Raw genomic sequence first — 55150 nt, 5'->3', positions numbered from 1 at the left:
CGGATGGGACAGCGTGCCGACCCCTTACGTGGAACTCTCCCGCGAGGCCTGGCGGGCCCTGCGCGAGAACACCCCGCTGCCCCTCACCCCCGGTGAGCTGGACGCCCTGCGCGGCCTGCGGGACCCGATCGACATCACCGAGGTCGAGGAGGTCTACCTGCCGCTGTCCCGGCTGCTGAACCTGTTCTTCCAGTCCGACGGGCGGCTGCGCGACACCGTCAGCGGCTTCCTCGGCGGCGAGGTCGCGCCCACCCCGTTCATCATCGGCGTCGCGGGCAGCGTCGCGGTCGGCAAGTCCACCACGTCGCGGCTGCTGCGCACCCTGCTGGCCCGCTGGCCCGAGCACCCGAGCGTGGAACTCGTCACGACCGACAGTTTCCTGTATCCGAACGCGATCCTTACCGAGCGCGGGATCATGGAAAGGAAGGGTTTCCCCGAGTCCTACGACCGGCGCGCGCTGGTCCGGTTCGTCTCGTCGATCAAGGCGGGGGCGGACAAGGCGGAGATCCCGGTCTACTCCCACCTGGAGTACGACATCGTCCCGGACGCGGTGCAGACCGTCCGGCGGCCCGACATCCTGATCGTCGAGGGGCTGAACGTGCTGCAGGCGCCGCCGCCCGGCACCCTCGGCGTCTCCGACTTCTTCGACTTCTCGATCTACGTGGACGCCCGGGTCGAGGACATCATGCAGTGGTACGTCGAGCGCCTGTTCGCGCTGCGCCGCACGGCGTTCACCGACCCGCGCTCGTACTTCCACAAGTACGCCCACGAGCTGGACGAGGACGAGACCGCCGCGTTCGCCAAGCGGGTCTGGCGGGACGTCAACGAGATCAACCTCGTGTCCAACATCCTGCCGACCCGGGCCCGCGCCACCCTCGTCCTGCACAAGGGCCGCGACCACGCCGTCCAGCGCGTCCGGCTGCGCCGGATCTGACGCCGCTCCCCGCCGGGTCGGGGACCCCGTGCCCCTTGCCGGGGCGTCCCCTCGGCGCGTAGTGTACGAAACCGTTTCGTTTCGAAGTGAGGAGGGGCGGGCGCATGTCGGACGCACGGGGCGCGGCCCGCGAGGAGGCCATCCTGCGGGCCGTCCTCGACCTGGTCGCCGAGGTCGGCTACGACCAGGTGACCATGGACGCGATCGCCGCGCGGGCGCGGGCCAGCAAGGCGACGATCTACCGGCGCTGGCCCGGCAAGGCCGAGATGGTGGTGGCGGCGGTCCGCGGCCGCGCCGGCGCCGCCGCGGTGACCCCGCCCGACACCGGGGAGCTGCGCACCGACCTGCTCGCGGTGCTCCGGCAGATGCGCGACGGCCTGCTGGCCCAGGACGCCGCGCTCGTCCTCGGGCTGATGGTCGCCATGCACCGCGACCCGGCGCTGGCCGACGCCGTCCGGGCCCGGTTCGTGCACGACAAGCACGCGATGTTCGGCGCCGCCATCGCGCAGGCCGTCGCGCGCGGCGACCTCCCGGCCGGCCTCGACGCCGCCCTGTTCATGGAGATCAGCTCGTCGATGCTGTTCTCCCGGCTGTTCGTCGCGGGCGAACCGCTCGACGACGCCTTCGTCCTCCGCCTGGTGGACGACGTGCTGCTGCCCCTCCTCGACCACCAGACCAGCGCGACCCACCAGACCAGCGCGACCGACCGGACCAGCGCGACCCATCGGACCAGCGCGACCCACCGGACCAGTGCGACCTAGGAGCATCCGATGTGGCAGACGATCGTTCTCAGCGGCCTCGGCGGAGTGGTGGGCGGCAACGCCCTCCCCCACTTCGTGCGCGGCATCACCCGCGAGCGCTACCCGAACGTCACCGGCAACGGGCCGCTGCCGAACCTCGTCGGCGGCTGGGCCGGGCTCGTGGTGGCGCTCCTGCTCGTCCACTGGGCGGACCCGGGCCGGCACCCCGGCTGGGCCTTCGGGTCCGCGGCGGCCGGCGTGCTGCTCATCGGCCTTTTCCACGCGGGCCCCGGCGCCTTCGGCCGCAAGGAGACCCCGCCCCCGGCCGCTCCCCGCCCCGGCCCAGCGGCCTGAGTCCCGCGCGGGCACGCGTCAGGACGTCCAGGCCAGCTCGTAGTACTTCAGCGCGTCGTCCTCGGCGACCAGGCGCATCCCCGCCGCGGCCATGACGCGCTGCGACGCGACGTTGCCGCGGTCGGTGTCGCCCCTCACACGGGCGGCGCCGCCCGCGCGGGCGAAGCGGAGCAGTTCCCGGAGCGCCTCGGCGGCGTAGCCGTGGCCGCGCGCCGCCTCGACGAGCCCGTACCCGATCGTGACGGCGCCGCCGTCGTCCGGGGCCGCGTGGAAGCCCGCGCCGCCGATGGCGCGCCCGTCGGCCCGTACCCGGATCTCGTAGGCGCCGAAGGGCCGCGGATCACCGTCGGAGGCGCAGACCTCCAGGTAGCGGCGGGCTCCCGCCACGTCCATGCCGGTGGGATAGCCGCCCGCCGGAGCCGGCCCGGCCGCCACCAGCCGCTCCGCCTCGGCGACGGTGAACGGGTGCAGCACGAGACGTTCCGTCACAAGATCCTCCATACCGGAACCACTACCAGCCGGCCGGCCGGCAGGGCACCTGGTTTTCCGCCGCCGCCGGATGGCGCGGGCCGGTAGGTTCGTCCGTTATGGGGGCGACCGTCGGTGCGGCGATCGGCATGTTCGCGGGGACGAACGTCGACGACATCATCGTGCTGACCGTCCTCTTCCTCAGCGGGCGGACCGGCGGGGCACCGCGGGCCCGGCAGATCTGGGCCGGGCAGTACGCGGGCGTCGGCGTCCTGGTCCTGGTCTCGGTGGTCGCGGCGCTGGGGCTGACCGTCGTGCCGGACGCGTGGATCGGGCTGCTCGGCCTCGTCCCGTTCGCGCTCGGCGTCCGCGGGCTGGTCGGAGCGGTGCGGGCCGGGGACGGCGACCCGCCGCCCGTGGCGTCGGGCACCGTCGCCGTGGCCGCCGTCACGATCGCCAACGGCGCCGACAACATCGCGGTCTACACCCCCGTGTTCCGCACCATCGGCCCCGGCGCGACGGCCGTGACGATCGCTGTGTTCGCCGCCGGGGTGGCACTGTGGTGCCTGGCGGGGTCATGGCTCGGCTCGCACAAGAAGGTCATCGAGGTCGTCGAGCGCTACGGCCGCTGGCTCGTCCCGCTCGTCTTCATGGCGATCGGCGCGGTCATCGTCGTCGGTTCCGGCGTGCTGACCCGGCTCTGAGCAGGGTGATGCGGGTAATCCGCCAGGGGGCGGTGGGCGTCCTCTGGTGAACCGGCCTCCCCGCGCCGGGCGGCGGCTCGGCCGCGGACAGGCTCAGGAGAGAAATGATCTATCTCGTCGGCACGACCGGGTTCCCGAACTACGGCGATGAGCTGATCGCCGCGGCCTGGCTGCGGTACCTGGCCGAGGCGGCCCCGGACACGGACGTGTGGCTGGACTGCCCGAGCCCCGGCCCGGCCGGGGTGCTGCTCGACGGGATCCACCCGCGGGCGCGGTTCACCGACACGTTCTGGCGGCTGTGCTGGGAGGCCCCCGGCGACGGTCCGTGGGAGACGGCGGCCTGGGTGCGGCGGGCGATGCACCATCCCGGGATGGCCTGCCGGTGGGTGGCCGGCATCGAGCTGGCCGCGCGGGCGCGGATCGTCCACGTCATCGGCGGCGGATACGTGAACCGCATCTGGCCGAAGCACTACGGGCTGCTCGCCGCCGCCGTGGGGGCGGTCGAGCGGTCCGGCGGACGGGCCGTGATGACCGGGCAGGGGCTCTTCCCCGCGGCGGAGGACGCCGCGCCGCTGGTCCGCGAGCTGGCGGCGCGCTTCGAGCTCGCCGACGTGCGGGACGAGCCGTCCGAGCGGCTCCTCGGCGACGTGACGGCGACCGGCCGCACCGGCGACGACCTTCTCCTCGGGATCGGCCCGCACCTGTACCGGCGACCCGAGGAAGAGATGCCGGAGGTCATGCTCTGCCTCCAGTCGGACCTGCTGGAGATCCCGCGCCCCGCCCTCGCGTCCTTCGTGACCGGCACCATGCGGGCCTGGGGCGTCACCGGCGACCGGATCGGGGTCGTCGAGGGCATCCCGGGCGTCGACCGGGCGATCTACGACCTGGTCGAGCCGTACCTGCCCGGCATGCGCTTCTACCCGTTCTCCGACATCTGGGCGCACGGGCTGCCCGCCGGGCCGGAGCAGGTCTGGCTCTCCACCCGCTTCCACCCGCACCTGCTCGCCGCCGCCGCCGGAGCGAGCGGCGTGGCGGTGCCGATCAACCCCGACTACTACGCGACCAAGCACCGCTCCCTGACCGGCGCGGGCAGCGGCTGGACGCTCGCCGAGCCCCCGGCGGTGCCGGAGCGTCCGGCCGGCGGCGGGTTCGACCCGGCGGCGCTGGCGTCCCTCCGGGAGGGGAAGGCCGCGCTGGCCGCGAAGATCTACTCCTGACACCCGGAGGCCGGGCGCCCGATCGACGAGCGCCCGGCCGCCGGGTATCAGGCCGCTGGAAGGCGCATCACTCGGCGCTGGCGATGGTCAGCGAGCGCAGCCGGAACGCCGCCAGGAACGCGGCGCCCACCGTGACGGCGACGAGCAGCGGGATCGCCACGCCGAGGTCGACGGACGAACTGACGGGCGACGCCGGGGTCAGGGCGTCGGTGACCGACAGCGCCCACTGCTGGATGGACGCCGACTTCGCGCCCGGCGCGAAGCTCCCGAGCAGCGTCTCCCAGACCAGCGCGTACAGCAGCCCGATCGTGACCGCGTTCCGGCTCATCACCGCGAGCGCCACGAACACCGCGCTGTAGGCGACGCCGCCGACCAGCACGCCGACGGTGAAGGCGGGCACGAGCTGCGCGGTCGTCCCGGTCAGCACCAGCCCGGCCAGCAGGGTCGGGACGACCGAGAACGCCGCGACCAGCACGATCGCGACCGCCAGCTTCGTCAGCACGATCACCTGCCGCGGGATCGGCTTGGTCAGCACGTACATGATCTGGCCGTCGTCGATCTCCGGGCCGATCACGCCGGTGCCGGCGATCAGCGCGAGCAGCGGCAGCAGCGTGGCCAGCCCGAACTTCTGCAGCACGTTCGCCGAGACGTCCAGGTCGTTGTTGCCCGTCCAGCGCAGCACGACCGCCAGGACGACCAGCAGCGCCGGCAGCGCGAGCAGGAGCAGCGCGCGCCTCCGGCCGAGCATCGCCCGGAAGGTGATCATCGCAATGGTCGCGTTCATCGGAGCATCACCGGGCCACCAGGTAGGAGAAGACGCTTTCGAGGGACTCGTCGGCCGGGGAGACCTCCCACAGCCGGACGCCGGCGTCCCGCGACACCTGCGGGAGCAGCCAGGTGAAGCGCTGGAAGTCGACCGCCTCGACGCGCAGGCCCTTGTCGGTGAGCTGGACGCTGCGGGCCGAGCCGTCGGCGATGACGGCGGCGGCGAGGCCCCGGTCGTCGGACGAGCGGACGAGGAAGATGTGCGGCCGGTCGGTCATCAGCCGGCGGATCTTGCGGAAGTCGCCGGACGCGGCGTGCCGGCCCGCGACGATCACCTCGATGTGCCCGGCGAGCCGCTCGACCTCCTCCAGGATGTGCGAGGAGAACAGGATCGTGCGGCCCTCGTTCGCCATCCGGGTGATCAGGTCCATCAGCTGGAGGCGCTGGCGCGGGTCCATGCCGTTGAACGGCTCGTCCAGCAGGAGGACGGGCGGGTCGTGCACGAGCGCGGACGCCATCTTGATCCGCTGCTTCATGCCCTTGGAGTAGGTGCCGATCGTCCGGCCCGCCGCGTACGCCATCTCGACCCGGTCGATGGCCTGCCGTGCGGCGGCCTGCGGGTCGGGCAGCTTGTGCAGCTTCGCCATCGACAGCACGAACTGCTCGCCGGTGAGGAAGTCGTAGGCGCTCTCGCGCTCGGGGACGAGCCCGAGCCGCCGGTAGATGCCGGGGTTCTGCCAGATCGGCTCGCCGTCCAGCGTGATCGTCCCGGACGAGGGGGCGAGGAACCCGCCCATCATGTGGATGAGCGTGGACTTCCCCGCGCCGTTCGGGCCGAGTAGGCCGGTGACGCCCGGGCCGATCGTCATCGAGACGCCGTTGACCGCGACGACGTTGCCGTACCAGCGGGACACCTTCTCCAGCCTGATCTCGCTCATGCCCCGCTCCTTCGAGGGGAGACGGCCCCTCGCGCCCCCCGGTTCGCTTCGCTCATGACAGCCCCGCCTTCCGGAACCGGCGGTACAGAACCGCGACCGAGCCGGCGACGATCACCGCGCACAGCGCGAGCGCGACGACGCCGCTGAACGTGCCGGACGGCACGTCCACCGCGGACTTCTGCTGGCCGAGCAGCCGCACCTGGACGATGTCGATCAGGTTGAACGGGGCGAGGACGCCGATCCAGCCGGCCAGGGTGAAGTTGGTCTGGTGCTCGGCGATGCCCTGGATGATCAGCGTGAACGTGCTGGTGATCATGTAGACGGCGATGACGGCGGCGACGCCGAGGCCGCGGCGCGGGGTGAACGCGGCGACGACCGTCCCGATCGCGGCGAGCACCAGCGCGAACAGCACGCAGCCGGCGAGGCCCGCGAGGTAGTGCAGGAACTGGTGCCAGGAGTCCGGCACCTTCGTCACGAGGCCGCCGACGTACAGCACGGTGACGGGCACCGCCATCAGCGCGAACAGCGCGGTGGCGAGCGCGCCGAGCTTCGCCAGGACGAAGTCGAGGTGGCCGACCGGGCGGGAGAAGTACAGCGGGACGACGTGGAAGCGGATCTCCCGGGACGCCAGCACGGGCGCCTGCGTGGCCAGGAAGATCGCGATGATGACCTGGAGGGTGACCGCGTAGGAGGAGTAGCGCATCAGCGCCTCGGGCCGCTTGGCGACCGCGACGACCGCGACGGACCCGGCGGCCGGCAGCAGCATGATCGCGGCGAGCAGGAACGGCATGACCTTCGCGCGGGCGGGCCGTCCGAGGCCGAAGGCGGCGCGCAGGTTGTGCACGTACAGCGACCGCATCACGTAGGCGCGGCCGCTGCGGCGGCCCTCGTAGTGGCGGTAGCCGATGTCGTGGATGGTGCTGGTGCTCATCGCGGGCCTCCCTGCGGCGCGCCGGGCGGCATCGGGACGGGCGGGGCGCCCGGCGGGGCGGGCGGCGGCACGCCCGGCGTCCCGGGCGGACCGAACGGACCCGGCGGACCGGACGGACCGGACGGACCGGACGGACCGGGCGGGCCCGGCGGGACGGTCTCCGCGGGCGCGGTCTGGAAGACCTCCTCGATGTGGTGGCGGCGCTGCTCCATCCGGATCAGCCGCAGCCCGAGGTCGGCGACGCCGTCCCGGACGAGGTCGTAGGTCGCCTCCCCCGCGATGTCGATGACCAGGAACCGCCCCTCCGGATGCACGGACACGCCCTGGTCGTACAGGTGCTGCCCGAGCGTGTCGCGTCCCTCGTCCACCTCGACGGTGAGCACGCCGCTCTCGGCGGTGTACGCCTCGACGGCCTGGGAGCGCAGCAGCTTCCCGCCGTCGATGATGACCACGTGGTCGCAGACCCGCTCCAGCTCGCCCAGCAGGTGCGAGGTGACCAGCACGCTGATGCCGAACTCGGCGCCGATGCGCCGGATCAGGTCGAGCATCTCGTCGCGCCCGGCCGGGTCGAGGCCGTTGGTCGGCTCGTCGAGGAAGACCAGCTTCGGGTCGTGCACGAGGGCCTGGGCCAGCTTCACCCGCTGCCGCATGCCCGTCGAGTAGCCGCCGATCGGACGGTAGCGCTCCTCGTACAGCCCGACGTGGCGCAGGGTGTCGGCGGCGCGCTCGCGCGCGGCGGTCGGCGGCAGCCCGCACATCCGCGCCATGTGCACGACGAACTCCGTCGCGGACACGTCCGGCGGGAGGCACTCGTACTCGGGCATGAACCCGACGTTCTCCCGGATCCGGACGCCCTCGCGGGCGATGTCCATGCCCAGCACGGTCGCGGTGCCGGCGGACGGGGGCTGCAGGCCGAGCAGGATCTTGATCAGCGTGGACTTGCCGGCGCCGTTGGCGCCGACCAGCCCCACGACGCCGGGCTCGACGGCCACCGTCAGGTCGTCCAGGGCGGTCACCCGGGGGAACCTCATCGTCAGGCCCTGGGTGGCGATAATCGGCATGTCCCCGAACCTAGCGGCTGGGTGCGGCCGCGGCGTCACCCTTAGGTGGTACGCGGATGCGCCTTAAGTCGACCGTTTGGCCGCCGATCGGCCCCTCTGGCGGAGGACCGCGCTCCACACGGCGCGCTGGAGGAACAGCGTCACCGTGCCGGCGATGATCATCCCGAGGAGGTTGACGCCGAGCTGCTCCAGCGACCCGGTGATCTCGGCGCCGTGCCGGAGCGCCATCGCGACCGCGAGGTTCCCGGCGGCCGGGACGGTGGTGACCGAGATGAAGACGCCGACCAGCGCCGACGACTTCCCCGCCGTCAGCGACAGCACCCCGGCGGCGCCCGCGAGCAGCGCGACGATGAACGACCAGCGGTCCGGGCTGTAGATGAACGCGGTCAGCGGCCGGCTCGCGGGCAGCCGGTCGCTCTCGATCACGCCGGTCCACTTGCTGACCAGCGCGCACACGTAGGTGATGGCGATGGCGGAGGTGAACCCGACGATCAGCGCCCGGACCGCCTGCCAGATCCGCCCCGGCTGCCGCCGGAAGATCCCGTAGCAGATCGCCGCGACCGCGGCGAACTCCGGGCCGAGCACCATCGCGCCGACCACCAGGACCGGCGAGTCGATCAGCGCGGCGATCCCGGCCAGCTGCGTCGCCAGCGCGAGGAACGCGATGAACGACCAGGTCAGCATGGTGCCCTCGGTGACCTGCCGGTCGAACTCGTCCCACACGACCGCGTCGTCGCCATGGCCGGGCGCGCGCCGTTCGGCCCGCTCGGCGACCTCCGACACCGACAGGTCGATCTTCTCCATCGCGATGGAGCCGTCCCTGTCGATGCCGAGCCGGCGCAGCGCGGCGAGGACCTCGTTGGCGGACTCGCGCGCCACGTCGATCTGGACGAGGTCGCCGCGCGGGGAGCGCGCGGCGCCGGGGAGGACGACGACGTTCGTGGCGCCCGCGCAGTCCGACAGGGCCGCGCAGACGGCCTCCGTCCGGTCCGGCGGGACGATCGCTCTGAGGTGCAGCACCCGCCACATGCTGCCGTAAAAGCCCGGGGACCGTGGCGCCGGCGCGAGTCCGTACGATTTGATCGTTTATTTACCCGCATCTGGGTGAAAGACGACAGAAAACTCCGGGTGGTGAGGGCATGACGCGGCGCGACGGGCTGCGACGGGAACGCGTGCTACGACGGGCACGGGCGCGACGACGGGAACAGGGCCGGCGCGGGACGGCCCTCGCGGCGGCGGCGCTCGCGCTCACCGTCCCCCTCGCGGCGTCCGGCTGCAAGACGGACCCGGGCGCGGACGGATCGGGCGGGACGGGCGGGTCGTCCGGCGGGTCCGGGCCGTCCCGCAACGACGGGCACGCGGTGAGCCCCCTCGACAACCCCGACGGCACCAAGCCGGGCCTCGCGCCCATCACCTCCTCCGGCGACCTCGGCAAGGCGCGCGCGCTCATCAAGAAGGTCGCCACCAAGGGACGCGGCCCGAAGACCGGCTACGAGCGCGACAAGTTCGGCTACGCCTGGATGGACAACGCGCCCGACGTCCCGTTCGCGCACAACGGCTGCGACACCCGCAACGACCTGCTGAAGCGCGACGGGGAGGACGTGAAGTACCGGTCCGGGTCCAACTGCGTCATCGTCTCGCTCACGCTGGACGACCCCTACTCCGGCAAGACCATCCACTGGACGAAGTCGCACGCGACCGCCATCCAGATCGACCACGTCATGCCGCTGTCGTACGACTGGCAGATGGGCGCGTCGCGGTGGACCAAGGACAAGCGCGAGTCCATCGCCAACGACCCGCTGAACCTCATCCCGGTGGACGGGCCGCTGAACGGCGCCAAGAGCGACTCCGGACCGGCGTCATGGCTGCCGCCGAACAAGCGCGTCCGCTGCTCGTACGGCGTCCGCGTCGCGCAGGTGTCGCTGAAGTACGACCTGCCCGTGACGTCCGCCGACAAGCAGAAGATGCTCGAACTGTGCGGAGGATGACGGCGGCCCGCCCCAATATGCTCGTCGGATGAGCAACGAACCCGACGACCGGCCGGAAGCCGAGACCTCCGAGACCTCCGAGGCCGCCGACCGGCCCCGCGTCCGCACCGAGCGCGGGGTCGGCGCACGCGCCGTCGGCGCCGAGGTGACCGGCGCGTCCGCGACCGGCCTCACCCTGCGCCTCGGCAACGGCCTCGGCTCGCTCGCCCTCGGCTCCATGGCGCTCGGCGCGATCGCCATCGGCGCCGTCGCGATCGGCAAGCTCGCCGTGAAGCGCGCGATCATCGGCCACCTGGAGGCGGGCACCGTCGAGATCAAGCACCTCAAGGTCGGGCGCCTGGAGATCGACGAGCGCTGACCGCGCCCGCGCGGCCCCGGCCCGGCCCGGCTCGCGGCCGGGGTGCTCGCCAGGTGGCTCGCACCCCGGCCGGCGGATCAGCCGAGGAGGTCGCGGACGACGGCGGCGAGGCGCTCGGCGACGGCCTGCGCCTGGTCGTGCGACGCCGCCTCCACCATCACCCGCACCATCGGCTCGGTGCCGCTCGGCCGGATCAGCACCCGGCCCGTCTCGCCCAGCTCGGCCTCCGCGTCCGCCACCGCCGACGCCAGCCCCGGGTCGGTCTTCGCGCGCGTCTTGTCCACGTCCTTGACGTTGATCAGCACCTGCGGCAGCCGCGTCATCACCTTCGCCAGCTCGTCCAGCGGGCGGCCCCGCCGCACCATCGCCGCCAGCAGGTGCAGGCCGGTCAGCACGCCGTCCCCGGTGGTCGCGTGGTCCAGCATGATCACGTGGCCGGACTGCTCGCCGCCGAAGACGAACCCGCGCTCCTTCATCGCCTCCAGCACGTACCGGTCGCCGACCGCGGTCTCCACCACCGCGATCCCGGCGTCCCGCATCGCCAGCTTGAAGCCGAGGTTCGACATCACCGTCGCCACCACGGTGTCGGACGCGAGCGCGCCCGCCTCCCGCAGGTCCAGCGCCAGGATCGCCATGATCTGGTCGCCGTCCACCACCTCGCCCGACGCGGTCACCGCCAGGCACCGGTCGGCGTCGCCGTCGTTGGCGATGCCCGCGTCCGCGCCGTGCTCGCGCACCGCCGCGCACAGCGCGTCCAGATGCGTGGACCCGCAGCCGGAGTTGATGTTCAGCCCGTCCGGCGCCGTCCCGATGGTGATCACCTCGGCGCCCGCGCGGCGCAGCGCCTCCGGCGCCACCTCGCTGGACGCGCCGTTCGCGCAGTCCACCACCACGCGCAGCCCGTCCAGCGACACCGGCAGCGTCGCCAGCAGGTGCGCGACGTACTGCTCGACCGCGCCGTGCGCCTCCCGGACCCGGCCGACGCCCGCGCCGGTCGGCGGCTCCCACGCCGCCCCGAGCCGCGCCTCGATCCGGTCCTCGATCTCGTCGGGCAGCTTGTAGCCGCTGCGGTCGAAGAACTTGATCCCGTTGTCCGGCGCCGGGTTGTGCGACGCCGACAGCATCACGCCGAGGTCGGCGGCCAACTCGTGCGTCAGGTGCGCGACCGCCGGCGTCGGCAGCACCCCGAGCCGCAGCACGTCGACGCCCGAGCTCGCGAGCCCGGCGACCACCGCCGCCTCGAGGAACTCGCCCGAGGCCCGCGGGTCGCGCCCGACCACCGCCATCGGCCGGTGCCCCCGGAACGCGCCCTGCTCGCCGAGGACCCGCGCCGCCGCGACGGACAGGTCCATGGCCAGCGGGGCGGTCAGGTCGCGGTTGGCGAGCCCACGCACGCCGTCGGTCCCGAACAGACGAGCCACAGTTCAACTCCCGGAAAGACGAAAAGACCGCGCGGGCGGTCCGGAACGGGTGCGCGCCCCGTCCGCCCATGCGGTCAAATCTAGTGGGCCAGGCCCTGCGAACACGGGCGAGCCGCCGCACCCGGTGCGCCGCCCGTGCGGGGCGGCCGCGGAAACGTCCACGGGGTGCGGCGGCTCGTGCCGTCGATCAGCGCTTGCTGTACTGCGGAGCCTTGCGGGCCTTCTTGAGACCGGCCTTCTTACGCTCCGGCACCCGCGCGTCGCGGGTGAGGAACCCGGCCTTCTTCAGCGCCGGGCGGTGCTCGATGTTCGCGAACTGCAGCGCGCGGGAGATCCCGAGGCGCAGCGCGCCGGCCTGGCCGGTGGTGCCGCCGCCGTTGACCCGGGCGAGGACGTCGAACTGGCCCTCCAGGCCGAGCAGGACGAACGGCTCGTTCACGATCTGCTGGTGGACCTTGTTCGGGAAGTACTGGTCCAGGGTGCGGCCGTTGATCTTCCACTGGCCGGAGCCCGGGACGATCCGGACCCGCGCGATGGCCTGCTTGCGGCGGCCGGTGCCCGCGGCCGGGCCGGTGGCGACCGGCTGGCCCAGGTAGCTCTCGCCGGCGGCCTCGGGGGTCTCGGTGCTGTACTCGGACGGAGCGTCCTCGTAGGAGTCGAAGTCGACGCCCTCGGCGGGCGTCTCGGTGGACTCGGTCACGCTTCTCCTCAGGTGTTCTAGCCAGGGCGGCTGGCCCGGTGATCGGGTGCCCCGGCGGCCTCCACGGGCGCGCGCCGTCGCGCGTCCGCGTTACTTCGCGAGCTGGCTGATCTGGGTGATCTCGAACGGGACGGGCTTCTGCGCCTGGTGCGGGTGGTCCGGACCGGCGTAGACCTTCACCTTCCCGAACATCTTCCGGCCGAGGGTGTTCTTGGGCAGCATGCCCTTGATCGCCTTCTCGACCGCCCGCTCGGGGTGCTTGGCCAGCAGGTCGCCGTAGGCCACCGAGCGGAGACCGCCCGGGTAGCCCGAGTGCCGGTAGGCCTTCTTCTGCTCCAGCTTGTTGCCCGACAGCGCCACCTTGTCGGCGTTCACGATGACCACGAAGTCACCGGTGTCGAGGTGCGGGGCGTAGATGGGCTTGTGCTTACCCCGAAGCAGCTGCGCGACCTGACTGGCGAGACGGCCCAGCACGACATCGGTCGCGTCGATGACGTACCACTGACGCTGTACGTCAGCGGGCTTAGGGGTGTACGTGCGCACGGTCGTCAGCCTTCGTTTCTCGTCGACTTCACAGCGGATATCCTGCTCGCGCCGATCAGGACACTTGGATCTCCGACCTGGCGCTCCGGGAGGCCGGGGCCCGTAACGCGCGGACCCGTCCCCGGGACGGACACGCTGTGGGGCACACCGACACGTCGTTGCGATTCGTCTCCCGCCCGGACAGGCGTCGACGCATACAACAAACCCGCAGGATACCCGCGCGGACGCACGCGGGTCAAAACGCGGATCGCTGTGGCAGTCTCCCAGCCGCTCTCCAGTATGCAGCATCGTCCGCGGGGCCCGGCCCGGCGGCCCCGCGCCGGCCGCAAGGCCGTTTCAGACGATCTTGGTGTTCCCTCCCCCTTATAGGGATAAGGTGCCGCCGACCGGTCCACGCCGGCGCCGCCGGCCCGCACCCGGGAGCCCCCGCTGTCCCCTGCCCGCAGAACCGGTGCCCGCAGATCCGGTGCCCGCAGTTCCGGCCGACGGCCCGGACGCCATCAGGCCCGGCACTCCGGCGAGCCCGCGGCGCGCGGCTCCTCTCCTTCTCCTCCCTCCTCTTCCCCCCACGGCTCCTCGTCGGTGCGACCCGACCGGCCCGCGGGATCCCGGCGGCGGCGTCGCCGGGCGCGGACGGGACGGCCCGGCTCCCGGCCCCTCATCGCGATCGCGGTGACCATCGGCGCGTCGGCCCTCGCCATCGGCACGGGCGTCGCGCTCGACCGGCTCGTCCTGCCCCAGTTGCGGTCGGAGCCGATCGCCGCGTCCGACCACGGCGGCGGCCCGTCCGGCACGGGAGACTCGGGCCGAAGGGACGAGCCCGGCGCCGGGACGGGCGGCGGTGCCGGCCCCGGGCGCGGCACGCGCACCGCGCCCGCCGACGCCCCGGCCGGCGTCGGCGCGACGGCGCCGCCGAGGACGGCGCATTCCCCGTCGCCCTCCCCGAAGCCGTCGACGGCGAAGACGACGCCGCCCGCCGAGGACGCCGACCGGCCGGCGGACGGCCCGGCCGAGGCCCCCGGCGCGTCCGATCCGGCGGGCGCCGTCGTCGCGCTCACCAACACGGAGCGGGCCAAGGCCGGCTGCCGGCCCCTCCGCGTCGACAAGCGGCTCGCCGCCGCGGCCCGCGCGCACTCCGCCGACATGGCCGCGCACGGTTACTTCGATCACGACTCCCTCGACGGCGACAGCCCCTGGACGCGGATGCTCGACGCCGGCTACCCCGCCCCCGGCGCGGAGAACATCGCCAAGGGGTACGCCACGGCCGCCGCGGTCGTCGGCGGCTGGATGGACAGCCCCGGCCACCGCGCGAACATCCTCGACTGCGGTCTGCGCGCCATCGGCGTCGGCATGGCCGCGGGCCCGGACGGCCCGCTGTGGACCCAGGACTTCGGCTGGACGTGACGGCCCGGACCCGGACGGCGACCTTCCGCAAAGCACCGGCGTCCGGTTCGCCCCCATGTCATGGTGGGTGTTCCGAAGGTCCAGAGCCCTGAACGAGGAACGGTAAGGTCCAGAGCCATGGGTTATCCGGGCGATCAAGGCAGGCCCGGCGGCCGGCCACCGGGGCCGTCGCCGCAGGCGCCGTACGGCTCCGGAGCCGAGGCGCCACCGTACGGCAACGACAACGACGAGACCTCCGCCCCGCACGGCGAAGCCTCCGGCGCGCGCCCGTTCGGCGGCGAGTCCTTCGGCACCGGACCGCTGGAGGCGGACCCCTTCGGGACCGGGCCGCTGGAGGCGGAGCCCTTCGCGGCGCCGTCCGCGGCGGCCGAGGCCCCGGGCGCGCCCGGCGGTCCGACGGCCGTCTGGGGCGAGCCGCCCGCGCAGGGAGGCCAGGACGCGTTCCCGCCGGGCGACTTCGGGTCCGGCGGGCACGACCGCTTCGGGCAGGGCGGATCCGACCAGTTCGGGCAGCAGCAGTTCGGACAGGACCAGTTCGGGCAGCAGCAGTTCGGCCAGGAGCGGTTCGGGCAAGAGCAGTTCGGGCAGCAGCAGTTCGGGCAGGGGCCCGGCGAGTTCGGGCACGGCGACCCAGGGGACGACCCCTACGGCGCCCCGATGCCCGGCGGCTACCAGCCGGGCGACGCCGACGGCGCGCCGCCCGGACCGTCCGGCGAGAGCGGCCCGTCCGGGCGGCGCCGCAGCCTCCCGCTGATCATCGGCGGCGCGGTCGTCGCCGGGCTGGTCCTCATCGGCGGCGGCGTCGGCGTCGCGTCGATGATGAAGGACGATCCCAAGCCGGAGAAGAAGGCGCCGCCCGCCGCGGCGTCCACCAAGCCGACGGCACCAGCGACGCCGACCGTCCCGCCGCTGCAGGCGGTGAAGCTGCAGAGCCGCGCCACCGACCCGGTGAAGCTGACCCTGTCGGAGGTGTTCGGCAAGGCGTCGTTCAAGGCGTCGGGCCTCAAGTACGTGCGGACCGCCGCGAGCTCCACGACGAAGTGCAGCGCCGTCGTCGGCGGTACCGCGCTGGAGAAGGCGCTGAAGAAGGGCGACTGCACGCAGGCGCTCCGCGCCACCTACGCGCTCAGCAGCGGGTCGCTGATCGGCACCATCGGCGTCCTCAACCTCAAGTCCGCCGACGCCGCCAAGCTGGCGGTGAAGGCCACGTCCGCCAAGGACGCGTTCCTGGTGGCCCTGCCCGGCAAGGGCGTCACCAAGAAGGCGGGCAAGGGCCTCGCGTTCGGCACCTCGCAGGCGCGCGGCCACTACCTCGTCATGACCTGGGTGCAGCGGCCGGACGGCAAGGCGATCGCCGCCAAGTACCATAAGGCGGTCAGCGTCTTCGGCGCCGAGCTGTACAAGGGCAGCGACCTCGCCTTCGCCCTGCACTACAGGGAAACAGAAGGCAAACCCCTCAAGAAATGACCGGTTTGAATACCCTGTCTGCTTATGTCTGGACCTAGAGACACCCGGGAGACCGCCGAGGAGGCGGGGACGGCCGCCGCCCCCGCCTCCTCGGCGCCCCCCAGCTTCGGTGCGGTCCCTCCCGCGGGAGGCTCCGCCACCGAGGCCGCTCCCGCCAGCCAGGCCCCGATCGACGAGGCCGCAGCGCCCGCCAGTGCGGGCGGCGCCGCCGCAGCCGACGAGGCACCGTCCGCGTCCTCCCCCCTCCGGCTGCCCGCGTTCGGCCTGCAGACCCCCTGGTGGGCCTCCGAACCCGCCGCCGACACGGGCGCCATCGGCGAACCGGCCGGAGCCGCCGCGGCTCCGGGCACCGCGCCGTCCGCGGAGACCGGGGCGCCCGCCGCGCCCGGGGCCGCCGCCGGAACGGTCCCGCCCGGCACGCTCGTCGCCGGGGCCGGCGTCCCGAACATCGACTCCCGCGGCGCCGTCCCGTCCGAACCGCTGATCAAGGGGCCGCTCGCCTTCGGCGACACCGACCCGGACGGCTTCGCCGCCGTCCCCGACGAGGACGCCGCCCCCGGGCCGGTCCCCTCCGGCACTGACGGCGGCGCGAACGGCGGCATGGCCGAGGACGCCCCGAGCCCCTCCACGACGACCGGGCCCATGGGCATCGCGCCTCCGGTCCCGCCGAAGCGCGGCAAGCCCGGGGCAAAGGCCAAGGCCGCCGCGAAGGCCAAGCCCACCGCACAGGCGAAGCCGACAGCACCTGCCCAGCCCGCCGCCGCGAAGACGGCCGAGCAGCCCCGGCCCGCGCCGGAGCCTCCGGCCCCGCCGCGGGGCGGCGCGGCTGGCACGGCGGCGTTCGAGAAGGCCGTGGAGGCCGAGAAGGCGTCCACGGCGGTCGCCCCGGTCCTGGTCCCCGACGCGATCCTGCCGCCGGGCGTCCTGCCGCCCACCGGCAGCGGCCCGTACCCGCACGGCGAGGCGGGCGACGCGACCGCGACGGCCGAGCAGCCCGCCATGGCCACCGTGATCACCCCCGTCTACCACGCCGAAGGCGGCGTCCCGCTCGACGAACCCGCCCCGGCGGGCCCAGGCGGCCCCGGCGGGCCGTCCGCGCCCGGCCCCCGGCCGCGCGGGGGCGGCGGCGGCAGGCAGCGCCTCGTCCTCGTCGGCGGCGGCGCGGGCCTCGTGCTCGCCGCCCTCGTCGCGCTGTTCGTCCTCGGCGGGACGGGATCGAAGGGCGACGGCGCCACCCGCAAGGCCGCCGAGCCCAGCCACGCCGCCTCGGCGCCGCCGAAGGCGGGCACGACGCCCAAGCCGAAGCCGACCGACATCAACGACGAGAAGACCGACCCGAAGGACCTGTCGTTCACCGAGGCCTTCCCCGAGGCGACCGTGCAGCTCGGCAGCCGCACCTTCGCCCGCGACCGCTGGTCCATCAACAAGGACCTCGGCTACGCGGCGCGCGGCTCGATGCTGAAGGCGCTGCAGCGGGAGAGCTGCCGCAAGGTCGTCCGCGCCACCTTCGTCAACAAGATCAAGACGTGGGCCGTCACGACCGGGATCGCGGTCATGCCGAACCGGGCGGCGGCGCTGCGGGTGAGCCGCGCCGGCGACCCCGCCAAGTACGAGTGGTTCCGCGGCATGTCCGGCCAGCAGGCCAAGGACATCGACCGCGCCGGCGGCTACGCGGCCGTCACGGTCCGCGGCCGGTACGTCCTCTACGCCTACGTCCAGGACCCGAGCGGCAAGCAGATCAAGCCCGGCGACCAGCTCGCCAAGCAGATCGCGCAGGAGTTCCTCGGCTACGACGCCCGGCCGATCGAGGCCCGCGCCCACGGCTGACGCGCCGAGCGCGGCCCGGCGCACCGAAACGGCGGCGGCCGAGGGGATGATGATCCCCTCGGCCGCCGCCGTTTTCCGTTCCGTGCCAGGACGCGGTGCCGGGCTAGGACGCGGTGCCGGGCTAGGACGCGGTACCAGGCTGCTCCGCGCCCGCCGCGCCCGCCGCGCCCGCCGTGCCCACCGTGCCCGCCACGTTCGCGGCATGCTCCGCGGCCGCCGCAGCGGCGTTCAGCGTCCGGACCCGCCGCGTCTCCTGCGCTCGCTTGGCGAGGCTGTCGTCGTCCGGGTACCGGATCTCCTCCAGCGACAGGCCGTGCGCCGGCGCCACGTTCACGCCCGAGTCCCGGACGCGCGCCGCGAGCACCTGGGCTGGCCACTCCACGTCGCGCCGCCCGTCCCCCACCATCAGCAGGGCGCCCACCAGCGCGCGGACCATCGAATGGCAGAACGCGTCCGCCTCGACCGTCGCGAGCGCCAGATGCGGGTCCCGGTCGTCGCGCGCCCACTCGTAGCGCAGCAGCTCCCGGATCGTCGTCGCGCCCTCCCGCTTGCGGCAGTACGCGGCGAAGTCGTTCTCCCCTACCAGCAGCCGCGCGGCCTCGTTCATACGGTCCAAATTCAGCGGACGCGGATGCCACAGCACGTCGTGGCGGCGCAGCGGCTCGACGCCCACCGGGTTGTCGCACACCCGGTACACGTACCGGCGCGCCAGCGCCGAGAACCGGGCGTCGAACCCCTCCGGGGCCACCGAGACCCGCCATACCCGCACGTCCGGCGGCAGCAGCCCGGCCAGCCGGCGCGGCATCGTCCCGTTGATCGCCGAATACGCGGCGACCGGCACCACCAGATGCGCCACCTGCGCGCGCGCGTGCACGCCCGCGTCCGTGCGTCCCGCGACGGTCAGCATCGGCGGCGGATCCAGCCGCAGCATCCGCGCCAGGGCGTCCTCGATCACCCCTTGCACGGTGCGCTGGTTCGGCTGCCGGGCCCAGCCCGCGAAGTCCGTCCCGTCGTATCCGATGTCGAGGCGGAGTCGTACCAGTGCGGTCATGTCAGGTGGACTGTCCTTCGCCACTGCCCGTCCGTTCCCCCCGATGAGCCCGTGGTTTCATCGGGTCTTCCATTGACACGCTCCCCCGCCGTCCGCAGCCGCCTGACCTGACCATGCCCTCAAGTCTGACAAAGATCAGGCCCACCGTCTTACACCGACGGTGGGCCTGTTCATCTCGTGCCTACTCTTGACGTCCCGCGAACCCCGCGCACGCGGGGACCGGGAGGACGGCGGTCCGTAGCCCGGGGGCTACTTCTCGTCCTTGCCCTCTTCCGCCTCGTCGGCGCCGGTGGCCTCGGCGGTCGCCGGGGCCTCGGTCTCCTCGGCGGCGGTCTCCTCGGCGGGGGCCTCGGCCGGGGCGGCCTCGGTCGCCGGGGCGGCCTGCGCGGTCGCCGGGCCGGCCGACAGCTGCTCCTGCACCAGCTCGATCACGGCCATGGGGGCGTTGTCGCCCTTGCGCGGCCCGATCTTGGTGATGCGGGTGTAGCCGCCGGGGCGGTTCTCGAAGCGCGGCGCGATCTCGGTGAAGAGCTCGTGCACGACGCCCTTGTCGCGGATCGTGCGGGCCACCAGGCGACGGTTGTGCAGGTCGCCCTTCTTGGCCTTGGTGATCAGCTTCTCCGCCAGCGGGCGCACCCGCCGGGCCTTGGCCTCGGTGGTGGTGATGCGGCCGTGCTCGAACAGCGCCGTCGCCAGGTTCGCCAGGATCAGCTTCTGGTGGGCGGCGCTACCGCCGAGGCGGGGGCCCTTGGTGGGCTGCGGCATGTCTCGTCCTTCCTGCACCGGCCGTATCAGGTACCGGTGTCAGCTGGTTCCGGAACGGCCGGGGAACGTCGCCCCCGGCCGTCCGGAATCGGGTTTCTAGTACTGCTCGGTCTCGGCGTAGCTCTGGTCGTCGTCGCCGTAGTTGTCGGCCGCCGCGCTCGGGTCGAACCCGGGCGGGGAGTCCTTCAGCGACAGGCCCATGTCGTTGAGCTTCTGCTTGACCTCTTCGATCGACTTGGCGCCGAAATTCCTTATATCGAGGAGGTCCTGCTCGCTGCGGGCCACGAGCTCGCCCACCGAGTGGATGCCCTCGCGCTTGAGGCAGTTGTAGGAGCGGACCGTCAGGTTCAGCTCCTCGATCGGCAGGGCCAGGTCCGCGGCGAGCGCGGCGTCCGTCGGGGACGGGCCCATGTCGATGCCCTCGGCCTCGACGTTGAGCTCCCGGGCCAGCCCGAACAGCTCGACGAGGGTCTTGCCGGCGGAGGCCACCGCGTCGCGCGGCAGCATCGCCTGCTTGGTCTCCACGTCCAGGATCAGGCGGTCGAAGTCGGTGCGCTGCTCGACTCGGGTCGCCTCGACCTTGTAGGTGACCTTCAGCACGGGCGAGTAGATGGAGTCGATCGGGATCCGGCCGATCTCCTGGCCCGGCTGCTTGTTCTGCGCGGCGGAGACGTAGCCGCGGCCGCGCTCGACCGTCAGCTCCATCTCCAGCTTGGCCTTGTTGTTCAGGGTGGCGATGTGCAGGTCCGGGTTGTGGACCTCGACGCCCGCCGGCGGCGCGATGTCGGCCGCGGTGACCTCGCCCGGGCCCTGCTTGCGCAGGTACATCACCACGGGCTCGTCGTGCTCGGAGGAGACCACCAGCTCCTTGAGGTTCAGGATGATGTCGGTGACATCCTCCTTGACCCCGGGGACGGTGGAGAACTCGTGGAGCACGCCCTCGATCCGGATGCTGGTGACGGCCGCACCGGGGATCGAGGAGAGCAGCGTACGGCGGAGCGAGTTGCCGATCGTGTAGCCGAAGCCCGGCTCCAGCGGCTCGATGGTGAACCGCGACCGGTACTCGTCGACCTGCTCTTCGGTGAGAGTTGGACGCTGAGCGATGAGCATGTTGGTGCCTTCTTCCCGCGGTGCCCGCTATTTGACGACCGCGTTCTGGAGTGTTCCCCGTCCCACCAGGATGCCACGCGGAGCGCGGCATCCCGGTGGAACGCGGGGTCCTGCTTGTTGCGGAGCTCCTACTTGGAGTAGAGCTCGACGATCAGCTGCTCCTGGACGGGAGCGTCGATCTGCTGGCGCACGGGCAGCGCGTGCACGAGGATCCGCATCTTCTCGCCGTCGATCCCGAGCCACGCCGGGACCTGGCGCTCGCCGACCTCGGCCTTGGCGACCTGGAACGGCGTCATCTCGAGCGACTTGCTCTTGACGTCGACGATGTCGGCCTCGCTCACCAGGAAGGACGGGATGTTGACCTTCCTGCCGTTGACCCGGATGTGGCCGTGGCGGATGAGCTGGCGGGCCATGTCGCGGGACTTGGCGAAGCCCGCGCGGTAGACCACGTTGTCGAGCCGGCGCTCGAGCAGGCGCAGCAGGTTCTCACCCGTCTTGCCGCCCTGGCGGTTCGCCTCGACGTAGTAGTTGCTGAACTGCCGCTCCAGCACGCCGTAGATGCGCTTGGCCTTCTGCTTCTCGCGCAGCTGCAGCAGGTACTCGGTCTCCTTGGGCCGACCGCGGCCGTGCTCACCCGGCGGGTAAGGACGGATCTCGATCGGGCACTTCGGGCCCTCGCACTTGCTGCCCTTGAGGAACAGCTTCATCTTCTCGCGGCGGCAGAGCTTGCAGTCCGCACCGGTGTAACGAGCCATTGTTCTGTGATCTCCCCTACGGCCTCAGACGCGGCGGCGCTTGGGCGGCCGGCAGCCGTTGTGCGGAACGGGCGTGACGTCCTGGATGGAGCCCACCTCCAGGCCGGTGGCCTGGAGCGAGCGGATCGCGGTCTCGCGACCGGAGCCGGGGCCCTTGACGAAGACGTCGACCTTGCGCATGCCGTGCTCCATCGCGCGCCGGGCGGCGGCCTCGGCGGCCTGCTGCGCGGCGAACGGGGTCGACTTGCGCGAGCCCTTGAAGCCCACGTGGCCCGAGGAGGCCCAGGAGATCACGTTGCCGTTGGGGTCGGTGATCGAGACGATCGTGTTGTTGAACGTGCTCTTGATGTGGGCGTGCCCGTGAGCGACGTTCTTCTTCTCCTTGCGGCGCACCTTCTTGGCGCCGACACGGCTCTTAGGAGGCATCTGCTCTCTCTACTCTCGAGGTCATCGATCCGGAGGACCGACTCCGGACTACTTCTTGCCGGCCTTCTTCTTGCCGGCCACGGTCTTCTTCTTGCCCTTGCGGGTGCGCGCGTTGGTCTGGGTGCGCTGGCCGTGGACGGGCAGACCGCGGCGGTGCCGGATGCCCTGGTAGCACCCGATCTCGATCTTCCGGCGGATGTTCCCCTGGATCTCGCGGCGCAGGTCGCCCTCGATCTGGTAGTTCTTCTCGATCCAGTCGCGGAGCTTGACCAGCTCGTCGTCGCCGAGCTGGTGCACCCGCAGGTCACCGCTGATGCCGGTGCCCTCCAGGGTCGCCAGGGCCCGGGTCCGGCCGATGCCGAAGATGTAGGTGAGAGCGACCTCGAGGCGCTTTTCGCGCGGGAGGTCGACGCCGAGGAGGCGTGCCATCTTGGGCAGTTCCCTTCATTTCGCGGAGGTATGGACGCATCGCCCCCGCACACACCCTGCCCGGGTGGCGGCCTCGGCCTCCGTCGTCCGAGGGTCTCCCTTCACACAGTGGTGCCGTACAACCCGATCACCGGGGATCCCGGGACGAGCTGTACGGCGACCTGTGCGAAGGCTGCGATGCGCTTGCTGTTGTGAACCGTCCGGCTGGTGCCGGTCAGCCCTGGCGCTGCTTGTGGCGCGGGTCGGAGCAGATGACCATGACCCGGCCGTGCCGGCGGATGACGCGGCACTTCTGGCAGATCTTCTTGACGCTCGGCTTGACCTTCACTGGGTCTCCTAGAGATAAGGGTCACCCCCGCGCCGCCACGCACGGGGAAGGCAACCCCAGTGGGATTACTTGTAGCGGTAGACGATCCGACCGCGCGTGAGGTCGTAGGGGCTCAGCTCCACAACGACGCGGTCGTCCGGCAGGATCCGGATGTAGTGCATCCGCATCTTGCCGCTGATGTGGGCGAGCACCTTGTGCCCGTTGTCGAGCTCCACCCGGAACATGGCGTTCGGGAGGGACTCGATGACGGTGCCCTCGATCTCGATGGCCCCTTCTTTCTTGGGCATGTCCTCCGCGCTTCACTGATCGGCTCATTGGACCCGGCCCGAGACCCCGCGAGGGGCACGGCCGCGCCCGTGCCACGACGCGGACGCATCGAGAACAAGGGGAACAGGCGGCCGACAACGGACCGGCACAGCAGTCTACGGCACCGAACCGCCCAATGCGAAATCAACGCATGATATGGGTCCGGAGACTGCTTCCGAGTCAAGCATACCTCGCTCGCGCGTTGTACCTTTCAGGAGAGATACGTCGGAGGAGGGTCAGCATGCCGAGCTATGACTTCGCGCTGATCCTGAGCCGTCCCCTCTACGAGGACGAGCTGGACCCGCTGTTCGACCGGACGCACGGCGCCGTCACCGTGTCCATCATCAGCGAGCCGCAGCACGCCGACCGTCCGGGCAACGCCTCGTGCGCCTGGCAGGGCGCGACCCTCGCCGCCGCCATCATGGAGGTGGTCGAGCACGTCGAGGCCAGCGCGGAGGGCCTGCACGTGCTGCAGGTGGAGGCCGACCCGCTGCTGACGATCCGCGACATCGCCGACCGCGTCGGCAGGTCCGCGGACTCGGTCCGGCACGCGATCACCGGCGCCCGCGGCGCCACCGGCTTCCCCGCGTCCGAGATCTCCACGGCGGGCCACCGGCTGTGGCGCTGGTCGAAGGTCGCCGCCTGGTACGGCGTCGACGACCCGCAGCTCGTGGAGGCCAAGCCGACGGTGCAGGCGATCAACGGCTGGCTGGCCCTGCGCGACGTCGTCCCCGACGTCGCGCCCGCCCCCGAGGACGTCACCTCGGCCCTGTCCCTGGTCATCCCCCACGTCGCCTGATCCGGCGGCTCCGAGCCCGCACCACGGCCATCGGGGGCGTGCGCGGCTCTAAGACGCCTGCACAGGGCTCAAGGCGCCCGTCCAGGGCGAAGTGCTCTTCCAGCCCGGCCCCCGGCCGGCCGCGCACCGCACGGGCGACGTGACGGACGACACATACCACACCCCAGAGACCGTCCGCCCGTCCTCCAAGGTGAGGTCCTCGCTCTCCCCCGCAGCGAAGCCAGCACGCCGTACGGCTTCGGTGCCCTCTGCGTTGTCGAGGGCCACGGCCGAACGGACCTCACGGAGACCGAGGTGACGATGGGCGAGCTCGCGCCACGCGTCGACCAGTTCCCCGAAGAGGTCGCCCTCCCTGTAGGCGGGCGCCATCCAGCCGCCGGCAAGGCCGGCGTCCTCGCCTATCGGCGCGATCCCCAGTGCCCCCGCGAGCCTCGGCCGGTCTCGGTCGAGGGCCACGTACAGGTTCGGCAACGGGGTGGCGGGCGCTCCGTCCGAGGACGGCCGCATCGCCATGCGCCAGCGCAGGGCGCTGCGGCGGCGCCAGGCGGGCACGATCTGCCTGGCAGGCCAGCCCAGGCCGCGCTGTGCCTCGGGGTCGCTTCCGGCCGCCAGCAGCGGGAGGGCGTCGGCGAGGGTGGCGGTGCGCAGGAAGAGGCGGGGCGTCGCGAGGGCGTGCCGGCCGGGGGCGCAGGTGCCGAGGGTCTCCAGGGTCCAGGGCGGCACGAACATCACTCCCGGGGCGTTTGTGCAGGGGGCGGCCCGCAGCCTAGCGGCGCCGGTTCGACAGGGAGGCGCTCGGACGCGAAGATCGTCTGCGGCGCGGGGGCCGGGGGGTGCCCCGAAGGCGGGGCCGTGATGTGCTGGGACGTGCCCTGGCGAGGGGAGGATCAATGGCGATCATCGCGCAGTTGAGCGACATCCACCTGGCCGCCGGACGTGACGGCGAGGTGGACGACGGGTCGGGGCCCGTGCGGGCCCTGCGCGCGGCGGTGTCCAGCCTGCTGGCGCTGCCCGCGCGGCCGGACGCGGTGGTGCTGACCGGCGACCTCGCCGACGGCGGGCGGCCCGAGGAGTACGCGCGGCTGCACGCGCTGCTGTCGCCGCTGCCGATGGCGGTCTACCCGATGCCCGGCAACCACGACGACCGGGACGCCATGCGCGCCGCGTTCGACGATCACCCCGCCGTGGTCGACACCGGGATCTGGCCGCAGGCGCCCGTCCAGTACGCGGTGGACGTGGCGGGCGTGCGGCTGGTGTGCTGCGACACCACCGTGGACGGGCATCCGCACGGGCACATGAGCGAGGAGCGGCTCGCGTGGCTGGACGGGGCGCTCGGCGCCGCGCCGGCCACGCCGACGGTGGTCGCGACGCACCATCCGCCGTTCCCGATCGGGATCAGGTTCATCGACGACATGCGGTTCGTCGACCCGGCGGGGTTCGCGAAGGTGATCTCCCGGCATCCGCAGGTGGTGCGGATCATCTCGGGGCACGTGCACCGGGGTTCGGTGGGGTCGCTGGCCGGGACGGTCAGCACGACGTGCCCGAGCACCTACCGGCAGCTGTTCCTGGACCTGACGCACCCGGGACGGGCGGCGGTGACCGGGGAGCCCGCCGGGTTCGCGGTGCACCTGGTGTCCGACGAGGGCGCGGCCACGACCCATTTCGTCCCGACGGGCAACTACCGCCCGCTGATGGACGTGGAGTAACCCCTCCGGAAGGTCAGGGGCGGCGCCTCGGGCCGAAAACCGCCCCGATGAGGAGCAGGGCGCCCCACGGCCCGGCCACCCAGATCCACCACGGGTAGACCACGTTGCCGGTGACCGCAAGGGCCAGCCACACCACGAAGTTGATCGCGCTCACGGTCGCCCAGGTCGCCCAGACGGCCCGCCCGCCCTGCCGGTACAGGTCGCCGCCCGAGCGCCGGACGGCCGGGCTCGCGGTGCTGTTGGGGCGCGACGCCGGGATCGGGTGCTGGTAGAGGTCGTGCTCCGGCAGATCGGCGGTGATCTCCTGGAGGTCGCCGAGGGTCTTGGCCGCGTACGTGGACTCCAGGCGCTCGTGCATCTCGTCCATCGTGATCCGGCCCTCGGCGCAGTGCTCGCGCAGGCTCTCCGCCACCCGGTCGCGATCGGCGTCCGATGCCCGGATGTCAGGGTTCGGCGCCATCGATGCCCTCCCGATCGTCACGACACGGTACGTCCTACGATCAGCCTACTTCCAGCCTGGCGAACCACTCCCGGCCCTCGTCGAGGGCCGTCAGGACGCGGGGGCCGTCCGGGGTGACGGCGAACGTGTGCTCGAAGTGCGCGGAGGCGCGGCCGTCGGTGGTGATCACCGTCCAGCCGTCGTCGAGCTCCTCGGTCTCCTTGGTGCCGAGGTTGACCATCGGCTCCACCGCGAAGCACATCCCGACCTCCAGCTCCGGGCCGTGCCCGGGGGCGCCGTGGTTCGGGATCAGCGGGTCCATGTGCATCTCGGTCCCGATGCCGTGCCCGCCGTAGCCCTCGACGATGCCGTAGGAGCCCTGAGAGCGGATGTGAGACTCGATCGCGTGCGACATGTCCGTGAGGCGGGCCCCGGCCTTTCCGGCCGCCAGACCGTGCCACAGGGACGTCTCGGTGACCTCCAGCAGCCGCCGCAGCTCGTCGTCGACCTCCCCGACCGGGACGGTGATCGCCGCGTCGCCGTGCCAGCCGTCCACGATCGCGCCGCAGTCGAGGGAGATGACGTCGCCGTCCCGCAGGATCTTGTCCGGCCGCGGGATGCCGTGCACGATCTCCTCGTTGATCGACGCGCAGATCGTCCCGGTGAAGCCGTGGTAGCCGAGGAACGACGGCACGCCGCCGTGGTCGCGGATGTGCCGCTCGGCGATCGCGTCGAGGTCGAGCGTGCTGATCCCCGGCTTCACCGCCTCCCGGAGGACCTCCAGGGTGCGGCCGACCAGCAGCCCCGCCGCGCGCATCCGCTCGATCTGCTCGGGCGTCTTCACCTGGATCGCGGGCCTGCGCCGCTTGAACATGTCTCCCCCTAACAAAGATCGCCGGGACCGCCACGAAGCGGCCCCGGCGTCCACGTCCACCGTTCATGCCCGGCCGGGACCCGCCTGGCGCGGGCCGGAGCCGGGAACAGCCTGCCGCTGCCTCCATGCTCCGTCATCCGCCGGCGCGCCGGTCCCGGGGACCGCGAGCGCGCGGTCCCGAAGCTCAGTCCCTCAGTCCCTCTCCAGCGGCCGCAGCGCCGTCAGCGCGCGCTTGGTGACCTCCTCGACCGGGCCGGTCGCGTCGATCCCCACGAGGATGTTCTCGTCCGCGTAGAACTGCACCAGCGGCGCCGTGTCGTGCCGGTAGACCTCCAGCCGGTGCATGACGACCTCTTCCTTGTCGTCGTCGCGCTGGAAGAGCCGCCCGCCGCAGTCGTCGCAGATGTCGTCCTGCTTGTCGTCGAAGTCGACGTGCCAGATCCGGCCGCACTTGTCGCAGGTGCGGCGGCCCGACAGGCGCCGGACGACCTCGTCCTCGTCGACGACCAGTTCCAGGACGATGTCCAGGCGGGTGTCCCACTCGGCCAGGATCTTCTTCAGCGTCTCGGCCTGCGGGACGTTGCGCGGGAACCCGTCGAGCAGGAACCCGTCGCGCGCGTCGTCCTCGCCGAGCCGGTCGCGCACCATCGCGATCGTCACCTCGTCGGGGACGAGGTCGCCGCGGTCCATGTACTCCTTGGCCTGCCGGCCGAGTTCGGTGCCGCCGCTCACGTTGGCGCGGAAGATGTCACCTGTCGAGATCTTCGGGATGGACAGATGAGATGCGATGAACTGGGCCTGCGTCCCCTTGCCCGCTCCCGGGGGGCCCACCAGCACGATACGCACTACCGGAGGAAGCCCTCGTAGTTGCGCTGCTGTAGCTGACTCTCGATCTGCTTCACGGTATCCAGTCCGACGCCGACGACGATGAGGATGCTCGTGCCGCCGAAGGGGAAGTTCTGGGTCGCGTTCAGGAGTGCGAACGCCACCATGGGGATCAGGGCGACGAGCCCCAGGTAGAGCGCACCGGGTGTGGTGATCCGGGTCAGCACGTAGTCGAGGTACTCGGCGGTCGGCCGGCCAGGACGGATACCTGGGATGAATCCACCATACTTCTTCATGTTGTCGGCGACTTCAGTGGGGTTGAAGGTGATCGCCACGTAGAAGTAGGTAAAGAAGATGATGAAGACGAAGAAGATCCCCATGTGCCAGGGATTGTCCTGCTGGAGGTAGGGCTGCACCTTCTGCAGCCACTTGGTGTTCGGCCACAGCTGCGTCGCGAGCACCGGCAGGTACAGCAGCGATGAGGCGAAGATCACGGGGATGATGCCCGCCTGGTTCACCTTCAGCGGGATGTAGGTCGAGGTGCCGCCGTACATCCGCCGGCCCACCATCCGCTTGGCGTACTGCACCGGGATGCGGCGCTGCGCCTGCTCGACGAAGACCACGCCCGCCATGATGGCCAGCCCGACGATGATCACCAGCGCGAAGACGAACCCGTTCTTGGCCTTGTAGATGCTCCAGAACTGGGACGGGAAGACCGCCACCACCTGCGTGAAGATCAGGATCGACATGCCGTTGCCGACGCCGCGGTCGGTCATCAGCTCGCCCAGCCACATGATCACCGAGGTGCCCGCCACCATGCAGATCACCATGGTGATGATCGGGAACACGCCGGTGTCGTACAGGATGTTGTCGCTGCCCGACTGCCCCTGGAACAGCTGCCCGGTGCTGGCCATCGCCACGATGCCGGTCGCCTGCAGGATGCCCAGCCCGATCGTCAGGTACCGGGTGTACTGGGTGATCTTCGTGGTGCCCGCCTGGCCCTCCTTCTTGAGGGCCTCCAGCCGCGGGATCACCACCGTCAGCAGCTGCAGGATGATGCTCGCCGTGATGTACGGCATGATCCCCAGCGCGAACACCGACAGCTTCAGCAGCGCGCCGCCGCTGAACAGGTCGACGAGACCGTACAGCTGGTTGCTCTTCTTCGCCGCGTCCGCGGTCGACTTCAGCACGCTCACGTTCACGTTCGGCGTCGGAAGGGTCGCCCCGATCCGGAACACCAGGATCATGAACAACGTGAACAACAGCTTCTTACGCAGGTCGGGCGTACGGAAAGCCCGAGTGAACGCGGTCAGCACCATTCCTCCTGCGCGACTGGCGAGAACATGGCCGCCGAGGGGCCGGTTACAAGTCCATGGGATGCGGCGGAAACGAAGATCGTGGGGAATCTCACGCGCGTCGCCTCCGCCGGTGTGACTCTAACAGCAGATGAGACCGGGGCCGCCCCGCCCGCCCCGCGGGCCCTACGGCCCGCGGGGCAAGGCGAAGACGGCCCCGGCATCGAAGGTGTCGCCTTACAGCTCGTCGGCGGTCCCGCCGGCGGCGGCGATCTTCTCCTTGGCGGCGCCGGAGAAGGCGTGCGCCTTCACCTGCACGGCCACGGAGATCTCGCCGGTGCCGAGGACCTTCACCGGCCGGCCGCGGCGCACCGCGCCCTTGGCCGCCAGGTCCTCGGCGGTGACCTCGCCGCCCTCGGGGTAGAGCGCCGCGAGCTTGTCCAGGTTCACCACCTGGAACTCGACCCGGTTCGGGTTCTTGAAGCCCTTCAGCTTCGGCACCCGGCGGATCAGCGGCATCTGGCCGCCCTCGAACCCGACCGGCACCGTGCTGCGGGCCTTGGTGCCCTTGGTGCCGCGGCCCGCCGTCTTGCCCTTGGACGCCTCGCCGCGACCCTTGCGGATCTTGGCCTTGTTGGCGCCGGGGGCCGGACGCAGGTCGTGGATCTTGAGCGGCGTGCCGTCCTTCTCCAGATCGGCGGCCATGTCAGTCGACCTCCTCGACGGTGACCAGGTGGGCCACCGTCCGGATCATGCCGAGCACCTCGGGGCGGTCCTCGCGGACCACGCTCTGCCCGATCTTCTTCAGGCCGAGGGTGCGCAGCGTGTCACGCTGGTTCTGCTTCTCGCTGATCACGGACTTGGTCTGCGTGATCTTCAGGTTGCTCATGAGGTCGCGGCCTCCGCCCTCGGCTCGCTGCCCGCCGCGCGAGCGCGCAGCATGGCCGCCGGGGCGACGTCCTCGATCGGCAGGCCGCGCTTGGCCGCGATCTCCTCCGGACGCTTCAGCGACTTCAGCCCCGCGATCGTGGCGTGCACGATGTTGATCGCGTTGTCACTGCCCAGCGACTTGCTCAGCACGTCGTGGATGCCCGCGCACTCCAGCACCGCGCGCACCGGACCACCGGCGATCACGCCGGTACCGGGGGCGGCCGGGCGCAGCAGGACCTCGCCCGCCGCGTCCCGCGCCTGCACCAGGTGCGGGATGGTGCCCTGGATCCGCGGCACCTTGAAGAAGTGCTTCTTGGCCTCCTCGACGCCCTTGGCGATCGCCGCGGGCACCTCCTTGGCCTTGCCGTAGCCGACGCCGACGGTGCCGTTGCCGTCACCGACGATCACCAGAGCGGTGAAGCTGAACCGGCGACCGCCCTTGACGACCTTGGCGACGCGGTTGATCGCCACGACCTTCTCGATGTACGACTGGCCCTTGTCGGCGCCACCGCGGCGGTCGTCGCGGCGGCCGTCGCGACGGTCGCCACCCTGACCGCCACCACGCCTCTGCGCTGCCATCAGTGGTTCCTCTCGTTTGCCTTGGAAAGGGCCATCAGAGCTCCAGGCCCCCCTCGCGCGCACCCTCCGCGACAGCGGCGATGCGGCCGTGGTACTTGTTGCCGCCGCGGTCGAACACGACCGCGGAGACGCCGGCCTCCTTCGCGCGGGCGGCGACGAGCTCGCCGACCTTGCGGGACTTGGCCGTCTTGTCGCCGGAGTCGGCGCGCAGGTCCGCCTCCATCGTCGACGCGTAGGCCAGCGTGTGGCCCTTGCTGTCGTCGATGACCTGGACGAACACGTGCTTGGTGGAGCGGGTCACGACCAGGCGAGGACGCGCGGCGCTGCCCACGACCTTCTTCCGGACCCGCAGGTGCCGGCGCTTGCGGGACTTGGCCCGCGCCGACGTGGCCTTGGCGGCCAGGGCCTTGGTGCCTGCCATGACTACTTACCAGCCTTTCCGACCTTGCGGCGGATCTGCTCGCCCTCGTACCGCACGCCCTTGCCCTTGTACGGGTCGGGCTTGCGCAGCTTGCGAATGTTGGCGGCGATCTCGCCGACCTTCTGCTTGTCGATGCCCTCGACCGTCAGCTGGGTCGGCCGCTCCACCGTGAAGGTGATGCCCTCGGGGGGCTCGACCGTGATCGGGTGGCTGTACCCGAGCGAGAACTCGAGGTTCTTGCCCTTGGCCACCACACGGTAGCCGACGCCCTGGATGACCAGGGTCTTCTTGTAGCCCTCGGTGACACCGACGACCATGTTGTTGATCAGCGAGCGGGTGAGCCCGTGCAGGGCGCGCACCGTGTTGATGTCGTTCGGCCGGGTCACGGTGACCTTGCCGTCCTCCATCGCCACCTCGATCGGCTCGGCGACCGTGTGCGACAGCGTGCCCTTCGGCCCCTTGACGGTGACCTCCCGGCCGTCGAGCGTGACCTCGACGCCGCTGGGCACGGTGATGGGGAGACGTCCGATTCGCGACATTGTTAGAGCCCTCCCCTCACCAGACGTAGGCGAGGACTTCGCCGCCCACGCCGCGCTTGCCCGCCTGCCGGTCGGTCATCAGGCCGGAGGACGTCGAGATGATCGCGACGCCCAGCCCGCCCAGCACCTTCGGCAGGTTGTCCTTCTTCGCGTACACGCGCAGACCCGGCTTCGAGACGCGCTTGATGCCGGCGATCGAACGCTCGCGGGTCGGTCCGAACTTCAGCTCGATGGTGAGCTTCTTGCCGACCTCGGCGTCCTCCACGGTCCAGCCCGAGATGTAGCCCTCCTGCTGGAGGATCTCGGCGATGTGCGCCTTGATCTTCGAGTACGGCATCGCCACCGAGTCGTGGTACGCCGAATTCGCGTTGCGCAGACGCGTCAGCATGTCTGCGATCGGGTCGGTCATCGTCATGGCCTGCTGGCCCTCCCTCGCCACGGTTTCCTCGGGGTGATGTCGTCCCGTGGACCTTTGGCGTGGTCGTGGGCACCCGTGCGGATGCCCGGTGGTTGATACACGCCGGTGGGCTCCCCCCGTCGCCGGGGGGAGGCTCCTACCAGCTGGACTTGGTGATGCCCGGCAGCTCGCCGCGGTGGGCCATCTCCCGGAAGCACACGCGGCACAGGCCGAACTTCCGGTAGACGGAGCGCGGGCGCCCGCAGCGCGAGCAACGAGTGTACGCGCGCACGCCGAACTTCGGCTTCCGCGCCGCCTTGGCGATCAGCGACTTCTTCGCCATCTGCTCAGTTCTCCTTGAAGGGGAAGCCCAGGAGCTTGAGCAGCGCCCGGCCCTCGTCGTCGGTCTTCGCGGTCGTCACGACCGTGATGTCCATGCCCCGCGTCCGGTCGATCTTGTCCGGGTCGACCTCGTGGAACATGACCTGCTCGGTCAGCCCGAAGGTGTAGTTGCCGTTGCCGTCGAACTGCTTCGGCGACAGGCCGCGGAAGTCACGGATACGGGGCAGCGCGGTGGCGAGCAGCCGGTCGAGGAACTCCCACATCCGGTCGCCGCGCAGCGTCGCGTGCGCGCCGATCGGCATGCCCTCGCGCAGCTTGAACTGCGCGATCGACTTGCGGGCCCGGTTCACGGCCGGCTTCTGCCCGGTGATCTGGGAGAGGTCGCGGATCGCGCCCTCGATCAGCTTCGCGTCCTTCGCCGCGTCGCCGACGCCCATGTTGACCACGATCTTGGTCAGCCCGGGGATCTGCATGACGTTGGCGTAGCCGAACTGCTCCTGCATCTGCTTCGCGATCTCCTCGCGGTAGCGGAGCTTGAGCCTCGGCTGCGGGACGGGACGCTCGGTGACGGTCTCGGTCATCGGTCTCAGATCTCCTTACCGCTACGGCGCGAGATCCGAACCTTCGTGCCGTCCTCGTTGATGCGGTAGCCGACCCGGACCGGCTTGCCGTCCTCGGCGAGCGCGACGTTGCTGACGTGCAGCGGCGCCTCGACCGTCACGCGGCCGCTCTCCTTGCCGGCACGCTGCTGGTCGGCCTTGATGTTCTTGGTGATGAGGTTGACGCCCTCGACGACCACGCGGTCCTCGCGCGGGAGGACGCGCAGGACCTTGCCCGTGGCGCCCTTGTCCTTGCCGGCGATGACGACGACCTCGTCGCCCTTGCGGATCTTCATCACAGCACCTCCGGCGCGAGCGAGATGATGCGCATGAACTTCTTCTCGCGCAGTTCGCGGCCCACCGGGCCGAAGATGCGGGTGCCGCGGGGGTCCCCGCCGTCCTTGATCAGGACCGCGGCGTTCTCGTCGAAGCGGATGTAGGAGCCGTCCGGGCGCCGGCGCTCCTTGCGGGTGCGCACGACGACCGCCTTGACGACGTCACCCTTCTTCACGCCCGCGCCGGGAAGGGCGTCCTTCACCGTCGCGACGATGATGTCGCCGACTCCCGCGTAGCGCCGACCCGAGCCGCCGAGAACGCGGATGCAAAGGATCTCCTTCGCACCCGTGTTGTCGGCGACCTTGAGTCGCGACTCCTGCTGGATCACGTCAACTCCTGTTCGTCACACCGGTTCTCTCTCGGACCTGGTCCGAGGAGCCTGGTGGAACCATCGGTGTTCAATGCGGGACTCGCGTCCCGCGAGAGCCTCGCGGCTCCTACTTGGCCTTCTCCAGGATCTCCACCACGCGCCAGCGCTTGCTCGCCGACAGCGGGCGGGTCTCCATGAGACGGACGCGGTCGCCGACGCCACACTCGTTGGCCTCGTCGTGCGCCTTGTAGTTCTTCGTGCGGCGGATGACCTTGTGGTACTTGGCGTGCTTCACACGGTCCTCGACGGACACGACCACGGTCTTGTCCATCTTGTCGCTGACCACCAGGCCCTCCAGGACCTTGCGGCTGCTCCGCGCCTGAGTCTGCTCGGTCATTCGGTGCCCTCCACGGCGTCCTCGGCGACCGTGACGATGCCGAGCTCGCGCTCCCGCATCACGGTGTAGATGCGGGCGATCTCGCGCTTGACGGTGCGCAGCCGCCCGTGGCTCTCAAGCTGGCCGGTCGCGGCCTGGAAGCGGAGGTTGAACAGCTCCTCCTTCGCCTCCTTCAGCTTGGTGACCAGAACGTCCTCGGGCTCGGTCCGCAGGTCGTCGGCGGTAAGACCCTTGGCCATCAGGACTCACCCACCTCTCGCTTAACGATCTTGCACTTCATGGGAAGCTTGTGGATCGCGCGGGTCAGCGCCTCGCGGGCGATCTGCTCGTTCGGGTAGGAGATCTCGAACAGCACGCGGCCCGGCTTGACGTTCGCGACCCACCACTCCACGGAGCCCTTACCGGAACCCATCCGGGTCTCCGCGGGCTTCTTGGTCAGCGGACGGTCCGGGAAGATGTTGATCCAGACCTTGCCGCCACGCTTGATGTGGCGGGTCATCGCGATACGCGCGGCCTCGATCTGCCGGTTCGTCACGTAGGCGGCCTCGACCGCCTGGATGCCGTACTCGCCGAACGTCACCTTGGTGCCGCCCTTGGCCATGCCGCGGCGCTTCGGGTGGTGCTGCTTGCGGTGCTTGACCTTGCGAGGGATCAGCATGGGTTACTCAGCTCCCCTCACCCTGCGGAGCAGCGTCGGCCGTCTGCGCCGGCTGCTCGGAACTCTGCTGCTGCTTCGGCGCCTCGTTGCCGCCGCGGGCCTCGCCGCCGCGGGCACCGCCGCGCTCGCCACCGCGACCGCCGCGTCCACCGCGACCGCCGCCGCGGCGCTCGCCGCCGCCGCCACCGCGACGCTCGCGGCCACCGCCGCCACCGCCGGCGGCGCGCTGCTGCGCGGCCTTCTGCTCACGCTCGGCGCGCGTCGCCGCGGCCTCGCCCTTGTAGATCCACACCTTCACGCCGATGCGGCCGAACGTCGTCCGGGCCTCGTAGAACCCGTAGTCGATGTCGGCGCGCAGCGTGTGCAGCGGGACCTGGCCCTCGCGGTAGAACTCCGACCGCGACATCTCGGCGCCGCCGAGACGGCCGCCGCACTGCACCTTGATGCCCTTGGCGCCGGACTTCATCGCCGACTGGATCGCCTTGCGCATGGCGCGGCGGAACGCGACCCGGCTGGACAGCTGCTCGGCCACGCCCTGCGCGACGAGCTGCGCGTCGATCTCGGGGTTCTTCACCTCGAGGATGTTCAGCCGGACCTGCTTGCCGGTCAGCTTCTCCAGGTCGCCCCGGAGGCGCTCGGCCTCCGCGCCGCGGCGGCCGATGACGATGCCCGGCCGGGCGGTGTGGATGTTGACCTCGACACGGTCACGGGTCCGCTCGATCTCCACCTTGGAGATGCCCGCCCGGTCCATGCCCTTCTGCAGCATGCGCCGGATCTGGACGTCTTCCTTGACGTAGTCCTTGTAGAGCTTCGTGGCGAACCACACGGACTTGTGGTCGGTGGTGACGCCCAGGCGGAACCCGTGCGGGTTGATCTTCTGACCCACTACCGGGCCCTCCTCGTCTTCTTACCGCCGGCCGAAGCGACCTCGTCCTTCGGGGCGACGACCACGGTGATGTGGCTCGTGCGCTTGTTGATGCGGTAAGCCCGACCCTGGGCGCGGGGACGGAAACGCTTCAGCGTCGGCCCCTCGTCGACCCACGCGCCGCTCACGACGAGCGTGCCCGTGTCGAGCTTGAAGTTGTGCTCGGCGTTGGCAATGGCACTGGCCAGCACCTTGCCCACCGGCTCACTGGCGGCCTGGGGGGCGAACCGCAGCACCGCCTGCGCCTCCGCGGCAGGCAGGCCGCGGATGAGGTCCACCACGCGGCGGGCCTTCATGGGCGTGACGCGGATGAACCGCGCCTGGGCCCTGGCTTCCATCGCTGTTCCCTCTCTCCTACGTGCCCGCTCAGCCGCGACGGCTGCGGCGGTCTTCCTTGACGTGGCTGCGGAACGTCCTCGTCGGCGCGAACTCGCCGAGCTTGTGCCCCACCATGGCGTCGGTGATGAACACCGGCACGTGCTTGCGGCCGTCGTGCACGGCGATCGTGTGACCGATCATGTCCGGCACGATCATGGAGCGCCGGGACCACGTCTTGATGACGTTCTTGGTGCCCTTCTCGTTCTGGACGTCCACCTTCTTGATCAGGTGGTCGTCCACGAAGGGACCCTTCTTAAGGCTACGTGGCATGACGAGCGACTCCTACCGCTTCTTCTTGCTGCGACGACGGACGATCAGCCGGTCGCTCGACTTGTTCGCCTGGCGAGTGCGGCCTTCCTTCTTACCGTTCGGGTTCACCGGGTGCCGACCGCCGGAGGTCTTGCCCTCACCACCACCGTGCGGGTGGTCGATCGGGTTCATGGCCACACCGCGGACGGTCGGGCGCTTGCCCTTCCACCGCATCCGGCCGGCCTTGCCCCAGTTGATGTTCGACTGCTCGGCGTTGCCGACCTCGCCGACCGTCGCGCGGCAGCGCACGTCCACCATCCGCATCTCGCCCGAGGGCATGCGCAGCGTGGCGTACTTGCCCTCCTTGGCCAGCAGCTGGACGCCGGCGCCCGCGGAGCGGGCGATCTTGGCGCCGCCGCCGGGCCGCAGCTCGATGGCGTGGATGACGGTACCCGTCGGGATGTTGCGCAGCGGCAGGCAGTTGCCCGGCTTGATGTCCGCGCCCGGCCCGTTCTCGACGCGGTCGCCCTGGCGCAGGTTCCGCGGCGCGAGGATGTAGCGCTTCTCGCCGTCGGCGTAGTGCAGCAGCGCGATGCGGGCGGTGCGGTTCGGGTCGTACTCGATGTGCGCGACCTTCGCCGGGACGCCGTCCTTGTCGTGCCGGCGGAAGTCGATCACGCGGTAGGCGCGCTTGTGGCCGCCGCCCTGGTGCCGGGTCGTGATGCGGCCGTGGTTGTTGCGGCCGCCCTTCTTGGGGAGAGGACGCAGCAGCGACTTCTCCGGCTCGCTGCGCGTGACCTCGACGAAGTCGGCCACGCTGGAGCCGCGACGACCCGGAGTCGTCGGCTTGTAGTTACGGATGCCCATCTTTTTCGTTCATCCCTATTTCAGTCTTCGGGACGACCCCGGCTGTTTAGGCCGGGCCGCCGAAGATGTCGATCCGCTCGCCCTCGGCGAGGCTGACGATGGCGCGCTTGGTGTCCTTGCGCTTGCCGTAGCCGAACCGGGTGCGCTTGCGCTTGCCGGGCCGGTTGAGCGTGTTCACGTTCGTCACCTTGACGCCGAACACCGACTCGACGGCCTGCTTGATCTGCGTCTTGTTGGCGTCGGTCCGGACGACGAACGTGTACTTGTTCTCGTCCAGCAGCCCGTAGCTCTTCTCCGAGACGACCGGCGCGATGATGACGTCGCGGGGGTCGGCGATCTTGTTCACTGTGCGACCCTCCTTACTTCTTCGCCGCGCGCGAGATGAACTCGTCGTACGCCTTCTGCGTGAAGACGACGTCGTCGTTCACCAGCACGTCGTAGGTGTTGAGCTGGTCGGAGACGAGAACGTGCACGCTCGGCTCGTTGCGCAGGCTCTTCCAGGTCAGCTCGTCCTCGCGGTCCAGGACCAGCAGGACGCGCTTGGCCTCGGTGACCGAGCGCAGCGCCGTCAGCGCCGTCTTCGTCTTCGGGGTGTCGCCCTCGATGATGTGGTCGACCACGTGCACCCGGCCGTAGCGGGCGCGGTCCGACAGGGCGCCGCGCAGCGCGGCGGCCTTCATCTTCTTGGGCGTCCGCTGCGAGTAGTCCCGCGGCTGCGGGCCGTGCACCGTGCCGCCGCCGGCGAACTGGGGAGCGCGGGTCGAACCCTGGCGGGCGCGGCCGGTGCCCTTCTGCCGGTACGGCTTCTTGCCGCCGCCGGACACCTCGCCGCGGGTCTTCGTGGCGTGCGTCCCCTGCCGCGCCGCGGCCAGCTGCGCCACCACGACCTGGTGGATCAGCGGCACGCTGGTCTTCGCGTCGAAGACCTCGGCGGGCAGGTCGATGTCGAGCTTGGAGGTCACTTGCCCGTCCCCTTCACTGCGTCGCGGACCAGCACCACGCCGCCGTTGGGACCGGGAACCGCGCCCTTGATGAGCAGCAGGTTCTTCTCCGCGTCGACGGCGTGGACGGTCAGGTTCTGCACGGTGGTACGGGCGTTGCCGTGCCGTCCCGCCATGCGGAGGCCCTTGAAGACGCGACCCGGGGTCGCGCAGCCGCCGATCGAGCCCGGCGAGCGGTGCTTGCGCTGGGTGCCGTGCGAGGCGCCGAGGCCCTTGAAGCCGTGGCGCTTCATGACACCGGCGGTGCCCTTGCCCTTGCTCGTGCCGGTGACGTCGATCTTCTGGCCGGCCTCGAAGACGCCAGCGGTGATCTCCTGGCCGAGTTCGAACTCGGTGGTGTCGTCCGAACGCAGCTCGACGAGGTAGCGGCGCGGCGTGACGCCGGCCTTCTCGAAGTGGCCCGTGCGCGGCTTGTTCACCTTGCGCGGGTCGATCTGCCCGTACCCGATCTGGACGGCGGTGTAGCCGTCCTTCTCCTGGGTGCGGAGCTGCGTGACGACACACGGCCCGGCCTGGACGACGGTCACCGGAACGATCCGGCCCTCATCGTCGAAGACCTGGGTCATGCCGAGCTTCTCGCCCAGGACGCCCTTCCTCTGCGTGCTCATTTCTGGTGCGTCCCTCAGAGCTTGATCTCGATGTCAACGCCGGCCGGAAGGTCGAGCCGCATCAGCGAGTCGACCGTCTTGGGCGTCGGGTCGATGATGTCGATCAACCGCTTGTGCGTGCGCATCTCGAAGTGCTCGCGGCTGTCCTTGTACTTGTGCGGCGAGCGGATGACGCAGTACACGTTCTTCTCGGTCGGCAGCGGCACCGGGCCCGCGACCTTGGCGCCCGTCCGCGTCACCGTCTCAACGATCTTCTTCGCGGAGGTGTCGATGACCTCGTGGTCGTAGGCCTTGAGCCGGATGCGGATCTTCTGTCCCGCCATGGTGGCCTCGGTGTCCTTTGCTGTAGTGCCGCTGTTTACTTCCTGGTCGTGACGCGACGGCCCAGTCGCCCGGTCCTGCCGGCGGCTGGGCCGCCGCGTCCACGAGGGGTGTTACTTGATGACCTTGGTGACGCGACCGGCGCCCACGGTCCGGCCACCCTCACGGATGGCGAACTTCAGGCCCTCCTCCATGGCGACGGGCTGGATCAGCTCGACGCGCATCTCGGTGTTGTCGCCCGGCATGACCATCTCGGTGCCCTCGGGGAGGTTCACCACGCCGGTGACGTCCGTGGTCCGGAAGTAGAACTGCGGACGGTAGTTGTTGAAGAACGGCGTGTGGCGGCCGCCCTCGTCCTTGGACAGGATGTAGACCTGCGCCTCGAACTCGGTGTGCGGGGTGTTCGTGCCCGGCTTGATGACGCACTGGCCGCGCTCGACGTCCTCGCGCTTGATGCCGCGCAGGAGCAGGCCGACGTTGTCGCCCGCCTGGCCCTGGTCGAGCAGCTTGCGGAACATCTCGACACCGGTGACGGTCGTCTTGGACGACGCGTCCTTGATGCCGATGATCTCGACTTCCTCGTTGACGTTCACGACGCCGCGCTCGATGCGGCCGGTGACGACCGTGCCGCGACCGGTGATCGAGAAGACGTCCTCGATCGGCATCAGGAACGGCTTCTCGGTGTCGCGCACCGGCTCCGGCACGTTCTCGTCGACGGCGTTCATCAGCTCGACGATGGACTCGGACCACTTCTCGTCGCCCTGCAGCGCCTGGAAGGCGGACACGCGCACGACCGGGACGTCGTCGCCCGGGAACTCGTACTCGGACAGCAGCTCGCGGACCTCGAGCTCGACGAGCTCCAGGATCTCCTCGTCGTCCACCATGTCGCACTTGTTCAGCGCGACGACGATGTAGGGGACGCCGACCTGGCGGGCCAGGAGCACGTGCTCCTTGGTCTGCGGCATCGGGCCGTCGGTCGCGGCGACCACCAGGATGGCGCCGTCCATCTGCGCCGCACCGGTGATCATGTTCTTGATGTAGTCCGCGTGACCGGGGCAGTCCACGTGCGCGTAGTGCCGGGACTCGGTCTGGTACTCCACGTGCGCGATGGAGATCGTGATACCGCGCTCGCGCTCCTCCGGCGCCTTGTCGATGTCCTCGAACGGCGTGAAGGGGTTGAGGTCCGGGTACTTGTCGTGGAGCACCTTGGTGATCGCCGCGGTAAGCGTGGTCTTACCGTGGTCGATGTGACCGATGGTGCCGATGTTCACGTGCGGCTTCGTCCGCTCGAACTTGGCCTTCGCCACTGGTTGCTCCTTGTTGCGATCCTCGGCCGTCTGGAACGACCGCTTCGATGTACGTCTGGTGTGATCTGTGGGCAGGCCCGGGTGCTTACTCGCCCCGCGCCTTCGCGATGATCTCCTGCGCGACGTTCCCCGGAACCTCGGCGTAGGAGTCGAACTGCATGGTGAAGACGGCCCGGCCCTGGGTCTTGCTGCGCAGATCACCCACGTAGCCGAACATCTCGGACAGCGGCACGAGCGCCTTGATGACGCGCATCCCGCTGCGCTCGTCCATGGACTGGACCTGGCCGCGGCGGCTGTTGAGGTCGCCGATCACGTCGCCCATGTTGTCCTCGGGCGTGGTGACCTCGACGGCCATCATCGGCTCCAGCAGCGTCGGGGACGCCTTGCGGGCGGCCTCCTTGAACGCCATGGAACCGGCGACCTTGAACGCCATCTCCGACGAGTCGACCTCGTGGTAGGCGCCGTCCCGCAGGGTGACCTTGACGCCCACCATCGGGTAGCCGGCGAGGACACCGAACTCCGCGGCCTCCTGGCAGCCCGCGTCGACCGACGGGATGTACTCCCGCGGGATGCGGCCACCGGTGACCTTGTTCTCGAACTCGTAACCGTCGGACCCGCCGCCGAGCGGCTCCAGGTCGATGATCACGCGGCCGAACTGGCCGGAGCCGCCCGTCTGCTTCTTGTGGGTGTACTCGACCTTCTCGACCTTCTTGCTGATGGTCTCGCGGTAGGCCACCTGCGGCTTGCCGACGTTGGCGTCGACCTTGAACTCGCGCTTCATCCGGTCGACGAGGATCTCCAGGTGGAGCTCGCCCATGCCGGAGATGACGGTCTGGCCGGTGTCCTCGTCCGAGCGGACCTGGAAGGACGGGTCCTCCTCGGCCAGCCGCTGGATCGCGGTGCCCAGCTTCTGCTGGTCGGCCTTGGTCTTCGGCTCGATCGCCACGTGGATGACCGGCGCCGGGAAGTTCATCGACTCGAGGACGATCGGGTCCTTCTCGTCGCACAGCGTCTCACCGGTGGTGGTCTGCTTGAGGCCCATCACCGCGACGATGTCGCCGGCGCCCGCGCGCTCGATCTCGGTGCGCTTGTTGGCGTGCATCCGGTAGATCTTGCCGATGCGCTCCTTGCGCTCCTTGACGGAGTTCATCACGCTCGCGCCGGACTCCAGCACGCCGGAGTACACGCGGACGAAGGTGAGCTTGCCCAGGTGCGGGTCGCTGGCGATCTTGAAGGCGAGCGCGGAGAACGGCTCGTCCTCGCTCGGCTTGCGGGTGAGGACCTTCTCCTCGTCGCGGACCGCGTGGCCCTCGATGGCCTCGACGTCCAGCGGCGAGGGCAGGTAGCGGACGATCGCGTCCAGCAGCGGCTGCACGCCCTTGTTCTTGAAGGCGGTGCCGCAGGTCACCGGGGTCACGGCGGCGGAGATCGTGGCGCGGCGGATGCCGGCGTGCAGCTGCTCCACGGTGGGCTCGTTGCCCTCCAGGTACAGCTCCATGATCTCGTCGTCGTTCTCGGCGAGCGTCTCGACCAGCTTGTCGTGCCACTCGCGGGCCGACTCGGCGTGCGTCTCGGGGATGTCGACCGTGTCGTACATCTCGCCGAGCTTGGCCTCCTCGTTCCACAGGAGGGCCTTCATGTTCACCAGGTCAATGACGCCCTTGAAGTCCGCCTCGGCGCCGATCGGCAGCTGCAGCACGAGCGGGACCGCGTTGAGACGGTTCTCGATCATGTCGACGCAGCGGTGGAACTCCGCGCCGACGCGGTCGAGCTTGTTGACGAAGCACATGCGGGGCACGCCGTAACGGTCGGCCTGGCGCCACACCGTCTCGGACTGCGGCTCGACGCCGGCGACACCGTCGAACACCGCGACCGCGCCGTCGAGCACCCGCAGGTTGCGCTCCACCTCGATGGTGAAGTCGACGTGCCCGGGGGTGTCGATGATGTTGATCGTGTGCTTGACGTCGTCGACGGGCCATTCGCAGGTGGTGGCGGCGGAGGTGATGGTGATCCCCCGCTCCTGCTCCTGCTCCATCCAGTCCATGGTGGCGGCGCCGTCGTGGACCTCGCCGATCTTGTAGCTGATGCCCGTGTAGTACAGGATCCGCTCGGTCGTCGTGGTCTTGCCAGCGTCGATATGGGCCATGATCCCGATGTTGCGGACCTTGGCCAGGTCTACACCGGTTTTGGTAGCCACAGTGTCCTCGCGTCCTCGCGTCGTCTCGTCGTTCTCAACCCGCCGGGGTTACCAGCGGTAGTGGGCGAAGGCCTTGTTGGACTCCGCCATCTTGTGGGTGTCCTCGCGCTTCTTGACAGACGCGCCGAGTCCGTTGCTCGCGTCGAGCAGCTCGTTCATCAGCCGCTCGGTCATGGTCTTCTCGCGACGCTGCCGGGCGTACACCACCAGCCAGCGCAGGGCGAGGGTGGTGCTGCGGGCCGGCCGCACCTCGACGGGGACCTGGTAGGTCGCGCCACCGACACGGCGGCTGCGGACCTCCAGGGTCGGCTTGACGTTGTCGAGCGCGCGCTTCAGCGTGACGACCGGGTCGTTGCCGGTCTTCTCGCGGGCGCCCTCGAGGGCGTCGTACACGATGCTCTGCGCGATGGAACGCTTGCCGTCCAGGAGAATCTTGTTGATGAGCGCGGTGACCAGCGGCGAGTTGTACACCGGGTCAGCGATCAGCTGGCGCTTGCCAGCGGGGCCCTTGCGCGGCATCAGCTCTTCTCCTTCTTCGCGCCGTACTTGCTGCGCGCCTGCTTGCGATTGCGGACGCCCTGAGTGTCGAGCGACCCGCGGATGATCTTGTACCGAACACCCGGGAGGTCCTTCACACGGCCGCCGCGCACGAGCACGATCGAGTGCTCCTGCAGGTTGTGACCGACGCCGGGGATGTAGGCCGTGACCTCAATCCCGCTGGTCAGCCGGACACGGGCGACCTTGCGAAGCGCGGAGTTCGGCTTCTTGGGCGTCGTCGTGTAGACGCGCGTGCAGACACCCCGGCGCTGGGGGCTCTCCTTCAGCGCGGGCGTCTTGTTCTTGGTCACCTTGTCCTGGCGGCCCTTGCGGACCAGCTGCTGGATCGTGGGCACCGCGTCTCCGTCTTCCCTCGTACCGAGCCGGTAAGTCCTGTTGCTGCAATCACCACCTCAGGCGAGGCTGTGACCTGCCGGTTTCCCGACCTCTCCGACCCACGCGGTCGGGCGTGTCGCCGGTTCACGGAGCATTGCCCGCGAACAACCGACACAGACCGCCCGGCCCATCTCAGGGCCGAATCAAGCCGGGGAGTAGTTGCGGCGCTGGGCCGGTCCTGTCGAACCTCGCCGGCGCGCACGCATAGCGGCCCGCATACAGCGGGCACAAGTGAAGAGGTTACCGACCCCTTCGCCAAAGTGCAAAGCGAAGAGCGCACTACCGCGTGAGCCCCGTCCGGCGCAAGCCCGGAGGGCCCTCGAAAGCCGACTCACCCGCACAGATCAACGGAAGAAGGCCGACGGGTGTTCCCGCCCGGTGGCGGGAAGACCCGTCGGCATTGTGACCCACACCCCGGCTCTTGGGGAAGACGTGGACGATCTTTTACGCCCTCCCCCGCCGCGGCCTGCTAGAGGACGAACGCGACGATCAGGACGATGAGGATCACCGCGACGACCGCGCCGCCGATGATGTACAGGAGCGTGTTGCTCTTGCCGCTCTTGCCCTCGTCGGTCCCGTACGTGGTCGGCTGGCCGTACTGACCCGGCTGCCCGAACTGTCCCTGCTGACCGTGCTGACCGTGCTGAGCGGGCTGAGCGGGCTGGCCCGGCTGGCCGAACGCGGGCTGGCCGCCGTACTGCTGCTGGTCGCCGTACTGCTGCTGCTCGCCGGGCTGGCCGAACTGCTGCCCGCCCTGCTGCTGGCCGAAGCCCTGCTGCCCGTAGTCCTGCTGCTGGCCGTAGTCCTGCTGCTGGCCGTAGTCCTGCTGCTGCCCGAACTGCTGGCCGTACTGCTGCTGGTCCTGCTGGGCGCCGAACTGCTGCGCACCGTACTGCTGCTGCTCGCCGGGCTGGCCGAACTGCTGCCCGCCCTGCTGCTGGCCGTAGTCCTGCTGCTGGCCGTAGTCCTGGCCGAACTGCTGCGCGCCGGGCTGCGGCGGCTGCTGCTGCTGGGACTGCGGCTGCCACGACTGCTGCCCGATGTCCAGGCGGGTGTGCTCGGCCATCCCGCCGGACGGCTCCGCGGCGTGCCGGCCCTGCGGCTGCGCGGACGGGTCGAACGCCTCGGTCGGCCGGGCGTCCTCGACGCCGCGGGCGCCGAACGCGGGCGGCTCCTCCGGCTGCGGGGACCCGCCGAAGCCCGAGTCGGGCGGCGGGACCATCATCGTCCGCTCGTGGTCGGCCTGGCCCTGGCCCGGCCCGCCCTGCTGCTGCCCCGGCTGGGACGCCTCGGGCGACCACGGCTCCGGCGTCGACGGCGGCACCGGCGCCTGCCACGGCTCGGCGGGCGGCTCCTGCCGGCGCTCCGGGCCGGTCGCGACGGGCACGTCCGTGCCGGGCGACCAGTGCAGCGTCGCCTGGTCGTCCACCGGGGGGCGCTGCGGCCGTTCGGGCTCCTGCCCGCCCGCGCCGGGGCCGGGCACGATCAGGGTGCGCTCGTTGCCCGCGTCCTGCGGCTGCCCCGGGGCCGGCGGCGCCTGCTCGGCGGGCGCGCCGCCCTCGGGCGAGCGCGGCTCCGGAGGCGGCGCGTAGCCGCCCTGGGCGCCGAACGGCGGGTGGCCGTACTGCTGCTGCTCCTGCGGAGCGCCGTGCATCGGCTGCTGCGGGTACGCCTGCTGCTGGGGCTGGCCGTACTGCTGCTCGGGCTGCTGCCCGTACTGCTGGCCCGGCTGGCCGCCGTACTGCTGCTGCTCCGGCGGCGGGAAGCCGCCCGGGCCGGGAGGCGCGCCGTAGGGCGCCTGGCCTCCGGGCTGCTGCCCGTAGGGCTGCTGCTCGTGCTGGGGGGCGCCGTACTGCTGCTGGGGCGGCGGCGGGGGCTGCTCGCCGTACTGCCGCAGCGGCTGCTCGACCATCGTCGGGGGCGGCGGCGGAGGCGTCTGCCGCTCCTGCTCGCCGGGCTCCTGCGGCGCCGGGGGCCGCTGCCCGCCGGCCGCGCCGCCCAGCTGCGGGGCGCCGAACACCACGGTCCGGTCGCCGAGCGGGCGCGCGGGGGGCTCGCCCCGCTCCTCGGGGGCCTGACGGCCCTCGTCCTCCGGCAACGGCCGCTGCGGTCCCTGCGTGCCGTCATTCTCGGTCATCGTCGGGCTCCTTCAGCGCCGTCGTCCCGGGGCTCCTCAGTCCCGGTCGCCCGGGGATCCGCTGGGCGGTTCCCGGACCTGTCACTCGTCTCGCCCCGTGGCGGTCTGGCCGCCCGTGGGCGTTCTGGCCCCCAGCCTGCCCCGATCGCCGGTGGTATCGCAAATCATCGCCCAAGATAGACGTCCGGCGCCCCCGATCCGTTCCGACCGGGGGCGCCACCTGCGGGAACGTCCGGGCGGTGGTTCAGTCGTGCCCGCGCACCGGGTGCGGCCGGTACGGCGCCTCCAACCGCTCCACGTCCTTGTCGTCCAGCACGAGCCCGGCGGCCGCGACGGCGTCGTCGATATGCGCGACCTTCGTGGCACCGACGATCGGGGCCGTCACACCGGGCCGTCCGAGCAGCCAGGCGAGCGCGACCTGCGCCATGGGGACGCCCTTCTCCCCCGCGACCTCGCGGACGACGTCGACCACGTCGAAGTCGGCCTCCTCGTACATCATCTCGCCGTAGGCGTCGTTGCCCGCCCGGACGGTGTTGGTGCGCCCGCCGCGGTCGCGGTTGCCCGCCAGCCGGCCTCGGGCGAGGGGGCTCCACGGCAGCAGCCCGACGCCCTGGTCCGCGCAGAGCGGGTTCATCTCCCGCTCCTCCTCGCGATACAGCAGGTTGTAGTGGTTCTGCATGGTGACGAACTTCGTCCAGCCGTGCTTGTCCGCCACGTGCTGCGCCTTGGCGAACTGCCACGCGAACATGCTGGACGCGCCTATGTACCGTGCCTTGCCCGCGCGCACCACGTCGTGGAGGGCCTCCATCGTCTCCTCGATGGGCGTTCCATAGTCCCAGCGGTGGATCTGGTAGAGGTCCACGTAGTCGGTGCCCAGGCGCCGCAGGGAGTCGTCGATGCCCGCCATGATGTGCTTGCGGGACAGCCCCTTGTCGTTGGGCCCGTCGCCCACGGGGAGGCAGACCTTGGTGGCGAGGACGTAGTCCTCCCGGCGCGGGAACAGTCTCGCCAGCAGATGGCCGGTGATGATCTCGCTCACACCGCGCGAGTACATGTCGGCGGTGTCGAAGAATGTCACACCGGCCTCGACGGCCCTGCGCACGATCGGCTCCGCGGCCTCCTCGTCCAGCGCCCAGGGCCGTTGCGCGGGGTCGCCGAAGCTCATCATGCCGAGGCAGATCCGCGAGACCCTCGTCCCGGTCGTCCCGAGCCGCACCTGTTCCATGTGTCTCTCCTCTCGGTTCACCGCCCTCCACGATGCAGAGCGGCCCCGCCGATGGCCAACCCATTTCCGGGCCGATGGCCATGGTGAGTCACGCCCCCGGCGAAGAACGCGCGGGAGCGCGACACCCCGCCCCGCTGACATGGAAGGGCCCGCTCCCCTTGGAGCGGGCCCTTTCCGTGTGCGTCGGTCAGTCGAACCGATCAGCCGAACCGGTCAGGCGAAGGCGTGGCACTCCACCTCGGCTCGCGCGTGGGTCATTCCCAGCTTGACGTACTTCTCCGCGCAAGCACGCTGCTTGGCGTTGAGGTCGATCTTGCCGCACTCCTTGACGCTGGAGTAGGTGCGGCAGTCCTGCTGCTGCGTCCCCTGTCCGCTGCCGGACGGCTGGGCGGCGCTCGCGGTGCCGATCCCGCCGAGCACGACGGCGGTGGCGAGCAGCGTTGCGGTCATGACCCTCTTCATGCGATTTCCTCCCCCGACGCGACTTTAGCCAGCAACTGGGTCGTCCCCGGGCACAGCACCGCAAAACACGCCCAAAGGTCAAGAAAACCGACGAAACCGCAGGTAGATCGCGTGGACGCGCCCGGCGAGAGCGCGGACGACGCCGCGAACGCGGAAGGCCCCTCCCGCCGCAGCGGAAGGGGCCCTCGCCACCGGGGACGCGTCCCCGGTTCAGGTGTTACCGGTTGTACTGGCCGAAGTCGTACTCCTCCAGCGGCACGGCCTCGCCGGAGCCCTGCCCGAAGGCGTACTCGGCGCCGTCGTCGTAGGAGCCGACGGAGTACACCGCCGCCTTCGCCTCCTCGGTCGGCTCGACCCGGACGTTGCGGTACTGCGGCATGCCGGTACCGGCCGGGATGAGCTTACCGATGATGACGTTCTCCTTGAGGCCGAGCAGCGGGTCGCTCTTGGCGTGCATCGCGGCCTCGGTGAGCACCCGGGTCGTCTCCTGGAAGGACGCCGCCGACAGCCACGACTCGGTCGCGAGCGAGGCCTTGGTGATGCCCATCAGGACGGGGCGGCCGGCGGCGGGCGTCCCGCCCTCGGCCACGACGTTCCGGTTCGTCTCCTCGAAGATCGGACGCTCCACCAGGTCGCCCGGGAGCAGCTCGGTGTCGCCCGACTCGAGGATGTTCACCCGCTTCAGCATCTGGCGGACGATGATCTCGATGTGCTTGTCGTGGATCGACACGCCCTGCGACCGGTAGACCTCCTGGACCTCCTGCACCAGGTGCAGCTGCACCGCGCGGGGGCCGAGGATGCGCAGCACCTCGTGCGGGTTGATGGCACCCGCGATGAGCTGCTGGCCGACGTCGACGTGCTCGCCCTCCTTGACCAGCAGCCGGGACCGCATGGGCACCTGGTAGCCGATCTCGTCGGAGCCGTCGTCCGGGACGACGACGACCTTGCGGGTCTTCTCCGTCTCGTCGATCTTGATCCGGCCGGCGACCTCGCTGATCGGGGCCACACCCTTCGGGATGCGGGCCTCGAACAGCTCCTGGACGCGCGGCAGACCGTGCGTGATGTCGCCGCCGGCGACACCGCCGGTGTGGAACGTCCGCATGGTCAGCTGCGTGCCGGGCTCGCCGATGGACTGCGCGGCGATGATGCCGACGGCCTCGCCGACGTCCACCCGCTTGCCGGTCGCCAGCGAGCGGCCGTAGCAGGCGGCGCAGACACCGATCTTCGCCTCGCAGACCAGCGCGCTGCGGGTCCGCACGGACTCGACGCCCGCCTCGACCAGCCGGGTCACCACCGCGTCGGACAGGTCGGTGTCGGCCGGGAAGATGACCGTCCCGTCGACCTCGACGTCCTCGGCGATCGTGCGGCCGATCAGCGCGGTCTCCGAGGTGGCCAGCTTGACCAGCGTGCCGTCCGGCAGCTTCTCGGCGACCTCGAACGGGATCGTCCGGTCGGTGCCGCAGTCGATCTCGCGGACGATGACGTCCTGCGCGACGTCCACCAGGCGCCGGGTCAGGTAACCCGAGTCGGCGGTCCGCAGCGCGGTGTCCGCGAGGCCCTTCCGGGCGCCGTGCGTCGAGATGAAGTACTCGACGACCGACAGCCCCTCGCGGAAGGACGACTTGATCGGCCGCGGGATGGTCTCGCCCTTCGGGTTGGAGACCAGGCCGCGCATGCCGGCGATCTGGCGCAGCTGGAGCGGGTTGCCTCGGGCGCCCGACTGGATCATCATCCAGATCGGGTTGGCCTTCGGGAACGCCTTCTCCATGTCCACCGCGACGTCCGCGGTGGCCTTGTTCCAGATCTCGATGAGTTCCTGCTTGCGCTCGTCATCGGTGATCAGGCCGCGGTTGAACTCGCGCTGCACCTTCTCCGCGCGCGCCTCGTAGCCGCTCAGGATGTCCTGCTTGTTGGGCGGCGTGACGACGTCGTCGATGGAGATGGTCACACCGGACCGGGTGGCCCAGTGGAACCCGGTGCTCTTCAGCGCGTCCAGCGCGTTGGCCACCGCGACCTTCGGGTACGTCTCGGCCAGCTCGTTGACGATCGCCGAGAGCTGCTTCTTGCCGATCTCGTCGTCGACGAACGGGAAGTCGTCCGGCAGCGCCTCGTTGAACAGGGCGCGGCCGAGCGTCGTCTCCAGCCGGTACGGCTGGCCGGGCTCGTAGCCCTCGGGCGCCTGCCAGCCGCGCGGCGGCGGGACGTCCTTGAGCCGGATCTGGATCTTGGCCTGCAGGTCCAGCTCGCGCCGGTCGTAGGCCATGATCGCCTCGGCGATCGAGCCGAACGCGCGGCCCTCGCCGTCGGCGCCGTCCTTCTGCGTCGTCAGCCAGTACAGGCCGATGACCATGTCCTGGGTGGGCATGGTGACGGGCTTGCCGTCCGACGGCTTCAGGATGTTGTTGGTCGACAGCATCAGGATCCGCGCCTCGGCCTGCGCCTCGGCGGACAGCGGCAGGTGCACCGCCATCTGGTCGCCGTCGAAGTCCGCGTTGAACGCGGTGCAGACGAGCGGGTGGATCTGGATGGCCTTGCCCTCGACCAGCTGCGGCTCGAACGCCTGGATGCCCAGGCGGTGCAGGGTCGGCGCCCGGTTCAGCAGCACCGGGTGCTCGGTGATGACCTCTTCCAGCACGTCCCACACGACCGGGCGCGCGCGCTCGACCATCCGCTTGGCGGACTTGATGTTCTGCGCGTGGTTGAGGTCGACCAGCCGCTTCATGACGAACGGCTTGAACAGCTCCAGCGCCATCTGCTTGGGCAGGCCGCACTGGTGCAGCTTCAGCTGCGGGCCGACGACGATGACCGAACGGCCGGAGTAGTCGACGCGCTTGCCCAGCAGGTTCTGCCGGAACCGGCCCTGCTTGCCCTTGAGCATGTCGGACAGCGACTTCAGCGGACGGTTGCCGGGCCCGGTGACCGGGCGGCCGCGGCGGCCGTTGTCGAACAGCGCGTCGACGGCCTCCTGCAGCATCCGCTTCTCGTTGTTGACGATGATCTCGGGCGCGCCCAGGTCGAGCAGGCGCTTGAGCCGGTTGTTCCGGTTGATGACCCGGCGGTACAGGTCGTTCAGGTCGGAGGTCGCGAAGCGGCCGCCGTCCAGCTGCACCATCGGACGCAGGTCCGGCGGGATCACCGGGATGCAGTCCAGCACCATGCCGAGCGGGCTGTTGCGGGTGTTGAGGAACGCCGAGACGACCTTCAGCCGCTTGAGGGCGCGGGCCTTCTTCTGGCCCTTGCCGGTGCGGATGATGTCGCGCAGCTTCTCGGCCTCGGCGTCGAGGTCGAAGTTCTGCAGCCGGGCCTGGATGGCCGCGGCGCCCATGCCGCCCTCGAAGTACTTGCCGAACCGGTCGCGCATCTCGCGGTAGAGCAGCTCGTCGCCCTCCAGGTCCTGGACCTTGAGGTTCTTGAACCGGCTCCACACCTCGTCGAGGCGGTCGAGCTCGCGCTGCGCGCGGTCGCGCAGCTGCTTCATCTCCCGCTCGGCGCCGTCGCGCACCTTGCGCTTCTGGTCGGCCTTCGCGCCGGCCTCCTCGAGCTCCGCCAGGTCGCCCTCCAGCTTCTGCTGGCGGGCCTCGACCTGCGCGTCGCGGGCCTGCTCGATCTGCTGGCGCTCCACGGAGATGTGGGCCTCCAGCGTCGGCAGGTCGCGGTCGCGGCGCTCGGCGTCCACGCTGGTGATCATGTAGGCCGCGAAGTAGATGATCTTCTCGAGATCCTTCGGGGCCAGGTCCAGCAGGTAGCCGAGGCGCGACGGGACGCCCTTGAAGTACCAGATGTGCGTGACCGGCGCGGCCAGCTCGATGTGGCCCATCCGCTCACGGCGCACCTTGGCGCGGGTCACCTCGACGCCGCAGCGCTCGCAGATGATGCCCTTGAACCGGACGCGCTTGTACTTGCCGCAGTAGCACTCCCAGTCCCGGGTCGGACCGAAGATCTTCTCGCAGAAGAGCCCGTCCTTCTCCGGCTTGAGGGTCCGGTAGTTGATCGTCTCCGGCTTCTTCACCTCGCCGTGGGACCACTGGCGGATGTCGTCGGCGGTCGCCAGGCCGATGCGAAGCTCGTCGAAGAAGTTGACGTCAAGCAACTGTTTTCCCCTTGAGTTGATCAGACCTCTTCGACACTGCTCGGCTCGCGCCGGGACAGGTCGATGCCGAGCTCCTCCGCTGCGCGGAAGACGTCCTCATCGGTGTCGCGCATCTCGATGGACATGCCGTCGCTCGACAGGACCTCGACGTTGAGGCAGAGCGACTGCATCTCCTTGATGAGCACCTTGAAGGACTCGGGAATGCCGGGCTCGGGGATGTTCTCGCCCTTGACGATGGCCTCGTACACCTTGACGCGGCCGAGCACGTCGTCGGACTTGATGGTCAGCAGCTCCTGGAGGGCGTAGGCGGCGCCGTAAGCCTCCAGCGCCCACACCTCCATCTCACCGAAGCGCTGGCCGCCGAACTGGGCCTTACCGCCGAGCGGCTGCTGGGTGATCATGGAGTAGGGGCCGGTCGAGCGGGCGTGGATCTTGTCGTCGACCAGGTGGAGCAGCTTGAGGATGTAGATGTAGCCGACCGAGATCGGGTCGCTGTACGGCTCGCCGGTGCGGCCGTCGAACAGCCGCGCCTTGCCGCCCGGGCCCACCATCCGGTTGCCGTCGCGGTTGGGCAGGGTGCTCTCGATCAGGCCGGTGACGTCGTTCTCACGCGCACCGTCGAAGACCGGGGTGGCCGTGTTGGTCCACGGCGGAGCCTCGTCCGCGCCGATCTCCTTGAGCGCCCGCTTCCAGTCGGCGTCGTCGCCCTCGACCTTCCAGCCGCGGGAGGCGACCCATCCGAGGTGGGTCTCCAGGACCTGGCCGACGTTCATCCGGCCGGGCACGCCCAGCGGGTTGAGCACGATGTCGACCGGCGTCCCGTCCTCCAGGAACGGCATGTCCTCGACCGGGAGGATCTTGGAGATGACGCCCTTGTTGCCGTGCCGGCCGGCCAGCTTGTCGCCGTCGGTGATCTTGCGCTTCTGGGCCACGTACACCCGGACCAGCTCGTTCACGCCGGGCGGGAGCTCGTCGCCCTCGTCGCGGGAGAACACCCGGACGCCGATGACCTTGCCCTCTTCACCGTGCGGCACCTTCAGGGAGGTGTCGCGGACCTCGCGGGCCTTCTCGCCGAAGATCGCGCGCAGCAGCCGCTCCTCGGGGGTCAGCTCCGTCTCGCCCTTGGGCGTGACCTTGCCGACCAGGATGTCGCCGGGGACGACGTCCGCGCCGATGCGGATGATGCCGCGCTCGTCGAGGTCGGCCAGGACCTCCTCGGAGACGTTCGGGATGTCCCGGGTGATCTCCTCGGGGCCGAGCTTGGTGTCGCGGGCGTCGACCTCGTGCTCCTCGATGTGGATCGAGGAGAGGACGTCGTCCTGCACCAGCCGCTGGCTGAGGATGATGGCGTCCTCGTAGTTGTGGCCCTCCCACGGCATGAACGCCACGAGCAGGTTCTTGCCGAGCGCCATCTCGCCGTTGTCGGTGCACGGGCCGTCGGCGATGACCTGCCCGAACTCGACCCGCTGGCCCTCGTCCACGATCGGCTTCTGGTTGAAGCAGGTGCCCTGGTTGGAGCGCTTGAACTTGGACACGCGGTAGGTCGTCCGGGTGCCGTCGTCGTTCATGACGGTCACGTAGTCGGCCGAGACCTCCTCGACGACGCCGGCCTTCTCGGCCGTGATCACGTCGCCGGCGTCGGTCGCCGCGCGGTACTCCATGCCGGTGCCGACCAGCGGCGCCTCGCTGCGCAGCAGCGGGACGGACTGGCGCTGCATGTTGGAGCCCATCAGCGCGCGGTTGGCGTCGTCGTGCTCCAGGAACGGGATCATCGCGGTCGCGACCGAGGTCATCTGCCGGGCCGAGACGTCCATGTACTGGACCTCGCGGGCCGGGACCAGCTCGACCTCGCCGCCCTTGCGGCGGACCAGGATGCGGTCGTCCTGGAAGGTGCCGTCCTCGTTGAGCAGGGAGTTGGCCTGCGCGATGACGAAGCGGTCCTCCTCGTCGGCCGTCAGGTAGTCGATCTGCTCGGTGACCCGGCCGTCCTCGACCTTGCGGTACGGGGTCTCGACGAACCCGAACGGGTTGACCCGGCCGAACGCGGCGAGCGAGCCGATCAGGCCGATGTTCGGGCCTTCCGGCGTCTCGATCGGGCACATGCGGCCGTAGTGCGACGGGTGGACGTCGCGGACCTCCATGCCCGCGCGCTCACGGGACAGACCGCCGGGGCCGAGCGCGTTCAGGCGGCGCTTGTGCGTCAGCCCGGCCAGCGGGTTGGTCTGGTCCATGAACTGGGACAGCTGGCTGGTGCCGAAGAACTCCTTGATGGAGGCGACGACCGGCCGGATGTTGATCAGCGTCTGCGGCGTGATCGCCTCGACGTCCTGGGTGGTCATCCGCTCGCGGACGACGCGCTCCATGCGGGCCAGGCCCAGCCGGACCTGGTTCTGGATGAGCTCGCCGACCGTGCGCAGGCGCCGGTTGCCGAAGTGGTCGATGTCGTCGACCTCGATCGGCACGGAGACGGCCCCGAGGGTGGCCTCCTCCTCGCCGGCGTGCAGCCGGACCAGGTACTCGATCGTGGCGACGATGTCGTCCTCGGTCAGGGTGCCCTGGCGCATGTCCAGGTCGAGGCCGAGCTTCTTGTTGATCTTGTAGCGGCCGACCTTGGCGACGTCGTACCGCTTCGGGTTGAAGTACAGGTTCTCCAGCAGGGTCTGCGCCGACTCGCGGGTCGGCGGCTCGCCCGGCCGCAGCTTGCGGTAGATGTCGAGGAGGGCGTCGTCCTGGCCGGAGGTGTGGTCCTTCTCCAGGGTGACGTTGATCGACTCGTAGGCGCCGAAGTGCTCGCGGATGCGGGCCTCGTCCCAGCCGAGGGCCTTGAGCAGCACGGTGACCGGCTGCTTGCGCTTGCGGTCGATGCGCACGCCCACGTTGTCGCGCTTGTCGATCTCGAACTCGAGCCAGGCGCCGCGGCTCGGGATGACCCGGCAGCCGTAGATGTCCTTGTCGGACGCCTTGTCGAGGGCGCGGTCGAAGTACACGCCGGGCGAGCGGGTCAGCTGCGAGACGACCACGCGCTCGGTGCCGTTGATGATGAAGGTGCCCTTCGGGGTCATGAGCGGGAAGTCGCCCATGAACACCGTCTGGCTCTTGATCTCTCCGGTGGTGTTGTTGATGAACTCCGCCGTGACGAACAGCGGGGCGGAGTAGGTCATGTCCTTGTCCTTGCACTCCTCGACGGAGTACTTGGGCGGCTCGAACCGGTGGTCGCGGAACGAGAGGGACATGGTCCCGGAGAAGTCCTCGATCGGACTGATCTCTTCGAAGATCTCCTCCAGCCCCGACTGGGTCGGGACGCTCTTACTTCCGGCCTTCTGGGCCGCCTCGACCCGGGCCTTCCACCTCTCGTTGCCCAGCAGCCAGTCAACGGAGTTGGTCTGCAGAGCAAGGAGGTCCGGGACTTCGAGCGGCTCCTTGATGCGCGCGAAGGAGACGCGGTTCGGACCGGTTGCGGTATTCGAGGCGTTGCGCGAGGCTGCCAAGAGTGGTGGTCCTTCCGAGGGCTCGCGGCGTAACTGACGACACGCACGCCAGACGACCCACGTTCAAGACCCGTGCGTTAGGGTCCAAAACGGACCCGCTCGGGAGTGCTCTCACACGTGGATAGTCAGAGGGCAGCGCAAAGGGGCAGTGTAGCCGACCGGTACACCGCTCGCAACTCTAGCGCCGCAGTATGCATCACGTTGCCATGGAGCATCGCCCCTCAGGGCCTTGCAGTCAAGAGCGGACTTGGACTTTTCGGGCTCTGACCTGCAGTGAGGAAGGCCATAGTTTAGGGGTCCCCGCGCCTCGCCGCGAAGCACCCGCGCCACGGCTCCCAGCGCGCCCTTCCGTCCCGTGCGCCGCACCCTCCGCGAACGCCTCGGACGGCCCCTCGCGGCGGTCGCTCGGCGAAGGACCGCTCGGCGGAGGGCGCTACGTCGGCCGGCCCTCGCCGGAGGGCCGCTCGCGGAGGGCGGGGGCCCGCTCGAAGCGCGGACGGGGCGGCGGGGCGCGCGGGGGGGGCGC

The 55150-nt window shown here is 70.6% G+C and carries 64 protein-coding genes (1 of these 64 only partly in view); 12 read left to right on the top strand and 52 right to left on the bottom strand.

Annotated elements, in window-relative coordinates:
• The 3 genes from coaA to ABT299_RS21250 form a co-directional block, all read left to right on the top strand.
• Positions 1-934 carry the 3' portion of a type I pantothenate kinase gene (gene coaA, locus ABT299_RS21260; RefSeq protein WP_190862700.1) on the top strand. 8 nt of this gene lie to the left of the window's left edge, so only the last 934 of its 942 coding nucleotides appear in the window; its start codon lies off the left edge, out of view; its stop codon occupies positions 932-934.
• Positions 935-1038: 104 nt separating this feature from the next.
• Complete coding sequence (locus tag ABT299_RS21255; protein WP_500251748.1) at positions 1039-1695, top strand: TetR/AcrR family transcriptional regulator; 657 nt, start codon at positions 1039-1041, stop codon at positions 1693-1695.
• Positions 1696-1704: 9 nt separating this feature from the next.
• The gene (locus tag ABT299_RS21250; RefSeq protein WP_387021827.1) at positions 1705-2028 is read left to right on the top strand and encodes a hypothetical protein; all 324 of its coding nucleotides are present in this window, start codon (positions 1705-1707) and stop codon (positions 2026-2028) included.
• Positions 2029-2046: 18 nt separating this feature from the next.
• Here the strand turns inward: ABT299_RS21250 and ABT299_RS21245 are convergent, their stop codons facing one another.
• Positions 2047-2517, bottom strand: coding sequence for a GNAT family N-acetyltransferase (locus ABT299_RS21245; RefSeq protein WP_500251747.1), 471 nt, complete (start codon positions 2515-2517; stop codon positions 2047-2049).
• 98 nt (positions 2518-2615) lie between these two features.
• On the opposite strand from ABT299_RS21245, the gene ABT299_RS21240 reads away from it, so the two are divergent.
• Positions 2616-3200 carry a cadmium resistance transporter gene (locus ABT299_RS21240; RefSeq protein WP_500251746.1) on the top strand — a complete coding sequence of 195 codons (585 nt, stop codon included), beginning with the start codon at positions 2616-2618 and terminating at the stop codon, positions 3198-3200.
• A gap of 104 nt (positions 3201-3304) precedes the next feature.
• Entirely contained in the window at positions 3305-4417 is a 1113-nt protein-coding gene (locus ABT299_RS21235; protein WP_500251745.1) for a polysaccharide pyruvyl transferase family protein, read from the top strand.
• A 67-nt stretch (positions 4418-4484) separates the two neighbouring features.
• Here the strand turns inward: ABT299_RS21235 and ABT299_RS21230 are convergent, their stop codons facing one another.
• The 5 genes from ABT299_RS21230 to ABT299_RS21210 form a co-directional block, all read right to left on the bottom strand.
• On the bottom strand, positions 4485-5201 hold the full coding sequence (locus ABT299_RS21230) for an ABC transporter permease (protein ID WP_190862686.1): 717 nt from the start codon (positions 5199-5201) through the stop codon (positions 4485-4487).
• Between the two features lie 7 nt (positions 5202-5208).
• Complete coding sequence (locus ABT299_RS21225) at positions 5209-6120, bottom strand: ABC transporter ATP-binding protein (RefSeq protein WP_190862684.1); 912 nt, start codon at positions 6118-6120, stop codon at positions 5209-5211.
• A gap of 52 nt (positions 6121-6172) precedes the next feature.
• Positions 6173-7051: an ABC transporter permease gene (locus tag ABT299_RS21220; RefSeq protein ID WP_500251744.1), complete on the bottom strand. Its 879-nt coding sequence runs from the start codon at positions 7049-7051 to the stop codon at positions 6173-6175.
• Positions 7048-8112: an ABC transporter ATP-binding protein gene (locus tag ABT299_RS21215; RefSeq protein ID WP_500251743.1), complete on the bottom strand. Its 1065-nt coding sequence runs from the start codon at positions 8110-8112 to the stop codon at positions 7048-7050. The genes ABT299_RS21220 and ABT299_RS21215 overlap by 4 nt, the downstream gene beginning before the upstream one ends.
• A gap of 63 nt (positions 8113-8175) precedes the next feature.
• Positions 8176-9132, bottom strand: coding sequence for a DUF389 domain-containing protein (locus tag ABT299_RS21210; protein WP_190862677.1), 957 nt, complete (start codon positions 9130-9132; stop codon positions 8176-8178).
• Between the two features lie 119 nt (positions 9133-9251).
• On the opposite strand from ABT299_RS21210, the gene ABT299_RS21205 reads away from it, so the two are divergent.
• Together ABT299_RS21205 and ABT299_RS21200 are read left to right on the top strand one after the other, a co-directional pair.
• Positions 9252-10100, top strand: a complete 849-nt coding sequence (locus tag ABT299_RS21205) for an HNH endonuclease family protein (protein ID WP_500251742.1) — start codon at positions 9252-9254, stop codon at positions 10098-10100.
• Between the two features lie 28 nt (positions 10101-10128).
• Positions 10129-10458 carry a hypothetical protein gene (locus ABT299_RS21200; RefSeq protein WP_500251741.1) on the top strand — a complete coding sequence of 110 codons (330 nt, stop codon included), beginning with the start codon at positions 10129-10131 and terminating at the stop codon, positions 10456-10458.
• A 77-nt stretch (positions 10459-10535) separates the two neighbouring features.
• Here the strand turns inward: ABT299_RS21200 and glmM are convergent, their stop codons facing one another.
• From glmM to rplM, 3 genes are all read right to left on the bottom strand, one after another.
• Complete coding sequence (gene glmM, locus ABT299_RS21195; RefSeq protein ID WP_500251740.1) at positions 10536-11879, bottom strand: phosphoglucosamine mutase; 1344 nt, start codon at positions 11877-11879, stop codon at positions 10536-10538.
• Positions 11880-12066: 187 nt separating this feature from the next.
• Entirely contained in the window at positions 12067-12579 is a 513-nt protein-coding gene (gene rpsI, locus ABT299_RS21190; protein WP_190862669.1) for a 30S ribosomal protein S9, read from the bottom strand.
• 90 nt (positions 12580-12669) lie between these two features.
• Complete coding sequence (rplM, locus tag ABT299_RS21185) at positions 12670-13122, bottom strand: 50S ribosomal protein L13 (RefSeq protein WP_190862666.1); 453 nt, start codon at positions 13120-13122, stop codon at positions 12670-12672.
• Positions 13123-13794: 672 nt separating this feature from the next.
• On the opposite strand from rplM, the gene ABT299_RS21180 reads away from it, so the two are divergent.
• The 3 genes from ABT299_RS21180 (at position 13795) to ABT299_RS21170 (ending at position 17820) form a co-directional block, all read left to right on the top strand.
• Positions 13795-14526, top strand: a complete 732-nt coding sequence (locus ABT299_RS21180; protein WP_500251739.1) for a CAP domain-containing protein — start codon at positions 13795-13797, stop codon at positions 14524-14526.
• Positions 14527-14643: 117 nt separating this feature from the next.
• Positions 14644-15993 carry a hypothetical protein gene (locus ABT299_RS21175; RefSeq protein WP_387021862.1) on the top strand — a complete coding sequence of 450 codons (1350 nt, stop codon included), beginning with the start codon at positions 14644-14646 and terminating at the stop codon, positions 15991-15993.
• 24 nt (positions 15994-16017) lie between these two features.
• Positions 16018-17820 (top strand): hypothetical protein, encoded by a 1803-nt coding sequence (locus ABT299_RS21170; RefSeq protein ID WP_500251738.1) that lies wholly within the window; start codon positions 16018-16020, stop codon positions 17818-17820.
• 121 nt (positions 17821-17941) lie between these two features.
• On the opposite strand, the gene truA is transcribed toward ABT299_RS21170, so the two are convergent.
• The 8 genes from truA to infA form a co-directional block, all read right to left on the bottom strand.
• Positions 17942-18871, bottom strand: a complete 930-nt coding sequence (truA, locus tag ABT299_RS21165; RefSeq protein WP_500251737.1) for a tRNA pseudouridine(38-40) synthase TruA — start codon at positions 18869-18871, stop codon at positions 17942-17944.
• 249 nt (positions 18872-19120) lie between these two features.
• Positions 19121-19636: a 50S ribosomal protein L17 gene (rplQ, locus tag ABT299_RS21160; protein ID WP_387021871.1), complete on the bottom strand. Its 516-nt coding sequence runs from the start codon at positions 19634-19636 to the stop codon at positions 19121-19123.
• Between the two features lie 96 nt (positions 19637-19732).
• Positions 19733-20746 (bottom strand): DNA-directed RNA polymerase subunit alpha, encoded by a 1014-nt coding sequence (locus ABT299_RS21155; RefSeq protein ID WP_131741171.1) that lies wholly within the window; start codon positions 20744-20746, stop codon positions 19733-19735.
• 128 nt (positions 20747-20874) lie between these two features.
• The gene (gene rpsD, locus ABT299_RS21150; RefSeq protein WP_190862654.1) at positions 20875-21501 is read right to left on the bottom strand and encodes a 30S ribosomal protein S4; all 627 of its coding nucleotides are present in this window, start codon (positions 21499-21501) and stop codon (positions 20875-20877) included.
• Positions 21502-21525: 24 nt separating this feature from the next.
• Positions 21526-21927 carry a 30S ribosomal protein S11 gene (rpsK, locus tag ABT299_RS21145; RefSeq protein WP_021596710.1) on the bottom strand — a complete coding sequence of 134 codons (402 nt, stop codon included), beginning with the start codon at positions 21925-21927 and terminating at the stop codon, positions 21526-21528.
• Between the two features lie 48 nt (positions 21928-21975).
• Positions 21976-22356 (bottom strand): 30S ribosomal protein S13, encoded by a 381-nt coding sequence (gene rpsM, locus ABT299_RS21140; RefSeq protein WP_190862646.1) that lies wholly within the window; start codon positions 22354-22356, stop codon positions 21976-21978.
• A gap of 214 nt (positions 22357-22570) precedes the next feature.
• Positions 22571-22684 carry a 50S ribosomal protein L36 gene (rpmJ, locus tag ABT299_RS21135; protein WP_018657566.1) on the bottom strand — a complete coding sequence of 38 codons (114 nt, stop codon included), beginning with the start codon at positions 22682-22684 and terminating at the stop codon, positions 22571-22573.
• A gap of 65 nt (positions 22685-22749) precedes the next feature.
• Complete coding sequence (infA, locus tag ABT299_RS21130) at positions 22750-22971, bottom strand: translation initiation factor IF-1 (RefSeq protein WP_018657567.1); 222 nt, start codon at positions 22969-22971, stop codon at positions 22750-22752.
• Positions 22972-23231: 260 nt separating this feature from the next.
• Between infA and ABT299_RS21125 the strand changes: the two genes are divergently transcribed.
• A complete protein-coding gene (locus tag ABT299_RS21125; RefSeq protein WP_190862644.1) occupies positions 23232-23789 on the top strand; it encodes a hypothetical protein in 558 nt (185 codons plus the stop codon).
• Positions 23790-23837: 48 nt separating this feature from the next.
• Here ABT299_RS21125 and ABT299_RS21120 read toward each other — a convergent pair whose 3' ends face one another.
• On the bottom strand, positions 23838-24512 hold the full coding sequence (locus ABT299_RS21120) for a GNAT family N-acetyltransferase (protein ID WP_500251736.1): 675 nt from the start codon (positions 24510-24512) through the stop codon (positions 23838-23840).
• 167 nt (positions 24513-24679) lie between these two features.
• Between ABT299_RS21120 and ABT299_RS21115 the strand changes: the two genes are divergently transcribed.
• Complete coding sequence (locus ABT299_RS21115) at positions 24680-25495, top strand: phosphodiesterase (protein WP_190862643.1); 816 nt, start codon at positions 24680-24682, stop codon at positions 25493-25495.
• 13 nt (positions 25496-25508) lie between these two features.
• Here the strand turns inward: ABT299_RS21115 and ABT299_RS21110 are convergent, their stop codons facing one another.
• From ABT299_RS21110 to rpoB, 34 genes are all read right to left on the bottom strand, one after another.
• Entirely contained in the window at positions 25509-25955 is a 447-nt protein-coding gene (locus tag ABT299_RS21110) for a DUF1707 SHOCT-like domain-containing protein (protein ID WP_190862641.1), read from the bottom strand.
• 40 nt (positions 25956-25995) lie between these two features.
• On the bottom strand, positions 25996-26808 hold the full coding sequence (gene map / locus ABT299_RS21105; RefSeq protein WP_387021878.1) for a type I methionyl aminopeptidase: 813 nt from the start codon (positions 26806-26808) through the stop codon (positions 25996-25998).
• 192 nt (positions 26809-27000) lie between these two features.
• On the bottom strand, positions 27001-27654 hold the full coding sequence (locus ABT299_RS21100; RefSeq protein ID WP_190862637.1) for an adenylate kinase: 654 nt from the start codon (positions 27652-27654) through the stop codon (positions 27001-27003).
• Complete coding sequence (gene secY / locus ABT299_RS21095; protein WP_173101564.1) at positions 27654-28949, bottom strand: preprotein translocase subunit SecY; 1296 nt, start codon at positions 28947-28949, stop codon at positions 27654-27656. The genes ABT299_RS21100 and secY overlap by 1 nt, the downstream gene beginning before the upstream one ends.
• A 216-nt stretch (positions 28950-29165) precedes the next feature.
• Positions 29166-29633, bottom strand: coding sequence for a 50S ribosomal protein L15 (rplO, locus tag ABT299_RS21090; RefSeq protein WP_151545527.1), 468 nt, complete (start codon positions 29631-29633; stop codon positions 29166-29168).
• Between the two features lies 1 nt (position 29634).
• Positions 29635-29817, bottom strand: coding sequence for a 50S ribosomal protein L30 (gene rpmD, locus ABT299_RS21085; protein ID WP_021596720.1), 183 nt, complete (start codon positions 29815-29817; stop codon positions 29635-29637).
• Positions 29814-30440: a 30S ribosomal protein S5 gene (gene rpsE / locus ABT299_RS21080; RefSeq protein ID WP_151545537.1), complete on the bottom strand. Its 627-nt coding sequence runs from the start codon at positions 30438-30440 to the stop codon at positions 29814-29816. The genes rpmD and rpsE overlap by 4 nt, the downstream gene beginning before the upstream one ends.
• Positions 30441-30471: 31 nt before the next feature.
• On the bottom strand, positions 30472-30858 hold the full coding sequence (gene rplR / locus ABT299_RS21075) for a 50S ribosomal protein L18 (RefSeq protein WP_190862635.1): 387 nt from the start codon (positions 30856-30858) through the stop codon (positions 30472-30474).
• A gap of 2 nt (positions 30859-30860) precedes the next feature.
• Positions 30861-31397: a 50S ribosomal protein L6 gene (gene rplF, locus ABT299_RS21070; RefSeq protein ID WP_190862633.1), complete on the bottom strand. Its 537-nt coding sequence runs from the start codon at positions 31395-31397 to the stop codon at positions 30861-30863.
• Positions 31398-31413: 16 nt separating this feature from the next.
• A complete protein-coding gene (gene rpsH / locus ABT299_RS21065; RefSeq protein ID WP_151545530.1) occupies positions 31414-31812 on the bottom strand; it encodes a 30S ribosomal protein S8 in 399 nt (132 codons plus the stop codon).
• Between the two features lie 139 nt (positions 31813-31951).
• Positions 31952-32137: a type Z 30S ribosomal protein S14 gene (locus ABT299_RS21060; RefSeq protein ID WP_018657585.1), complete on the bottom strand. Its 186-nt coding sequence runs from the start codon at positions 32135-32137 to the stop codon at positions 31952-31954.
• 4 nt (positions 32138-32141) lie between these two features.
• Positions 32142-32717 (bottom strand): 50S ribosomal protein L5, encoded by a 576-nt coding sequence (gene rplE, locus ABT299_RS21055; protein ID WP_151545531.1) that lies wholly within the window; start codon positions 32715-32717, stop codon positions 32142-32144.
• A 5-nt stretch (positions 32718-32722) separates the two neighbouring features.
• Positions 32723-33031, bottom strand: a complete 309-nt coding sequence (gene rplX, locus ABT299_RS21050; RefSeq protein WP_151545532.1) for a 50S ribosomal protein L24 — start codon at positions 33029-33031, stop codon at positions 32723-32725.
• Positions 33031-33399, bottom strand: coding sequence for a 50S ribosomal protein L14 (gene rplN / locus ABT299_RS21045; RefSeq protein WP_021596728.1), 369 nt, complete (start codon positions 33397-33399; stop codon positions 33031-33033). Before rplN ends, rplX begins: the two co-directional genes overlap by 1 nt.
• A gap of 109 nt (positions 33400-33508) precedes the next feature.
• Positions 33509-33778 carry a 30S ribosomal protein S17 gene (rpsQ, locus tag ABT299_RS21040; RefSeq protein ID WP_151545533.1) on the bottom strand — a complete coding sequence of 90 codons (270 nt, stop codon included), beginning with the start codon at positions 33776-33778 and terminating at the stop codon, positions 33509-33511.
• Positions 33775-34017, bottom strand: a complete 243-nt coding sequence (gene rpmC / locus ABT299_RS21035) for a 50S ribosomal protein L29 (RefSeq protein WP_151545534.1) — start codon at positions 34015-34017, stop codon at positions 33775-33777. Before rpmC ends, rpsQ begins: the two co-directional genes overlap by 4 nt.
• Positions 34017-34436, bottom strand: coding sequence for a 50S ribosomal protein L16 (rplP, locus tag ABT299_RS21030; RefSeq protein ID WP_067806120.1), 420 nt, complete (start codon positions 34434-34436; stop codon positions 34017-34019). The genes rpmC and rplP overlap by 1 nt, the downstream gene beginning before the upstream one ends.
• A 7-nt stretch (positions 34437-34443) precedes the next feature.
• Positions 34444-35322, bottom strand: a complete 879-nt coding sequence (gene rpsC, locus ABT299_RS21025; RefSeq protein WP_190862631.1) for a 30S ribosomal protein S3 — start codon at positions 35320-35322, stop codon at positions 34444-34446.
• On the bottom strand, positions 35322-35699 hold the full coding sequence (rplV, locus tag ABT299_RS21020; protein WP_151543208.1) for a 50S ribosomal protein L22: 378 nt from the start codon (positions 35697-35699) through the stop codon (positions 35322-35324). The genes rpsC and rplV overlap by 1 nt, the downstream gene beginning before the upstream one ends.
• Before the next feature lie 28 nt (positions 35700-35727).
• Positions 35728-36009: a 30S ribosomal protein S19 gene (gene rpsS, locus ABT299_RS21015; RefSeq protein WP_067454662.1), complete on the bottom strand. Its 282-nt coding sequence runs from the start codon at positions 36007-36009 to the stop codon at positions 35728-35730.
• Positions 36010-36021: 12 nt separating this feature from the next.
• Complete coding sequence (gene rplB / locus ABT299_RS21010; protein ID WP_151543207.1) at positions 36022-36855, bottom strand: 50S ribosomal protein L2; 834 nt, start codon at positions 36853-36855, stop codon at positions 36022-36024.
• 46 nt (positions 36856-36901) lie between these two features.
• Positions 36902-37201 carry a 50S ribosomal protein L23 gene (rplW, locus tag ABT299_RS21005; RefSeq protein ID WP_151543206.1) on the bottom strand — a complete coding sequence of 100 codons (300 nt, stop codon included), beginning with the start codon at positions 37199-37201 and terminating at the stop codon, positions 36902-36904.
• A 13-nt stretch (positions 37202-37214) separates the two neighbouring features.
• On the bottom strand, positions 37215-37817 hold the full coding sequence (gene rplD / locus ABT299_RS21000; RefSeq protein WP_190862628.1) for a 50S ribosomal protein L4: 603 nt from the start codon (positions 37815-37817) through the stop codon (positions 37215-37217).
• Positions 37814-38464 carry a 50S ribosomal protein L3 gene (rplC, locus tag ABT299_RS20995; RefSeq protein WP_151543204.1) on the bottom strand — a complete coding sequence of 217 codons (651 nt, stop codon included), beginning with the start codon at positions 38462-38464 and terminating at the stop codon, positions 37814-37816. The genes rplD and rplC overlap by 4 nt, the downstream gene beginning before the upstream one ends.
• Positions 38465-38478: 14 nt before the next feature.
• Positions 38479-38787 (bottom strand): 30S ribosomal protein S10, encoded by a 309-nt coding sequence (gene rpsJ / locus ABT299_RS20990; RefSeq protein WP_018657599.1) that lies wholly within the window; start codon positions 38785-38787, stop codon positions 38479-38481.
• Between the two features lie 111 nt (positions 38788-38898).
• A complete protein-coding gene (tuf, locus tag ABT299_RS20985) occupies positions 38899-40092 on the bottom strand; it encodes an elongation factor Tu (RefSeq protein WP_190862626.1) in 1194 nt (397 codons plus the stop codon).
• A gap of 85 nt (positions 40093-40177) precedes the next feature.
• Entirely contained in the window at positions 40178-42289 is a 2112-nt protein-coding gene (gene fusA, locus ABT299_RS20980; protein WP_190862624.1) for an elongation factor G, read from the bottom strand.
• 48 nt (positions 42290-42337) lie between these two features.
• Positions 42338-42808 carry a 30S ribosomal protein S7 gene (gene rpsG / locus ABT299_RS20975; protein WP_021597494.1) on the bottom strand — a complete coding sequence of 157 codons (471 nt, stop codon included), beginning with the start codon at positions 42806-42808 and terminating at the stop codon, positions 42338-42340.
• A complete protein-coding gene (rpsL, locus tag ABT299_RS20970) occupies positions 42808-43182 on the bottom strand; it encodes a 30S ribosomal protein S12 (protein ID WP_030176166.1) in 375 nt (124 codons plus the stop codon). The genes rpsG and rpsL overlap by 1 nt, the downstream gene beginning before the upstream one ends.
• Positions 43183-43691: 509 nt before the next feature.
• Positions 43692-45359, bottom strand: a complete 1668-nt coding sequence (locus ABT299_RS20965; protein ID WP_500251735.1) for a hypothetical protein — start codon at positions 45357-45359, stop codon at positions 43692-43694.
• Between the two features lie 244 nt (positions 45360-45603).
• Positions 45604-46584, bottom strand: a complete 981-nt coding sequence (locus ABT299_RS20960) for an aldo/keto reductase (protein ID WP_190862620.1) — start codon at positions 46582-46584, stop codon at positions 45604-45606.
• Positions 46585-46797: 213 nt separating this feature from the next.
• Entirely contained in the window at positions 46798-47046 is a 249-nt protein-coding gene (locus ABT299_RS20955; protein ID WP_206700166.1) for a hypothetical protein, read from the bottom strand.
• Positions 47047-47263: 217 nt separating this feature from the next.
• Positions 47264-51136, bottom strand: coding sequence for a DNA-directed RNA polymerase subunit beta' (locus ABT299_RS20950; RefSeq protein ID WP_151543197.1), 3873 nt, complete (start codon positions 51134-51136; stop codon positions 47264-47266).
• A 20-nt stretch (positions 51137-51156) separates the two neighbouring features.
• Positions 51157-54624 (bottom strand): DNA-directed RNA polymerase subunit beta, encoded by a 3468-nt coding sequence (gene rpoB, locus ABT299_RS20945; RefSeq protein ID WP_190862616.1) that lies wholly within the window; start codon positions 54622-54624, stop codon positions 51157-51159.
• Positions 54625-55150: the final 526 nt, after the last annotated feature.

The organism is Spirillospora sp. NPDC000708, assembly GCF_040299565.1.
Taxonomy (GTDB): Bacteria; Actinomycetota; Actinomycetes; order Streptosporangiales; family Streptosporangiaceae; genus Spirillospora.
The sequence above is the reverse complement of the archived record's forward strand: the minus strand, read 5'-3'. Positions and strand labels throughout refer to the sequence as shown.

Coding starts and splice junctions, on each gene's coding strand:
- ABT299_RS21255 (WP_500251748.1), top strand. CDS start 1,039: ATGTCGGACGCACGGGGCGCGGCCCGCGAGGAGGCCATCCTGCGGGCC.
- ABT299_RS21250 (WP_387021827.1), top strand. CDS start 1,705: ATGTGGCAGACGATCGTTCTCAGCGGCCTCGGCGGAGTGGTGGGCGGC.
- ABT299_RS21240 (WP_500251746.1), top strand. CDS start 2,616: ATGGGGGCGACCGTCGGTGCGGCGATCGGCATGTTCGCGGGGACGAAC.
- ABT299_RS21235 (WP_500251745.1), top strand. CDS start 3,305: ATGATCTATCTCGTCGGCACGACCGGGTTCCCGAACTACGGCGATGAG.
- ABT299_RS21230 (WP_190862686.1), bottom strand. CDS start 5,201: ATGAACGCGACCATTGCGATGATCACCTTCCGGGCGATGCTCGGCCGG.
- ABT299_RS21225 (WP_190862684.1), bottom strand. CDS start 6,120: ATGAGCGAGATCAGGCTGGAGAAGGTGTCCCGCTGGTACGGCAACGTC.
- ABT299_RS21220 (WP_500251744.1), bottom strand. CDS start 7,051: ATGAGCACCAGCACCATCCACGACATCGGCTACCGCCACTACGAGGGC.
- ABT299_RS21215 (WP_500251743.1), bottom strand. CDS start 8,112: ATGCCGATTATCGCCACCCAGGGCCTGACGATGAGGTTCCCCCGGGTG.
- ABT299_RS21205 (WP_500251742.1), top strand. CDS start 9,252: ATGACGCGGCGCGACGGGCTGCGACGGGAACGCGTGCTACGACGGGCA.
- ABT299_RS21200 (WP_500251741.1), top strand. CDS start 10,129: ATGAGCAACGAACCCGACGACCGGCCGGAAGCCGAGACCTCCGAGACC.
- ABT299_RS21175 (WP_387021862.1), top strand. CDS start 14,644: ATGGGTTATCCGGGCGATCAAGGCAGGCCCGGCGGCCGGCCACCGGGG.
- ABT299_RS21170 (WP_500251738.1), top strand. CDS start 16,018: ATGTCTGGACCTAGAGACACCCGGGAGACCGCCGAGGAGGCGGGGACG.
- truA (WP_500251737.1), bottom strand. CDS start 18,871: ATGACCGCACTGGTACGACTCCGCCTCGACATCGGATACGACGGGACG.
- rplQ (WP_387021871.1), bottom strand. CDS start 19,636: ATGCCGCAGCCCACCAAGGGCCCCCGCCTCGGCGGTAGCGCCGCCCAC.
- ABT299_RS21155 (WP_131741171.1), bottom strand. CDS start 20,746: ATGCTCATCGCTCAGCGTCCAACTCTCACCGAAGAGCAGGTCGACGAG.
- rpsD (WP_190862654.1), bottom strand. CDS start 21,501: ATGGCTCGTTACACCGGTGCGGACTGCAAGCTCTGCCGCCGCGAGAAG.
- rpsK (WP_021596710.1), bottom strand. CDS start 21,927: ATGCCTCCTAAGAGCCGTGTCGGCGCCAAGAAGGTGCGCCGCAAGGAG.
- rpsM (WP_190862646.1), bottom strand. CDS start 22,356: ATGGCACGCCTCCTCGGCGTCGACCTCCCGCGCGAAAAGCGCCTCGAG.
- infA (WP_018657567.1), bottom strand. CDS start 22,971: ATGCCCAAGAAAGAAGGGGCCATCGAGATCGAGGGCACCGTCATCGAG.
- ABT299_RS21125 (WP_190862644.1), top strand. CDS start 23,232: ATGCCGAGCTATGACTTCGCGCTGATCCTGAGCCGTCCCCTCTACGAG.
- ABT299_RS21115 (WP_190862643.1), top strand. CDS start 24,680: ATGGCGATCATCGCGCAGTTGAGCGACATCCACCTGGCCGCCGGACGT.
- ABT299_RS21110 (WP_190862641.1), bottom strand. CDS start 25,955: ATGGCGCCGAACCCTGACATCCGGGCATCGGACGCCGATCGCGACCGG.
- map (WP_387021878.1), bottom strand. CDS start 26,808: ATGTTCAAGCGGCGCAGGCCCGCGATCCAGGTGAAGACGCCCGAGCAG.
- rplO (WP_151545527.1), bottom strand. CDS start 29,633: ATGGCCGCCGATCTGGAGAAGGACGGCACGCCGCTCAAGATCCACGAC.
- rpmD (WP_021596720.1), bottom strand. CDS start 29,817: ATGAGCAACCTGAAGATCACGCAGACCAAGTCCGTGATCAGCGAGAAG.
- rplR (WP_190862635.1), bottom strand. CDS start 30,858: ATGGCAGGCACCAAGGCCCTGGCCGCCAAGGCCACGTCGGCGCGGGCC.
- rplF (WP_190862633.1), bottom strand. CDS start 31,397: ATGTCGCGAATCGGACGTCTCCCCATCACCGTGCCCAGCGGCGTCGAG.
- rpsH (WP_151545530.1), bottom strand. CDS start 31,812: ATGACGATGACCGACCCGATCGCAGACATGCTGACGCGTCTGCGCAAC.
- ABT299_RS21060 (WP_018657585.1), bottom strand. CDS start 32,137: ATGGCGAAGAAGTCGCTGATCGCCAAGGCGGCGCGGAAGCCGAAGTTC.
- rplE (WP_151545531.1), bottom strand. CDS start 32,717: ATGACCGAGACCGTCACCGAGCGTCCCGTCCCGCAGCCGAGGCTCAAG.
- rplX (WP_151545532.1), bottom strand. CDS start 33,031: ATGAAGATCCGCAAGGGCGACGAGGTCGTCGTCATCGCCGGCAAGGAC.
- rpsQ (WP_151545533.1), bottom strand. CDS start 33,778: ATGACCGAGCAGACTCAGGCGCGGAGCAGCCGCAAGGTCCTGGAGGGC.
- rpmC (WP_151545534.1), bottom strand. CDS start 34,017: ATGGCCAAGGGTCTTACCGCCGACGACCTGCGGACCGAGCCCGAGGAC.
- rplP (WP_067806120.1), bottom strand. CDS start 34,436: ATGCTGATCCCTCGCAAGGTCAAGCACCGCAAGCAGCACCACCCGAAG.
- rplV (WP_151543208.1), bottom strand. CDS start 35,699: ATGGAAGCCAGGGCCCAGGCGCGGTTCATCCGCGTCACGCCCATGAAG.
- rpsS (WP_067454662.1), bottom strand. CDS start 36,009: ATGCCACGTAGCCTTAAGAAGGGTCCCTTCGTGGACGACCACCTGATC.
- rplB (WP_151543207.1), bottom strand. CDS start 36,855: ATGGGCATCCGTAACTACAAGCCGACGACTCCGGGTCGTCGCGGCTCC.
- rplC (WP_151543204.1), bottom strand. CDS start 38,464: ATGAGCACGCAGAGGAAGGGCGTCCTGGGCGAGAAGCTCGGCATGACC.
- rpsJ (WP_018657599.1), bottom strand. CDS start 38,787: ATGGCGGGACAGAAGATCCGCATCCGGCTCAAGGCCTACGACCACGAG.
- rpsG (WP_021597494.1), bottom strand. CDS start 42,808: ATGCCGCGCAAGGGCCCCGCTGGCAAGCGCCAGCTGATCGCTGACCCG.
- ABT299_RS20965 (WP_500251735.1), bottom strand. CDS start 45,359: ATGACCGAGAATGACGGCACGCAGGGACCGCAGCGGCCGTTGCCGGAG.
- ABT299_RS20960 (WP_190862620.1), bottom strand. CDS start 46,584: ATGGAACAGGTGCGGCTCGGGACGACCGGGACGAGGGTCTCGCGGATC.
- ABT299_RS20955 (WP_206700166.1), bottom strand. CDS start 47,046: ATGAAGAGGGTCATGACCGCAACGCTGCTCGCCACCGCCGTCGTGCTC.